Origin of the sequence: Streptomyces sp. NPDC048506 (assembly GCF_040651315.1) — a bacterium.
Classification (GTDB): Bacteria; Actinomycetota; Actinomycetes; order Streptomycetales; family Streptomycetaceae; genus Streptomyces.
In genome coordinates this window covers 56,857-112,575 of record NZ_JBEZIX010000009.1, presented here as the reverse complement: position 1 = coordinate 112,575, position 55,719 = coordinate 56,857, and the positions used below count along the sequence as shown (strand labels likewise).

The following is a 55,719-nucleotide window of genomic DNA, read 5'->3' as shown; positions in this document are numbered from 1 at the left end:
AGCACAAGGCACCCCGCGACGCGGCAGCGTTCATCCAGCGCCGCGGCCGCGCAGGCCGAGAACGTGGCACGAGGCCGATCACGGTAGTCACGCTCTCGGACTACGGCCGAGACCGACTCGCCTACCAGGCATACGAGACGCTGTTCGCACCGCAGGTACCCGCACGAAGTCTTCCGATCGGGAACCGCTTCGTACTCAAGATCCAAGCCACCCAGGCTCTCCTGGACTGGGCGAGCCGCAAGCTCCGGTCCCGGAAGCTGTGGGCCGACCCTCGTAAGATCCTCCGCGCCCCCAGCGGTCACAAGGTGCGCAACGAGGACCGGCAAGGTCACGACGCGCTGACATCGCTCCTGAAGGCGATCCTCGACGAGCCCGGTCTGCAGGACGATCTTGCCCAGCACCTGGCGAGGGCTCTGCAGATCAGTGCAGACGAGGTCCAGGCGCTGCTGTGGGAACAGCCCCGGTCGCTGCTACTGTCTGTCGTTCCCACTGCACTGCGGCGTCTTTCCAGCGACTGGTCATTCCAGCGCCTTGATCCGGGCGCGAAGGACGGCGCCCTACTCCCCGAGTTCATCACGCGCTCACTCTTCGAACCGCTGAACCTGCCCGAGGTTGAACTGCTCCTGCCGTTCAATACGAACGACACGTTGGAGCAGTTGCCGATCGCCAGGGCACTACGTGAGGCCGTACCTGGACGCGTCAGCCGACGATTCGGCCACCGCCGTGATGAGCACCGCACATGGCTCCCAGTTCCACCGGCCGGCAGCAGCACTCTCCCGCTGACACAGATCGTGCAGCACGCCGATCCTGAAGGAACCTGGCAGCCCGATGGTTACGCGCCAGAGGGACTTCAGGTCTTCCGGCCCACACAGTTGAAGCTGGAGCAGCCAGATCAGGAAATCTCCGACCGCTCGCAAGGTCTCCCCTTGTGGCGTACGCAGATTGTTGTGTCCGACGAGGCGCCACCGACCCCGGCAGATATCCCTGATCCATCTCTCTGGCACGAGCGGGTGAAGGCTGTCAGCTTCGCCACGCACGCTGCCGGCAACCCCATCGAGATGCGTCGCATGACCATCGGCGCCGATTGCCAAGTAGCACTCGAGCGCGGAGAAGTCGAGACACGCAAGGTCTATTACGAACTGCACGGCAAGCCAGCTGCTCTTGGCTTCAGACTCGGCGTCGACGCTGTGCGGATCCTACTCAGGCCCTTGGACACCTCGGATCCTCTGGTCAGGGAGTACCTGTCGTCTCCGCAATGGCGGTCACTGGCGTTCTCGGCCACCTTCGCAGAGGACCCTGCTCTTGAGGATGTCGCCAACAAGTTCCAGCGCGCGTGGCTTGGCCAGGTCTATCTCACCGCCTTTGCGCTCGAAGGCCTCAAGCAATCTCGCACGTCTGAGGAGGTTCGCGCTTCGCTCGCTAACGGAGCGTGGACTGGGGAGCTGTCACGCATCCTGAGCGTCCTTTACCGCGACAACAGCGACCCTGACCATGTTGTCGAGAATGCGCGGCTGATTGACGGGCTCACGGAGTTGCTGCGAGACGGACGAGTGCTCGCTGCCATTGACCGTGCGGCGGAGCACCTCTTCGATCCGGATATTGCCGTCCGAACTGAGGACCTGGCCCAACGCGCCTATCGCGACACAGTGGCCGCGGCGATTCTCTCCGCCGCGCAGAGAGCCTGCCCCGACTCGCAGGACGGGGACCTGATCGTCGACGTACTGCCCGGTGCTGACAGTGGCGATCCAGCGGTCGTGTGGCTCAGCGAGACCTCTGTTGGGGGCCTGGGCGTCGTCGAGAGCCTGGTGCGCTTCTACGGAGAAGACCCTCGTCGTTTCTGGGCGCTTGTCACCAGCGCGTTGGCTCCCAGCGACTACGAGTACGTGGACGCTACACTCACCGGGCTGCTGCGTCACCAGGCCGATGAGCCTGGCGGAGATGCCGCAGAAGCCATGCGTGCATTGCGAGGAGCCCAAGATGCCGAAGCGGCCCAGGAGGCCCTGAACTCCCTCCTTGCCGCGTGGGAACAGTTGGATGGCCGTCCCCGTCGCACTGCGGTTTCAGCGTTGTCGACACGACTCCTCCGGCCGGGGTCCGGACCCGACACGGACATGCAGGCTCTAGCCATGGTCGATGCATGGGCCGGCCTGGAGGAGAGGCTCGGCGTTGAGGTCGACGCGAACGTCATTGCCTTCGCGGTCGGCGACAACCGGCTGAACGTCGGCGGGAGCAAGCGGTTGACGGCCGACCAGGCCTACAGCTTGCTCTGGCCTCGCGGACGACAAGCTCGCACACAGGATCTCCAGCACTACCAGCCGTACACGGATGCCCCGGTGCTGGACCGGCTGCTCGTGCGCAAGGCTCACAACGACCGCCTTCCCGAGGTTCACGTCACGGCGAGCGATTGGGTCCTGGCCTACCAGAAGGCCATGGCCGACAGCGGTGCCGCAGAACTCATCTGTCCCGCAGGCGAGTCACAGGCCCTGGCAGAGGCCCTTATCCAAGTGCCGGCACTGCCCGTCGACCGGGACGTACTGCGTGTCCACGGCGAGGTTCGTGGCTACGCCCGGCATCGAGACAAACTGCGTGTACGGGTGGAGTTGCGGGAGGCAACCCAGTGAAAGATCTGACCAGAACCGTGCGCACAGGTGCTCGTACAGGGCTGCGCATCGACTCGATACTGTCCGCTGCGCTGATGGCAGAGATGCTCAACCCCAGCAGCGACTTGTGGTTGGTCTCACCGTGGATCACAGACGTCCAAGTCATCGACAACAGCCACGGCACCTACGACGCCTTCTTCGGTGACGTCCCTCCCAGCGGATGGCGACTGTCCGACACACTTCTGCGCATCGCCGGGACCGGGGCCCGCGTCCACGTGGTCACGCGCCCGCACCCTCACAACGATGCGTTTCTGCGTCGGATCGAGGCCCCAGATCTGGACAGCCTGGAAGTGCAGCGCGATCCCGACGTCCACGAGAAGACTCTGTGTGGCCAGGAGTGGATCCTCACCGGGTCGATGAACTACACGGTCCGCGGCATGGCGAAGAACGATGAGTTGGTCACCTACAAGGTGGGCGGGCCGGATGCCGGGCAGGCGCGGCTGGACCTGGCACAGCGGTGGAGGAGCGGCTCATGACGCAGACCCAGGAGCAGAAGCGAGAAGCCCTCGAAAGGTTCTTGCACCGGTTCTTCGGCCCAGGAAACGGCGTCTGGCCAGACCTTGATCCGAACTACCGCTATAAAGACCGCACACTGCCCTTCGTCGAGTCCCTTCGACGCGGCGATGACGCACCCGTAGTCCTGCCGCGCGTGTATACGGACCGCGATCGCTTCGTCGTCTATGTCATTGCCCGTGAGCCCGGTGAGCGAGCCAAGACGGCTGAGTTGATCCGCGCCTTCGCTGGCCCCACCTACGTCGCGTATGACGAGCAGGTTGGCATCCAGCCCGCCTGGCTGGACCCAGACGATCCCGTCGAGCAGGCCATCCATGACTTCGCCGGCGATCGCACCACCTTCCGACTGGAGACGGGGCGCACTCTCGACCACCGCCGGAATCTGGCCGGGGCACTGGAGTTGATGCAGAGGACCCAGGCTCGCCGACCTCCCAGACTGTGGCGGGTGGCCAAGCCGATTGGTCGGCTCCTCGCTGAGTTCGACGCCTCCCTCTCCGCGGGGGCCGAGGCCGCCTCAGATGTGGTGCTTGACCATCTGGCCGCGGCGGGCGGTATCACTGCAGCCAACCTCGCGAACTTGAGGATCAAGCGGCTTGACCGGCTCGGTCGCAGCGAGGAGATCCTCCAGTTCCCTGAACTGCCCGACGCCATCCGGCAGGATCCTCCCGTTCCGGTGAAGGAGGCGATCCTGAACGGCGTGTACGCGGCGCTGGAGGAACCTCTCGCAGAAGACGATCTCTCAGCGGCACGGGCGAGGCTCGAAGAACGGGGGCGGTTCGTCCCTGCCTTGCTGGATACCGATGCGGGCAAGCTCGGCACTCAGGCCGTCACCGTTCTTCTGATGGCGGCCACCATCCTTGAGGACCTGCCTGCTCTGCGTCGTCTCGTGGAGGCCGTGCAGAGCGAATGCCGCATAGGCGAACTGCCCTCACTGATCTGGGAGGACGCTCAGCGCGTCCTGGCCGAAAGCGATGGCGCGACAGGGCCTCCCGCCGCTGCGGAGCCCGTGCCACAGGTGGCTGAAGACGACGCGTCGGAAGCGTTTCCGACCATCGACTCCTGGCCGACCTTTCTCGCTGCGGTAGCCGCGGGCAACAGGGAAGGCCAGTCGGCAGTTGAGCAGCGCAGTTGGACTGCGTGGTCTCCGCCAGCAGCTCATGATGCGGCCCTCGCCGGGTTCCTGGACGGGCTGGAGAATCAAGCTGCTGAAGAGGCCTGGCGGGCAGTTGGGGCGTTCATTGACGCCGTCGGATATGTAGCTCCGGCGGGTCTGACCGCCCATGCGTTCATCCGGAACGCGGTCGCCTTCGACCGGTTCGGCCCAGGTGACCTCGCCGTGCTCCAGGCACTCGCAGAGATCGCACTCAGAGCTGCCCCTTCAGCGCAAAACTACGCCGAACTTCTGGATGAGATCGGCGCCTATCGCAGTCGCTGGGTCTCCCCTGAACGGGCAGCAATTGCCCTGGACTTCGTCGACCGACTGTTCTTGGCTGCATGCCCAGACCCGGAGGCGCGCGCCAAGCTCGCGTACGACCTCCTTGAACCACTCTGGCGGCATCAAGGTCGACTCAACGAAGCTGACTTGGCGTTTGCCAAGCGCCTCTCAAGGGAACTCGGTGTCGACTTCTCTTGGCAGGACCGGGTCGGCTCCGAAGGCGAGCGTGAGCTGTCGCTCTCAGACCTGCCGCCCATGAAGGTGCTGCTGTACTCCCTGGACGACGCCGTGCTCGCGCGCTGCGTCGAGGAGATCAAGCAGCTTGCCCCCGCAGTGGACGCAGCAAAGGCTAGCGATCACGTCGGCAGTGCTCAGCTTCGGCAGAAGGCACGCTCCGCTGATTTGGTCGTTATCGCGACGCGCTGCGCGAAGCACGCTGCGACCGGCTTTATTACGCAGCACGCCCGTACCGAACACATCCACTACGCAGACGGCAGCGGCTCGGCGTCCATGCTGCGAGCAGCGGTGACCGGTCTTCGCTCGGCTGCTGTAGGCCGCTAACGCAATGGTGGTCTCCCCGATCTGTTCAGGGAGACCACCAGATGGAACCGCAGAGCTTCGGCTACTTGCTGACTAGGGCCTGCAGGTGGGTGCTGAGCAGCCGCACGTCGTTGGCCGTGTTCTGGAGGCCGTTCCAGCTGCGTTCCTGGCCATCCGAGAACTTCCACGTGCCGGAGGTCCAGGCCACGTGCTTCTCGAGTCGGCGCAGGGTGATGCGGATCTTGTCCCAGTTGACCTTGTCGAAGGGGACGCCTGTGGTGAGTCGGTCCATGACATAGCCCATGGCCTGGATGCCCACACCATGGGTCAACCTCGACTCCTTGGGAGGCTTGTTCCACGCATCCGGGAAGAGGTTCTCCACTGCCGTCCAGAAGGACAGAAGGTGCGCCAGCATCGCGTCCTCGTCCCCGGTGCCGTCCTCAGCGTTCCGGTACTGGTACAGGGCGCCCTCGTAGATGCTGTGCTCCAGCATCCTCAGAATGCTGTTGTCCTTGATATTGCCGGTAGGCGATGTGGGGCTGCTGATCCTTCCGCAGAACGGACCGTCCCCCATATTCAGCAGGACCATGATCTTCGCAGCGAGCTGGCGGCGCGCGTACGAGCGCGGCAACTTGCCAGTGGTTTCCGGCAGGAGTTCGTACACGAGCCCCTTGGGCAGTGGCTTAGTCGAGTTGACCAAGATGAACTGCGACCGCTGCTCTTCCTGAGACGCAATGAAGCCCACAGCTGCGACGGGGAACTCTGCGAGGTCAGCGTCCCTGATGGCCGCACTGCGCTGCTGACCGTCCACGAGCCAGGCCGGCTTCTCTTCGTCAGGCAGCGACTCGTCGACCGGGATGATCAATTCGCCGGGGATGGAGTAGCTCACACTGCCGCCGCGGACAGCGGGTTCGAACGTGACGCGATCATCGAAACCGAGAACCAGGGCGTTGGGAAGCATCGCCCCCTCGGACTCAAGGTAGCGCCGGATCGAGCGGATGTGGCTTTGGACCTCAGGCCGCTGATACCCCTGCAGCTTCTTCTGACTGTCGCGGCGGATGCGCGAGACGGCGGCAAAGTCTTCCAGCTTCTTGCCGTCGACAGCGAAGCAGTAGATCTCCTTGTCGCCTTGGAGCACCTTGAGGGCGGGAACCTTCAGAACGTAGCGGTCGGCCACATCATCTCCTGTTTAAGTTGCTTTGAGTTCTATGCGCGATCTGGACGATTATGTGAGCGGCAGCTTGCGCATCTTGGCTTCGAGTACCGTCATGTTATGGAACCCGCGGCGCTTATTCCGCTCCGTTCCGCGGAAGATAACCATGTCGATCTTGTGCTTCTTGCAGAGTTCGCATCGACAGTGCTTCCAAGGGCGGTCGACAAGAGTATCCCTGTAGTCGTCAACTTTCTTCAGCTTCTTGGCGTCACCGATGAGAGATTGATAGGCGCGCAAGGCATCCATAACCTCTTCCACGTCAAAGTCCTCGTCGGCTTCATACTGGCGCAGCAATTTGAGGCATTCACGTTCGGCCTTAATGGCTGCCGACTGCGACACCACGCCTGCCAAGATCAGCTTCTTCAGGGTAGGGTTCCCGTCGACCTGGGGAACTCTGATCGCCAGGTATGAGCGGTCGGCGGTGTGGTAGTTATTTCGCTCGTCCATGAAGGCTTGCCGGAATGCTGATGTGCTGTCGAAGCTGGTGACGTGATACTTGACGAAGCGTTCCATGCTGGCGATACGGGTGATTCCGAGAAGATGGAACCCGACACCGCTCTTGCGAACCTCAGAGATTTCTTCGAGGCATGCAAGGATTTCCGGCGTCTTCAGCGGAACCATGCCACCCAGGGCGATCCGCTTGTAGCCCATTTTCTGGAGTTGGGCGACACTGTCCGCATAGCTGGCCGGGCTCCATCCCTGCGCCGCGCCAACCGGTTCCAGATGCTGCTTCTTGTCAGTGACCAGGCGATTGTGACTCTTGGTAGCTTTGATGAATTTTTCTGCCAAGTCGAGCGAAATCTCACGACGGTTTACCCATGTCGCATCAATTTCCTCGTCAGGGGCATCAGGCCGGTAACCGAAGACCACATGGTCGATACTGATTCCTGAGTTGAATCGGCACTCCGTGTAGTAGTGGAGAACATCCTCAATTCTGTACGGGGGATACTCTTCATTGATGTAGTTGAAGGATCCGCAGTCACCGAGGCTTTCCATCGCATCAGGTAGCCCGAAGAAGGTCCTCACTCCGTCTCGGTAGAGCCGGTCCCTCTGAGGGGCGCTGTACTTCCCGGATCCCTTAACTGACCCATCCACGATGGCTTTGCTAACCAGTATCCCGTCGTAGGGCGCGGGCTTTACTGCCTGATGGGCATACAGATCATCTCTCTGGCGGACTCGCTCATCCGGGTACTCATCGTTGATGAAGTCATACCTGGGATAGATCTGATCTTGGCTATCAGGGAAGTAGAACTTCACGACGTGCTCGTCCTCGACTGGAAGTAGATGCGGATCAGAAGGTTCGAGAGAGTGCTGATATGGCGCGGTGTGTTCTGGAGCTCATCCCAAGGTGTGTTGAGCTCAGGCCAGCGCCCCTTGGTCCATCGGCAGTGGGGAGCGATAAGTGCCAGCTCGGCCTTGGCCCTCTCGTAGGCCTCCTGCGAGCCCGGTTCCGCGACTGCCAGCACCCGGTCCATGACTCGGTCCATGAGTCGCCCCATCGACCGGATGCCAACTCCGTGCATGAGGCGACTCTTGGTCGGCGACATGCCCCAGGCGTCCGGGAATGTGTCGCGCACCGCGCTCCAGTAGGTGATGAGGATGCTGCGGATCGTGACGGTGTCGACTGTGCTGTTCGAAAGATTCTTGTACGGGAACAGTGCGCCCGACGGCTTTAGAGATTCCTCAATAGCCGAGATCAGGCTGTTGTCCTTCACCACAGCGTTGGATCGTTTGTCCGTGGTGGTTGACGCCTGCTTGATCAGTCCCTTGAAGGGGGAATCGGCGTCCTGGTTCAGAGCATTCACCAAGACGGAAGGCAGCTTCTTCGCAGACAGCTTCGTCGGGAGTTTGGTGTGCACCTCTGGGAGCAGTTCGGTCACCAGGTTGCCGGGCAGCGGCGACACGGTGTTGACGCGCAGGAACTGGTCTCGCTGCACCTCAATGTCCTCGGCTACGAAGCCGGCCACCGTAACGGGCAGCTTGGACCTCCGGGTACGTGCGAGCGCAAGGCTCCGCTGCTGACCGTCCACGATGAAGGCTGGCCTGGGCGCAGTTGGCGACTCCGGCAGGGGAATCTCCAGCGTCCCGATCGTTGAGAGGCCGTCCGTGCTGTTCGGCCCACGGCTCCCCCTGAACCGCACCGAGGTGGGAAGGGCAAGGATGAGGCCGTTGGGGAACAGCACATTCTCGCTGTCGAGGTATTCCAGGATCTGCTTGACGTGCTGCTTCTTTTCCGGCCTCTGGTACCCGAACAGCCTGCCCGCCTCGTCCCGAGAGATCCGCGCCACATCGGCCACGCGGTCAATCTCTCCCGCTTCGAGCGCAAACACGTACAATGGAATGCCCGGATTCTGCTCGATCCGCAGCGCCCTGCGTCTGATGACGTCTTCTGTCACCGCTCCTCCATAGTCTTCTTGTACAGATTTGCGAACCTGCTCTGCTCGCAGGCTTTGCCGTCATCGCGCAAGGCCCGCAGTAGCCGTGTGCGGGAGACACCTGGCAGCGTCGCTGTCTCCCGCTTAATGAAGACGATCACGTCTTCATCCGACATGGGCTCTCGGTTGTACTTCACTGGCTTCGTGGTGGCTGCCGCCCACTCGCTCCAGGCATTCTGCGTGGCCGGCGATGTGAGCGTGCCGTCTTTGGAGTGCTCGAGCCACGACGCAGCCATGCGCACGTTCAAGCTCGTCAACGTGCCCCCCAGCGCATGGCTCAGCCCGGCATCGGACCGGACCCGGTGAACTCCAGGAACCTCGCGCAAGCCGCCAATGAGCAGCGCCTCGCCCCCGAGAGCGCCAAGGGCCAGGAGTTCCGCCTCCATGGCACTCGCGTAGACCTCGGACAGGACCATAAGTACCGGCCCCCGCTGACCGAGTTCCTGAAGCGTGGCTCGGCCGGTTCCCTCTTGAAGGTGACCCCACCACTGAGCGTTCTCCGCCGCAGAAGTGGCGACAGAATCGGCATGCCGCGTGCTGAACGTTGCCGCATAGGCAGGTGCAGTTTCCGTCTCCGGCTCTACCGGCTGCAGGCCCAGCCCGGCCGACGCCACCCACAGCTGAGTCTTGTAACCCGCGTCCGAGGCCGCCGCCGTCAGTCGACGAGATCGAGTCCAGTGATCACCACGGTAGAGCTCCGTGAGCGAGGGCAGGGCGGACCCGCCGCGTGCGGTCGCGGTCCGGATGCGCTTCTGCCAGTTACTGGCACGTTGCTTCACGCTGCCCTGAGGCAGGTTCCTGGCACACAGAGCCGCGTCCGGCCTATCGACCTTGCGGTCAGTGCACGTAACCACCAGCGATAGTTGCCTCACGCAGCTCGACTCCCGACAGCCATAACTAGTACTTGATGGCGGTTACTCTACCTGCCAGTTATCACGCTAGGCTGCACGCGTACACAAAGGGCTAACTAGGGAGCAAGGCATGGAACGTCCGGCGATCGTTTTGCTGAGCGGCGGTCTGGACTCGACCACGGTGCTGGCCATCGCGAAGGACCAGGGCTTCACGCCGTACGCCCTCAGTTTCCGGTATGGACAGCGCCACAGCGTGGAGCTTGAGGCCGCGAAGCGCGTGGTCGAGGCCCAGGGCGCGGCCCGGCACGTCATTGCTGACATTGACCTGCGAGTTTTCGGTGGCTCCGCACTGACCTCCGACATTGACGTGCCCAAGCACGACTCCCTGGACCACACCGAGGAGGGCGGCGTGCCGATCACCTACGTGCCTGCGCGCAACACGATCTTCCTCTCGTTCGCTCTGGCGTACGCCGAAACTGTCAACGCGAGTGACATCTTCACCGGTGTAACTGCCGTCGACTACAGCGGTTACCCGGACTGCCGTCCCGAGTACATCGATGCCTACGCAAAGATGGCAAACCTGGCGACCCGCGCCGGCGTCGAGGGAACGCAGAAGCTCAAGATCCACTCCCCGCTCATGGAGATGTCGAAGGCGGACATCGTGCGCGAGGGTCTGCGCCTGGGCGTGGATTACTCCATCACCTCCAGTTGCTACGACCCCGACGAGCAGGGGCGTGCCTGCGGTCACTGCGAGACCTGCCTACTGCGTCTGAAGGGCTTCGCCGAGGCAGGTTCCACCGACCCCGTGCAGTACCAGGACGCGTGAGAATGACCTATCTGGTCAAGGAAATCTTCTACACCCTCCAAGGCGAGGGCAGCCATGCAGGCCGCCCGGCGGTCTTCTGCCGCTTTTCACGTTGCAACCTGTGGACGGGACTCGAGAAGGACCGCCACCGCGCCATCTGCCAGTTCTGCGACACCGACTTCGTAGGTACCGACGGCGAAGGCGGCGGTAGGTTCGCCACGCCCGAAGACCTCGCTCAAGCCGTTGAAAACGCTTGGCCTTCAGAGGCCGCCGAACATCGTTTCGTCGTGTGCACAGGAGGCGAACCGCTCCTTCAACTCGACGAAGCAGCCATCGAGGCCTTGCACGCCAGGGGCTTCGAGGTCGCTGTCGAGACGAACGGCACGCGTGTGCCGCCGCCGGGAATCGACTGGCTGTGCGTGAGCCCTAAGATCGGCTCCGAACTCGTAGTCGCCAAGGGAGACGAGTTGAAGCTGGTCTACCCCCAACTGGGTGGTGACCCTGCCCAGTTTGAGGACTTGGACTTCCGCTTCTTCCGTCTCCAGCCGATGGACGGCCCCGACGTAGAGGCCCACACCCGTGCAGTAGTGGACTACTGCATGAAGAACCCGCGCTGGATCCTTTCTCTCCAGACGCATAAATATCTGGGAATTCAGTAATGGAAATCTTTCGCGAGTTCACGTTCGAAGCGGCACACCGTCTGCCGAACGTCCCGGAGGGCCACAAGTGCTCCCGGCTTCACGGGCACTCCTACAAGGTCATCGTTCACCTCGAGGGCCCGGTTGATCCCGATGCGGGCTGGGTCATGGACTTCGGAGACGTCAAGCGCGCCTTCCGGCCGCTCGAAGCGCAACTCGACCACTACTACCTCAATGAGATCGACGGCCTGGAGAACCCGACCAGCGAGGTCCTGGCACGTTGGATCTGGGAGCGACTCCAGCCCAGCTTGTCGGGGCTCACTGCTCTGACGGTTCGGGAAACGTGCACGTCTGGCTGCACTTACCGGGGCGAGTGAGCATGCACGACATCCAGAATGAGACCGACTCGCGCGGTATCGAACTCGACAGGGTCGGTATCGACGGTCTCCGCTACCCCGTGAGCTTCGAGGACGGCTACCTCCGTCAGGAAGGCATCGCGGACTGCGAGGTGACTGTGCGGCTCCAGCACGACCGGCGTGGCACGCACATGAGCCGCATGGTTGCCCTCGTGCACGAGCACCTGCAGAGGTTCGATCCTCGGCAGTTTCCGAGGATCCTTAAGACCGGAGCGGACCTTCTGGATGCTCCCGCCATCACGGTGGCCGTGGCCATGCCCATCAGTACGACCGTCGTTGCCCCGGCGAGTGGCCGTGAATCAAAGCAGGTACACGACGTGCGCCTCGAAGGCCATTGGGACAACGGTGACGTGACGGTGAAGACGGCCGTCACCGCGGAGGTGACAAGCCTCTGCCCGTGCTCGAAGGCCATCTCCGACTATGGCGCGCACAATCAGCGAAGCCAGATCACGCTCACGGTGACCGGCCAGGGTGACACCCCATACCCTCTGCCGGTCCAGAGCGCCGTGCGGTTGCTATCGTCTTCCGCTTCGGCGCCGGTAGTGCCGTTGGTCAAGCGCGCCGATGAACGTGTCCTCACCATGCAGGCGTACGACCACCCAGTGTTCGTCGAGGACATGGCCCGCACAGTCAGCGCCGCCTGCCGAGATCGCGGTCTTCGTCACGCAGTGAGCATCCGCAACCTGGAGAGCATCCACAGCCACGACGCCATCGCCTACGTCGCTGGATAGCCGCCAGGTCTCCGGGAGATCGAGCCACTTGGCTCTCTGGCCCATCCTCTGTGCATCGCACGGAGGATGGGCCAGATTCTTGCTCGCCTGCGGCTACGACCTGCCCATGGGCCCGGCGTCGGCTTGCCTTCCGTAGACTCGATCCTGGCGCGGGGCCGTCGTGGGAGTAGCACCACTTGATGACCCGCAGCCTGCCCGCTCCGCGTACCGTGCTCGGCTACCGCCGTGACGGCCGTCCGATCCTCCCGATTCTCGGCGCCTCCTCCGACGATCCGTCGAACGACGAGGTCACCGTCAGCATCAGCCAGAAGCAACTGAACACGCTGATGGCCCGTGAGAAGGACCAGGGCGGCCGGGCCGCGGTGCGCGATCTGATCGAAAAGCTCGGCTTCTCCAATACTGGCGCGCTTGAGGAGTACCTCGCCGGTGTCCGGCAGGCCGAGCAGGAGCAGCTCTCTGAGGCGGAGCGCCGCGAACAGGCGGTGATCGAACGTGAGAAGGCTGCTGTCGCCCGTGAAGCTGCGGCGCTTACCCGCGAGCGCGACGCTGCCCGCCGAGCCGCCCTCGCCGGCGTTGGGGCAACCGGTCACGACCTGGACGACGCCGTGGCACTCCTGCGCGCCCCGGACGACGCGGACGGCGACGCCCTCAGCGAGGCGGTACAGGAGCTGAAGACTCGCCGCCCCGAGCTGTTCGCCAGCGTCCCCGCAGGTGCCCAGCAGCTTCCTGCAGCTCCTGGCGGCGCTCCTGCCTCGGTCCCGCCGCCGCGCCCCGGCGGCGTCGACCGCAAGCCCGGGTCGGCCGGTCTGGAGATGGCCCGCCGCCGCGGCATCCTCCCAGCCTCCGAGTAACACCGACTGGCCCTGACTGGGGTCAAGTTGGGGACCACGCCCCTGCCTTCCTCCTCGTGGACCGCGCCACCACCGGGTGAGTGCGCGACCGCACCAGCACCACCAGGAGAAGCGGCGTTGATCCAGCCGTACACCACCTCCGTCACGGTGACCGCTGACCGGGACTGGCTCGCCTCCCGGCACGGCACCGACTCCACGGAGACCATCACTCTCGACCTGACCAAGCTCGCCAAGGGCACTCACTACGTCGAGCCGTCCGCGGGCCAGCCGCACGGTTACGTCCGCTCCGGTGTCCCGGTCGGCCGCATCACCGCCTCTGGCCTCTACGGCCCGTACGACCCTGCGGCAAAGGACGGCCGTGAGACCCTCGCCGGCCTCGTATACGCCGAAGCGGCGTTCACGCCCAGCACCACCAAGGTTCCCGCGGCGCTGTTCTGGCACGGCACCGTGAAGACCGCCAAGATCCCCGGCGGCATCGACCCCACGAAGATTGCGTTCAACCCGACGGCCGCACAGATCCGCTTCCTCGGGGCGGTGAGCGCATGAGCGTCGCCGACCTCCTCAAGGGCGTATCCGTCGCCGACCTGACGGTCTACGCCCGCTCCATCCCGACCCCGGCTGACTTCCTCCTCACCCAGTCGGTGTTCGCCGAGACGCAGGTGAAGGACGTGAAGTGGCGGGTCCGACAGTCCAAGCGACGCGTCAACACCGCCTCCTACCGTGCCTTCGACTCGTCCGTACCGTTCGCGAAGCGGCAGGCCGAGTCAACCCAGACCGAGGGCACCCTTCCGGCGCTGGGCCAAAAGCTGCTGATCGGCGAGATGGAACAGCTGCTCCTAGACGCTTCCCGCGGCGCGGACGACGACCGGCTGGTGGAGCTCCTGTACGACGACGTGGAGCGGCACGTCGAGGCGATCCGCTCCCGTCTGGAGCTCGCTGCCGGCGATGTGCTCCTGGACGGCAAGTTCAGCCTGGCTGGCGAGAACGGTCTGACCGTCGAGGTCGACTACGGCGTACCGCAGGCCAACATGCCGACCGCGCCGAAGCCGTGGAGCACCCCGGACGCCGATCCGATCGCGGACGAGCTGCGGTGGATCGACTACCTCGACTCGATCGGCGCACCCGCGCCGGAGATGGTGCTCACCTCCCGTAAGGCGTGGTCGCACCTGGCCAGCAACCAGTCCTACCGGGCGGCTTACTACGGCACGCCGGCTGGCGGACAGACCCCGACTGCGACGCTGAACCCGGAACAGATCAACTCCGTGCGAGGTACCTACGGTCTGCCGCCCGTCACGTTCTACAAGGCTCAGGTCTGGCAGGACGACGTCTCGAAGCGGGTCCTGCCGGATGACCGGTGGATCATGCTTCCGCCGGACCGAGCGAAGTGGGGCCAGACCCAGTACGGCACCACCACCGAATCCCTGGCCCTGTCGCGCGGCACGAACCCCCAGATCGAGCGGGAGGACGCCCCGGGCATCGTCATCACCCGCGACGTCGAGGACGACCCGGTGCAGATCTGGACCAAGGGTGCCGCGATGGCGATGCCGGTCCTGTACTCGCCGGACTGCCACATCACCGCGACTGTCCTGTGAGTTCCGCCGTGAATTCCCTGGGCGTCCTGGTAGCCGCCGTCCACGTCGTCGACCCGGTCGAACGCATCCCCGTGGTGTTGCTCGCCGGCGAGCAGGTCACGGATCCGGCGATCGCCGAGCAGATCACCAATCCGCGCTGCTGGGAGGCCGGACAGCCGCCCTCCCAGGAGTCAGCCCCCAGTAAGTCCGCCCGGAAGGCGAAGCCTGCCTAGGGCCAACCTGCGCGGCGGGGAGGAGCCGAGTCCGCGCTCCTCCCCGCCGCCTCTTTGACAGGAACTGCGTGAACATCGACGTACTGCGCTGGCTTCAAGCCCAGCTCGGACCAGACACCGACGCCGAAGACCTCACGACCCGGTACGAGCGTCTGCGCTCAGCGAAAGCCGTCGCCCTCGAAATCCTGCACGAGCGGATCGCCGCGCTCGTCGCCGAACCGCTGAAAGTCACTGTCAATGGCGTCGCCACCATCGACAACTCCGCCAACGTCGCCGCCCTCGAACGCCGCGCCGCGCAAATCACCGACGAGACCGCACCCGACGATCCGCCCGCCACGGGCCACGACCTCCTCACCACCGTCCAGCTCTGCGCTCGGCGCCGACGGTGAGCACACATCCCTCCCCTGGCAAAGACTGTGATCATGCGAACTCGGTGAGCGGGTCTGTGACGGCTTCCCGCCACCGATCGCGGTGGCCGCTGGCATGGAGTCGGTAGTAGAGCGTCTCCCGCCGCGCATCGTCGGCCGTACCGGCGTGGTCGCCGATGTTGTGGGCGAGGAGGTAGTGAGTGAACAGCACGCTGCCGGCCTTGCCGACTGCGTGCACCGGGTCGCCGAGTTCGATCCGCGGGTACGGGCCAGGGGCCATTTCATCGATCCACTTGAGAGCATCGGCGCCGCGTTCGGCGAGGTACTGCCCGAACCGCAGGTGTGTGCCCGGCCAGAGCCACAGATTGCCGCGATGCGGCTGGCTGTGGTCGGTCAGCCACACCCCGGCCAGCAGGGAGAAAGTGCCGGGGCGGCCGTCGGGCTCGGTTGGTGTTAGCCCGTCGACGTGCGGATGGCCGGGCTGCTGGGGCCACGGCGGGATTGTCGTCGCTACCTGCGCACCTTCCGGCTCCTGAACGGTGAGGTCCGCACGCAGAAGCTGTGCGGCCAGGTCCCCGATTCCCACCTCGCAGTAGAAGTCCAGCAGGGGATGGCCTTGCTTTCCGAAGCGCCGGAACATGAAGTGCGGTCCGGTGTGACCGTCGGCTGGAGGCTGCTTTGCCAGCATCGCGGTAACCAGCTTGTGCCCTACAGCGACCTGCTCGGAGTCCAGGACCTCGGGGATCACCACGAAGCCCTGCTGACGGAACGCTGTCCTCATGCCATCGGTGATGGTCGACATGTCCTTGAGTGCACCAACCAGATGCTGACGCAAGCAACCGGATTACCGGTTGGCACGAGCACGCCTGAACGTGCGTTGGCCCACGCCCAAAACGTATGGCAGCGACAGGGGCAACGGCCCAGGATAGCGACGTGATCCAGATTCGCACCGCTTCTTCAGACGACGTTGCCCAGCTCGCAACCCTCAACCACATCGTTCATGACCTGCACAAACGACACGTCCCGACCTGTTCCTTGCATCCCCCGAACTGGATGCCGTCGAGGCTCACTTCCGAGCTCAGATAGCCGATCCATCAGTCACCGTGCTCCTCGCCGACGGGACGGAAAGCAAAGCCCTCGGATACGCCATCGCCCGAGTCAAAAACCGGCCTGGCAGTGCTCTGACGCACTCAGACGTCATTGTGTCTCTGGATCAAATCGCCGTAGTCCCCGATGCTGCCCGCAGTGGTGTCGGCGCGGCACTACTCGAAGCCGTACGTGAAGTGGGACGCGCGGCAGGCTGCCGACGCCTCGTCACGGACGTCTGGTACTTCAACGAGGGCGCTCGTGCGTTCTACCAAGCCGCAGGCTTCAGCCCAATGAACATGCTCCTGGATCAGCAGCTCTGACTACGAAGCTTGCCCGGCCCGCCCCAGGACCGGGCAACAGCAATCGAGCGAGTGGACCTTGCCCGAACCGACCGATCGACCGACGGCACGAGTTGAAATTGAGTATCGGGCCCACGACATCGACGGCGAACTCAGCGCCGCGAATTGCGGGTCGAGTCACTGGAGAATCGGGGCAGTTCGACTCGTGCGCCCTGCCCAGGCTGAAGGACTTCTCGGCCGACTCAACGCACATCGCACCGTCCTGCACGCGAGTTTCGCGACTGCCTGAACGTGCTTCCGACTGGCGTTTGGCGGTCTACCGAAAGTTACCGTGCGATCAGCTATGGAGATGGAAGCAACAGGCGCCTCTACACTTTGAGTCATGGCACAGAAGATTGTCACCATCTACACGGACGACCTCACGGGCGAAGAGTCCCCTGAGGCCGCAACCCACACCATTTCCATCGACGGCGTGGCCTACGAGATCGACTTGGGCCCCGACAGCTACGACCATCTGATGGAGGCCATGGGTCGATTCTTGAAGGCCGGCCGCAAGACGGGAAGGGCTCGCAAGCCCCGCAGGGCCGCAACCAGTGGTGACGACTCCGCGGCGATCAGGACGTGGGCGAGGGGGAGCGGCTACCAGGTGAGCGATCGTGGGCGGGTACCTGCCGAAATCCGTGAGGCATACGAGAAAGCGAAAAAGTAGGCGCGAGCAGGTGGAATTCTAGATATCAATACGACGGAGGGCTTCGCATTCGGAGCCCTCCGTCGTCTTGTGCTGCTTGAAGCTCCTCAGCCGCTTATGTAGCCGAAGACCACAATCCGGCGGCGGGCCGGATGTAAAGGCGAAATGCCATTACATCGGAAGTCGGGAGATGAGCTCCTCCAGCTGGTCAAGTTCATTATTGAGGGCCGTGGCCTGCTCGGAAGGGAGAATATCCCAGTTCTGGTCGATAGCGACCGAGAAGATGACTTCCACCCCGAAGGCCGCGGACCGGAACTCCTCCAGCCATTCCGCAGCGGGCAGATGCAATTGTGGGGCGAACCCCTCCATGGAGGCCTCCCCGCGATCGGCAAACGAATCCGAGAAGGATATCAGGTCGTCAGCAAGAGTATTGAGCGGCAACTCCTGGCGATCGAAATCTGCCAGGCTACGCTCCACCAGGTGGCGTTGATTCGCCCACCACTCCGTCTCACTGTTCATTGCTTGATGATCCCTCCGGAAACCGTCGCTACACGCCCTGTCTCGGTATTCGTGATAACGGTCATGTTTTCTGCATGATTGTAGTGTGCCGTCGTGTTGGGGGCTTTCCCGGGGACGGCCTCGTCGTTTCTTACCGTATCTTCCACCACGGACGGCATGTACCCACGCTGCTGCATCCGGTCCAAGGCATGGCAATCAAGGCGGCTCGTCAAGATGTTCTGATCGGCGCCCATATGACGCTACAACTCGCTCGACAGCAGGTCCGCACAGCCCGACGAAGGGCGCGGCAATCAGTCCGGCCCCGCTGCTCGATCCGCCAACCCTGACCAGGCAAACACCCGGAACAAGCGGGCCCTGCAACCTGGGGATCGGTGGAAGCCCGGGTCGGGATTAAATATGGGCGCGAGCATGCGTCTGGGCTGGCAGGATCATGCACCATGCCACCCCACCCGCTGCTGGATGCTGAAACCGTCGATGCGTTGGAGCCCTATCTGGAAGAGATAGGCACCGTCTTCCATGCCTTCCGGGAGCAGGACTCCGGCTGTGTGTCTTACGGGGTCGCCATCGGTGGCGAGCGGTGGTTCGTGAAGGGCGCGACCGAGTCGGAAGCGACAACCTCGCTGTGCCGCGCCGTGAAGGTCCATGCCGCCGTCCAGCATCCGGCGATCGTGCCCCTCCAACACTCCTTCGACATCGCTGGTGGACTGGCTCTCGTCTACCCATGGGTAGACGGCACAGTCCTGTACCACCCCACCGTCTCCCGCCACGGCGGCCGCACTGCTCCCGACAGCCCGATGGCCCAGTTCCGCAGACTCCCGGTCCCGGTCATCCTCCGGGCCCTAGATGTTCTGTCCGGGGAGGTTGTGGACGGTGAGACAGGTCTCGGCTAAGAGATCTTGAAATGGGTGAGGGCCTTCTGGCCTGGTGTGGATTGCGAGATCTGCACCGGCGACCAGAAAGGCCCTCGTGCCCCACCGTAATGCACCCCTGACCGAGACCGGACGGCTGCGTCTGGCCCGCTGCGTCGTTGAGGACGGCTGGCCCCTGCGCCGGGCGGCCGAGCGTTTCCAGGTCTCACCCACAACCGCTCAGCGCTGGGCCGGCCGCTACCGCCTCTTCGGCCAGGCCGGTATGACCGACCGCTCAAGCCGCCCACATCACAGCCCACGGCGCACCCCGACCCGGACCGAGCGGCGGATCATCAAGGTGCGACTGGCCCGCCGTTGGGGACCGGCCCGCATCGCGCATCTGCTGGGCCTGGTGCCCTCGACCGTGCACCGCGTTCTGTCCCGCTTCGGCCTGGCCCACCTGACACATCTCGACCGGGCCACCGGCCGTGTCATACGCCGCTACGAACGCGACCGGCCAGGCGAACTCGTGCACGTCGACATCAAGAAGCTCGGCAACATCCCCGACGGCGGCGGCCACAAGACCCTGGGCCGGCAAGCAGGCCGCAAGACCCGCTCAGCAGTCGGCTACAGCTACATCCACACCGCCGTCGACGACCACTCCCGCCTCGCCTACAGCGAAATCCACGCAGACGAGAGGAAGGAAACCGCCACCGCCTTCTGGACCCGGGCCCAGGCGTTCTTCACCACCTGCGGCATCGCCGTCGAACGGGTCTTGACCGACAACGGATCCTGCTACAAGTCCCACACCTGGCGCGATGCCCTCGCAGCAGCCGGGATCACCCACAAACGCACCCGGCCCTACCGGCCGCAGACGAACGGCAAGGTCGAACGCCTCAACCGCACCCTGCTGGAAGAGTGGGCCTACGCACGTCCCTACCGCTCAGAGCAGGAACGCCGCGACGCCTTCCCGCAATGGCTGCACACCTACAATCACCACCGCGGCCACACCGCGCTGAAAGGCCAACCACCCGCCAGCCGCGTCCCCAACCTCACAAGGCAATACACCTAGACCAGGTCCTCGATGCGCACCTGGCCGTCGAGGCGGCGGGGCTCATCGCTGTCGACTTCTACGACGGCTGCCTGCTGTACGACTTCGAATCCGACCACATGGCGCTGTGCGACTTGGACGAGTATCGACCGGGCCCGTTCATTCTGGAGGCCGATCGACTGCCGGGGTCGAGGCGCTTCATGGCCCCTGAGGAGTTCACCAGGGGCTCGACCGTCGATATCCGAACGACCGTGTTCGTGCTCGGCCGGGCGCTGCGCCTGCTGCTGGATGCAGGCGATGACGAGCAGGAATGGCGCGGTTCGCCGCCACAGTTGGAGATCATTGAGCGTGCCACTGCCAGCGATCCTGCTTACCGGTTCGCCTCGGTTGAGGCTCTAGTGCAGGCATGGCGTGGCGCAAGCAGTGTGCGCAGTTGATCTCTCTACTGTCGTGGTGAGACGAAGCAGCGCCTTGTCTGTCATTCGCGCCTGCGCGGGCGGTCTCGACGCGATCAACGTTCACAGGAGGCAACGGACAACAGCTCGCCCGCACAGGGGTGCAGTCGACCATGGGGTAGACCAGCGCACATCCACAGCCTGTGGACAGTTTCGGCGACCGGTCGTTGCGTACGAACGGTGAGGCATGTGTACGACGGCTCGCCCGAGTGTCTGAAGAAACGACATGCGTGACACGTTCTGGATGCCGATAGTGGGTGCATGGATCCGGTTATCGTTGCCCGCGCCGTGGTAGAGGAACGTCATCCTGCCGCTCGAGCGGCATTTCTGGGGGGCAGTGTGCTGACGGAGCACCGCACGGCCTTGTCCGACCTGGACATCGTGGTGCTGTTGCACGGTCTGCCGGCTCCGTACAGAGAAAGCCTCCAGTACGGCGCTTGGCCCGTGGAGCTCTTCGTGCACACCGAAGTGACCTGGCACGCATTCGTAGACCGGGAAATCCGCAAGCGCCGGTCCCCCCTGCTGTGGATGTGCGCGGACGGCGAGCTGCTCTTCGACGTGGATGGGCGCGGTGTGAGTCTGGCTGCCGAAGCCAGGAAGCTGGCCCTCGCGGGTCCACCTGCGACGACAGTGGAGGAGATCGAGGACTTCCGCTATGCGATCACGGATCTCCTGGACGATCTCGCTGGGTGTACCGATCAAGGTGAGCGGCTGTTCATCGCCTCAGAGCTAGCGAGACGGACGGGCGAGTTGGCGCTGGCACTCGAAGGGGCGTGGGGTGGCGGCGGGAAGTGGCTGGCACGTCGCCTTGAGGCCGCAGCACCTGGACTCAACGCGCGCCTGCACCACGCTGTCCGTGGGGCGTTGAATGGGCAGACCGATGCCCTTACTGGTGTCGTCGACGACATCCTGGCTCGGGCTGGCGGACGATTGTGGGCCGGGTATCGGCGCGGTGGAACTCCGTGACGGGCGGGACGGGCTGCGGTGTAGGCCCATCGGCACCGTAGGCGGCTCGCCGGCTCTACCGTGGAACGATGGCTGAAGCTGTGGAGGGTCGGGCTCCGTTCCAGGTGTTGGTGCTGCCGTACCGGCAGACTGAGGGAGGGCTGCTCTACGCCTTGTTCCGCCGCTCGGAGGGCGCCTACTGGCAGGGAGTGGCTGGTGGTGGTGAGGCGGGAGAAACACCGCTACAGGCCGCCAAGCGAGAGGCAGCCGAAGAAGCTGGCCTAGCCGGCAACTTCGAGTTCATCGAACTGGATGCGCGGGCGACGATTCCAGTGGTGAGTGTCACTGGCGAGTTCACGTGGGGGCCGGAGGTCTTGGTGATTCCCGAGCATGCCTTCGGTGTCCGAGCCAACGCAGCAACGTTGGCGCTGTCCAGCGAGCACACCGAGTACAGCTGGCTCACCCTCAACGAGGCAATGTCGGCGGTGCGTTGGGACTCCAACCGCACAGCGTTGTGGGAACTTGACCACCGTCTCCGCCGCAGCTAGGTGCCCCGAGAGACTGGATGGCCATGGGGCGGCGGAGCGGTTCTGCCGTCCCCATGGCTCTGGCGGATGTGATTCCGCCGCCCCTATGCCCGATTCCGTGATCTTCAGAGCCTGTTCGAGGGGACCGCACGCCTGCCGCAGGTCCTGGCCACGGGTGAAGCCGGCGACGTCTACCTGTGTCGCCCGTTTCTGGTGCACGCTGCCCAGCCTCACCGCGGGACATCTCCGCGATTCCTGGCCCAGCCGCCGCTGTACCCGGCTGAGCAGTATCGGCTCGAACGCCCGGATGGCCGCTATTCGCCCGTGGAGCTCGCCATCCGACGCGGTTTGGGCAAGTGAATCTTCGAACCGGACAGGTGCCGGTTGAGTGCTACGACGTTGTGTTGGCAGGTTCCGGGGGGTGCTGTCTTCGCAGGCCGCGACGAATACGTCGAGGTCAGCACCGCGAGAGGGCCGTCGGCGCAGAGCCACGAGGCTGGTGATGGATGCTAGGCCGCAGTATCGGTCCGGTGAGTTCTGGTGGAGCTTGCAGACCATCCAGCAGTTGAATGATCTTGTCGATGTTGGTCAGCTTGCGGGCTCCGGACTCGAGCATCGACAGGAAGGCTTGGCTCAGGCCGGTGATTGCGGCTATGTCGTCTTGGCGCACCCCACCGTGCTGTCTGATCAACTGGCACATGCACCCGAATTCGCGGTTGACCAAGGCCTGCCGGACATCAGGTAACTGCCAGATGTCCATGGGGACGCTGCGCGCGATCGGCCGGTTGTCGCGGCTACAACCGGAACACAGGTCTTCCCTGTTGTACCGGCTGAGACGGCATCGACAGAGGCTACAGAGCCGGGTGCCGTCGGCTGGTGGGGGAGTGCTTCTCGCGGCGCTCGTGACGATGTGCTCCGTGCCCGACGGCGATAGGGCGGCGTCTGACGTGCGTCGAGGCGAGTGGTCACTGCCACCCACCGCATCCGTGTGTGCGTTCGGGCAGCTGTAGGATCTGCCGCCCCAGGTCTTCGCGCCGGGGAGCACCGTGGGCAGTCCCTGATCGGGCATCCGTCCCCTCCGGTAATCGGTGATGCCCTCAGACTGGCGCCAGTCAAGGCGAAGGGCCCGGACAGACTGTCCGGGTCCAATTTCTCTTACTTCCCGGCCTATTGATGGGATGTTAGGGAATGGCCCTGCTGGCCTCGTCCAGTACGGCATCCCACGGGTACCGGCGCCCTGGCATCCCAGCCCGCGGCTCGGCGAGTGGCCATACCTCGTGTCCGTAGATCAATCGCACCCCTGAATCGTGAAGGGCTTTGATGTGTCCCTCCCATGCGGGGTGGCGAGTATGCGCGGCGTTCACCCGGGGCCAGACGACTACCGGGAGGTTCAGTGTCCCGATGGCTTCGTTGACCTGTGTCAACGCCTGGTTGTCTGAGATCCCCAGGGCGAGCTTGGTGACGGTGTTGGCACTCGCCGGGGCGACGACGTAGCAGTCCACTGGCGGATGGGGCCGGGAGTCACCCGGCAGGCGTGATTCGGCCCGTACGGGGAGGCCAGTCAGCCCTTCGAGCTCCATGGTCTCCCCGCTCGCGCGGAGCCACTGATCTGCGGTTGGCGTGAGAGTGACCGCGACCGTCCAGCCCTGTTCGAGCGCCGGGACCACGAGCCCTGTACGCAGTTCCTCGATCCCGCCGGCGCTCGATCCGACGACGCCCAGCACCTTGCCCTGCATCGAACTCACTGCACCGCCCTGCATCGTTGGGCCATGGCCAGCAGCTCGGACGAGTGGCTGCCGCCCGTGACCGGGGACTGCTTCCTCAGGTCGCGAAGGGTCTCGCGTACGCGTGGATTGTTCCGCACGATCTGCGGCGAGGTGCGTTCGGCCTCCCGCAGCTCCCTGAAGGACTCGTCGACGCGACCCCTGAGGCAGAGGCCGCGGGCGTAGTCGATGCGGTGGGACACGGCGCGTTCCGCCGGCATATGGGAGACGTCGATGACGCCATGCTCGACGACGTACGGGATGTTCTCCAGGTCAAGCTCGATCGACAGGCGGTGCAGTTCGACGTTCGTCGGACCGAAGCAGGTCTGCCAGTGGTTCTCGTCGGAACCGAGCTGGTCGGCGAGCCGCTGCGCCTTATCCAGCAGGGAGTTGGCGGTGGGGCGATCCTGGTGACGTGCGGCGGCCACAGCGGCTCGCAGATGAATCATGCCAAGCAGGCTCAAGGCGGCCGGGTCGTCGTCGCGCACCTGCCTGGCGAGCCAGGCCGCCGCGGTATCGCCGAGTTCGAGGGCGTCCTCGTAGCGCCCGTTGGCCAGCAGTGCGTGCGTACCGGAGCGGGCGGCGGAGACGAGCGACAGCGGGTCCTCGGATTCGTCGGCGGCGCGCATGGCGCGCTCGGCCGCGAGCCACGACAGGTCGGACTCGCCGATCTTGGCGAGGGTGGTCGCCGCCAGGTGATGCGTGCGAGCCGAGATGGCGAGACCGCGTTTCCGCTGATCGCCAGGCGGAAGGTCTTCCAGCTCCTGGGCGGTCCTGAGGAGACCGGGCAGGGCGGCGATGACGTCGCCAAGAACGCCGGCCTGGTAGTCGCCCCAGCTGCGCTCGACGAAGACCTGCGCCTGGTCCGGCCGCGGGAACTGCCGCTCCGCCGTGGGACCGAACAGCAGCTTGGAGAGCCGCCGCGGGCTCATCAGCGCGTCACGGACGGCCGGTACGTCGTCCATGTGCTTTTCCTCGTCCTCCAGGAGGACGGGCTGACCCATCAAGTCGCCGAGCGGGACACGCAGTACACGGGCGAGCTCGGCGAGCTTGTCGATCCGGGGCGGCTTCCGCACGCCTCGCTCGATCTTCGACAGCCAGTCGGTGCTGTGCCCGACGAGACCGGCGAGGACAGGCTGCGTATAGCCCCGGCGCTCGCGGTAGAACGCGATCCGCTCTCCGATGCTGAGGTGATCTCCAAGACCACGCATGCGCGCTGCCTCCCCCACTTTGGGTCTGTCATTCACGGTAGCGGCCGAGCAGGCCGCGAGATCAGGGAGCGATTCGGGCTGCGGGTGCTGTGCTCAACATCCGCTGTCGGGGCTGGAACGGGCCGGACACTTTGTCCGGCCACGAGTCCACGAGGCGCCAGAGCGTTGCACGTCCGCCATCACAGCGCACGCTCGATGCCCTGGGGCACTACTTGCGTGGCTGCGCAACGCAGTGGAAGTCTCCGAGCCGAGCCCAACGCCAGATCATGAAGTGCGCACAGACGTACTGATCATCGAGGAGTTCCGTGAACCTGCTGCCAACCTCCACGAGCACCGACATCGAGGAGCAGCAGCCGAGCGTGGCTGTCCTGCCCGTAGGTTCGTTCGAGCAGCACGGCCGCTACCTGCCGTTGATCACGGACACGGCTATCGCCTCATCATCGCCCACGAGATCGCAGACGCCCATCCGGTGCATTTGCTTCCGCCGGTGACGGTGTCGTGCAGCCACGAGCACGGATCCTGGCCAGGCACGGTCAGCATCAGCGCCAAGACGTTGTTCGCGGTGATCGAGGACATCCGGGCGTCGCTCGCACGCTCGGGGATCAAGAAGCTCGTGATCGTGAACGGCCACGACGAGAACTACGTGCTCTCCAACGTGGTCCAGGAGGCGAACGTCGATGGGCCTTGCATGTCGCTGTTCCCTCTCAGCTCCGACTGGGAGCGAGCGAGGCAGCACGGAGAGCTGGTCTCCGACCGGCACGGCGACATGCACGCCGGGGAGGTCGAGACCTCCCTTCTCCTGCATGCGGCGCCGGAGCTGGTGCGGCCCGGCTATGAGAGCGCCGATCACGATGGCGGCCATCGACGCTTTCTTCTGACTCTCGGGATGGGCGCCTACACGGAATCCGGCGTGATCGGTTACCCCTCCTACGGCACTGCGGGCAAGGGCAAGGCGATCTTGACCAGCCTCGCGGAGGGCTTCGCTGATCACCTCGAGGCTCTGGGCGAGGAAAGCTGATCAGAGCCCTCTGGCCCGCCCAGCTACATCCGATCCGAGGTCACGATGCCGCGAGGAGAGGTAGGTCAGAAGCGATCGGCGTAGGACGCAACATCGGCCCTGTGAAATCAATGGGCGCGTTCAATCCGTCCAGGAGCACGATGATCCGGTCGATGTTGGTGAGGCGCCGCTGTCCGGACTCCAGCAGCGACAGGAATGCCTGGCTCAGCCCTGTAAGGAGGGCCATGTCCTCCTGACGGAGTTGTCCGTGATCTCGTATGAGCCGGCAGAGAGTGCCGAAGTCACGGTGAACCAGGGCGTCTCTGACATCCTGGTAAGCCCAGACGCGGGGTGGGACGAAGGGGCGCGCAGGCTGTTCTGCTGTCCCGCTGCGACCGCAGCCAGCACAGACGTCGTCACTGTTGTACCTGCTCAGGCGGCACTGGCAGCCGATACACCGGCGATTGCCCCACGCAGTTCCAACTACCTCAGTGGTTCGCGGCCCCGACACTGTGATCGTCTCCTTCACCGGCTGGTCAACCCTGGATCCGGCAGGCGCGCCGCCGGAGTGGGCTCCATCACACCGGTGTTCGGCGCCGCGGAGTATCACTGGTGCTTGGCGAAGCTGCTCATCATCGGGCGACGTGACTTTTCAACATCCGCTTACACATGCCTTCGCGTGGGGCAGACTTAAGGTCCCGATCATGGTGAGCAACGGTCAGGCGGTAGCACTCATGGCGAAGAGCCGCGCGGGGTGGCGTCCCGAGCAGCTTCACGCCATGCGCGAAGCACACGGACTGACGCTTGAGGGCGCAGGTGAGCGGCTCCGCGAAGTTTCCCGCGCTGCTGGACTCACCGTTCCAGCTGCGAACTTCCAGACGCTGTGGCAGCACGAGCAGGGCGAGGTATATCCCGGTCCGCACTACCGCCGGGCCTACTGTCTTCTGTACCGGGCCACCGAGCCCGAACTGGGATTCCGTAAGGCACTGCCCGGTGAACAGACTCACCTCCAGCTCACCCCATCGGGGGCAGAGCCACTTGGCGATCACGTGCTGGCCGTTGAGCGCGCGGTGTTGCAGATAGCCCCGGGCGACGCCGACAGCAGTGGCCAAGAAGTTCAGCAGCGGATCATCGACGCGTGGAAACGCCGCCACACTGGGGGCGATCCAAATCGGCCCACGCTGTTGATGGTGGGCGGATTTGCCGGCAGCGGCAAGTCCGAGTTCTCGCGGTTCATCTCGCGGCTCACGGGATGGCCTGTGCTCGACAAGGACCCCATCACCCGTCCGCTTGTTGAGCGGCTGCTGGTGGAGATGGGGAGCGATCCAAACGACCGCCACTCCCCGGCATACCGGGAGAAGGTGCGGCCCTTGGAGTACCAGTGCTTGCTGGAGACCGCCTACGCCAATGTCGACTGTTCGATCAGCACGGTGCTCACCGCACCGTTCGTTGCTGAGGTGAGCGATGAGCGGTGGATGCGCCGTCTGATCAACCGGTGCGAGGCGCGGGGTGTGACCGTGGCGGTCATCTGGATCCAGTGCGACCTTGAGACAATGCACGAGTACATCAGCTTCCGCTCGGCAGCCCGCGACAGCTGGAAGCTACAGAACTGGGACGAGTACTCCGCGACGGTCGATCCGGAGCTGCGACCCGTCGTACAGCACTTGGTGGTCGACAACCGGCTCGGTGCGGCAATATCCCTTGCTGATCAGGTTCGGCAGGTCTTCGGGACGGTGTTCGCATGAGTCAGGGCATCCTGCTGTACGGTCCGCCCGCGTCCGGCAAGGACACCATCACCGCGGCACTGTGCGAGCTCCACGACGCGTACAGCGCGTTCACGCGTCTCAAGATCGGCAGTGGCCGCACCCGTGGCTACCGGATGGGGACGGCCGAACAGCTGGCGGAGCTTGAGGCACGCGAGGACGTGATCTACCGCAACGACAGGTACGGCAACATCTACCTCGTTGACCGCCCGGGCCTTACCGAGGCCATGCAGGACGGGCGCATTCCCATCCTGCATCTCGGGCAGATCGCGGGTCTTGAGGTGGTGGTGGAGAAGTTCCCCGCCTCGTGGTCCCGGGTGTTGCTGTGGTGTTCGCGGGAGAGCACCGCGATCCGTTCCAAGGGACGCGGCGACAGCGACACCGAGGCCCGCCTGGCTGCCTGGGATGCCACGGCCCAAGACGTCGCGGCCAGCGCGGATTTCGCCTGGGACTTGCGGCTTGATACCGACGCCATGTCTCCCACGGAGGCAGCGCAAGACATTGATCGCCTGGTTCGCCGCGGCAGCTGAACACCGGCGGAGCCATGCACGCGCCTACGGTTCGTCGTATCCCTCGCGGTCAGGGTCGGTCTGCAGGAGCGAGAGCGCCTCGGCGACGGTGAGCTCGCGGTCGCGGGCGTCCGACCACTTGTAGAGAACTCGGCTGGCTGCTCGCATGAGGTCATCTGGCAGGCCAGCCTCTCGCAGCAGTGCCGCTGCATCGTCCAGTTCAGGGCCCCAGCGCCAGGCGCGGGAGGCTGTCTTAGGAATGTAGCCGGTCTCGGTTAGGTAGCTGCCACCCCGCTTCCCGGCAATCTTGAGGAGTTCATCGCCGACACCGCTGGCGTCGGCGACGCCGTAGGCGAGGGCCGCCAGGACACGGGAGGCCTTCTGGTAGCTCGAGTACGACAACTTCAGGGCAGAGGCGGTTCCCACCTCGGCGCCCAGCACATGGGTCTTCACGTCACTGCCGGCGAACAGGGCCGTGGCCTGGGAGCAGCCGTCAGGCTCTCCGGACAGATACAGCGTGGGCTGCTTGTCGTCCGCTGGCGGGGAGCCGACCACCGCGCCGTCAATGACCACCGCGCCCGGAAGAAGCTCTGCGACATCCTTGACGCGGCGCGGTGTGATCGCGTTCGCCTCGATGTACAACCGGCCTTCGAACCCGCAGGCGGCCACCTGCTGTGCGACGTCCACCGCGGCGGCAGGCGGGCACAGAGACAACAGCACATCGGCGCGCGACACCAGTTGCGCCAGGTTCTGTACGCCTTCGAGGCCGGCGTCCTCGGCGCGGGACCGGGACCGGCTGCTGCGGCCGTCCGCGCACCACAGCACGCGCACGTTCCGTCTTCGCAGCTGGGCTCCGAAGGCGGCGCCCATGCTGCCGGGATGTAGCAGCCCAACCGTGATCGCTTCAGACTCCACGACGATGTCCTCTCAACTCACGGTGCTGAGCAGCAGATCGATCGCTTGGCGTACATCGGGGGCGACGTGGTCCGGCGCCACTTCACCCCCGGGCCAGGTTCTGCTGCCGCTGATCCAGATGGTGCGCAGTCCGGCCGCTCTGCCACCGCGGATGTCGGTGTCCACCCCGTCGCCTATCATCCAGCCGCCGAGTGCAATATCGGCTCCGCAGGTGGCGGCTGCCTTCTCGAACATCGCTACCTCCGGCTTACGCACTCCGGCTGCCTCAGAGGCGCACACCGCATCAACATGAGCGACGATCCCCGACATGGCCACTTTCGCGGTCTGGATCTCGGTGGTGCCGTTCGTGGCGATGGCGACCTTCCACCCGGTGCGTCGGAGCGTGGACAGGCCCTCAAGCACATCAGCAGGGCAGGTGACCGAGCGCGCCATGTATACGCAGTAGTCACGCCACAACGCCTCGGCCGAAGGGGCAAGGCCGTACTGCGCACGGATCGCCTCGAAGGCCGAGGGGTAGACACGCGCGTGCACCAACTGGAGGAGATCCGCTCGATCAAGATCATTCAGTGCGTACTGTGAGGAGAATTCCGAGACCCAGTCGGTCAGGGGACCTTGGCGGTCAACAAGGGTGTTATCAAGATCGAAGATCGCCAACCGTTGCATGGAAGCAGACCTTACGGGACCCGTGAGTAGTCCGGAACGCGCAGTTGGGCGCCATGATGACGAGGTCTCGCGCAGCGTGGGCTGACCGGCCCCAGGGCATGACTAGAACGCGAGCAGCCGGTGTGGCGACTTGCCCACGAGGCGACATTCGACGGGGGCGCGTCTACGACAAGACAGACCTGATTCGCCAAGTTCGGCTCTATACCGTGCCGTTCACCGGGTCGCTGCTCAGCCCTTCGGCGATCGACTGGCGCACAGGTCATGCGCATATCACAACGGTAATGTGATCGACTCGCGCCGATGAGCCACTCTTGCATCCACCCTCCGCTCACGCTCACGGCTGTCTCCCATGACCGTCGGCAGGGGCTGACCTAACGAGATACCGAAGGGGGATACCGCTGATGACCAAGATGCCTGCTCAGCTGGATCGAGATACGGGTGAGCGTGTACAAGATCCGCGAACTGTAATGATTCAGGGTAATTCCTACCTCGACATGACAAATGAGCAACGTGGATGGTGCGAGGATGCTCTCGCCGGGATGCCGTTTCCTTGCTCGCCGGAGTTGCTGGAGCCGTTGAACCGGCTGCATGCGAACAACAGCCGGCAGTGGGACGCCGAAGATCGGGTGCGGCGAGCTGGGGACAGGGAGATTCCGGCCATCAAGCGGGAGATCGACGAACTCAACAGCCGTCGCCACAAATTCATCGAGCAGATCGATCGAATCTTTGATGCGGCGTGGGGCGCGGACCAAGACGTGCCTCCCCTTACGGAGTCGATCGGCTCGGCGTTGGACCGCCTCTCGGTGGAGACGCTGCGGATCATGCATACCGAGCAACTCATTGAGGATGACGCCGGCGCGGTGGAACGTGTCGCGATTCTGCGTCGTCAGCGTGACGATCTCGTGTGGTCTATCGCGGTCGCTTGTGAGGACCTTGCCTCCGGCCGACGGCGCACGCCCCGACCTGAGCGCATGAAGCTCTACGGGAAGCCCGGACGATGAGCGCGGTCGTGTTGCTCTTCCAAGGCACTGGGGTCCGCGATGACAACTGATTGCTCCGGGTATGGCGATGGTTTCGCAGACTGGCGCAATGGCCTGTTTCTGCGCCCCGATGGCGACAACGCCGACGTGCTTGTCGAGCTCATCCGCTGTGCCCTCGATGAGGCGCTGAACCATCAGGGTGCGGGGCCCGTGTATCCGCGCTGGGACCAGGAAGACGGGCGTTCACCGGTGGGTGGCGGACACCTGCTGGAGGACCCTGTCGCCTCGGAGACGGTTCTCAGCCAACTGCGTTGGTGGCTGGCTGGGTCGGTCAAGGTGCATCACCACATGTTCGCCAAGAACGTCGTTCCGCCGCCGTCGTTCGTCAACCTGGCGGCGCTGTGCGCGGTGTCGTTGTTCATGCCGAACGGCGTCACCGGAGAGGACGCCGCCGAGACCCTTACCGCCGAGCTGTCCTGTGCCCAGGCGATGGCGCGGCTGGCGGGGTACGACCCCAATCAGGCAGGTGGCCTGTTCACGTTCGGGGGTACTGCGACCAACCTGTACGCGATCAACGTCGCCATCTCCAAGGCGCAGCCCGACCACGCCGAGCGGGGGATCGAGCCTGGGATGGCCGTCGTCGGTTCCTGGCCGGCGCACTACTCGCAGAAGTCCGCCTGCGCGTGGCTTGGGATCGGTACCCAGAACTACATATCCGCTGCGTCGCTGCCCGACCAGACCACAGACCTGGAGTCGATGGAAGCGGCCTGCCGCGACGTGCTGGCACGCGGGCACCGACTCGCATGCATCATGGGCGCCGGCGGGACGACCTCCAATATGGCCGTTGATGACTTCGGCGAGATCGCTGCGATGCGGGATCGGCTGGCCGCCGAATATGGATTGGATTACACGCCCCATGTGCATGCAGACACCGTCGTCGGGTGGGCCTATCTCTGCTTCATCGACTACGACCTGCATCGCAATCCCCTCGGATTCAGCCCGCCCGTGGTGGCGAAACTCTCACGGCTTGTGGAGCGTCTGAGAACAGTCCGGCACGCCGACTCGTTCGGAACCGATTTCCACAAGACCGGTTTCGCGCCGTACACGTCCAGCATGATCATCATGCGAGACGGGCGAGACTTCTCGCGGCTACGTCGCGACGGCGGAGTCATGACTCCGCTGTTCCATGACAAGGACGCGTACAACCCTGGGACCTTCACACTGGAAACGTCCAGGTCAGCGGCGAACATGGTCGCGACCTGGGTTGGCTTGCAGGCCCTGGGCAAGCAGGGAATGCGGAAACTTCTCGGTCACGCGCTTGAGACAGCCGAAGCCCTTCGACGACACGTTGATGTCCTGGCAGCTCGCGACATGACAGCCATCAACAAACATTCGTACGGCCCGGATGTGTTCTTGCGCTGTTACCCGCCGGATGACCCGGCCGTTACCGAGGAGGACTTCAGCGACACCAGCTCGGTGCGCCGAATAAACCAGTACACGTCTGACCTGTTCGCGTGGCTATCGCGTCAACGCGTACCGGAGGTCGAGCAGATCGCGCTGAGCAAGACCTCCGCGGCGTTCTACACCCCGACTGGCGAGCCGGTCGTGGCTCTGCGGGTGTACTCCCTCAACCCGTACTTCTCCGGTTCTCACGCCAGGGAGCTGATTGTGCGCCTCCTCAAGGGCAAGCGACAGTTCGACGCCATTCATCCGGATACAGACGCGCACGAGGAGGCCCGGTGAACCGACCATCGATCAACGGAAGAGAAGAGCTGCCGACGCACTTCGCCGCCGCCGACCTCCCCACCCGTGACTGCGTCGAGTTGACGGCTGGCCTGGCCTCCTACGCCCGAATGCATGGAATACCCCAAGTCGAGGTGAGCGGCCCACCAGCGATCGGAGAACTCATCGAGGAATTTGGATTCGACGAGGTGCGCTTTGTCGATGCCCACCAGAAGCCTGCAGTGGACATCCCGGCAGTTCCCCGGACGTGGCGCTGCGGCCAACGTGGCCTGCGCTGCCTGAGCGAACAGCTCACCGATGCGGCAAGAGTTCCATCAGAGGCGGACACGCCGCTGCCAACGACGCTCCCCGACGGATCCGTGATGCGGTTCGCCCGGCACAATCGTCTCGGCGATGCGCTGGGCATCGTCACTGGCCTGGAGCACTACTGCCGCGACAACGCCATAGCATCAGTTGCCGTCACCGGTTCGCCTATCCTCGCCGAAGTTGTCGAGGTGTTCTCATGTGGACGAGTGAGCTACGCCCCTTCGCCCAGCGAAGCGATCAATGGTGACGCGATCTTCGCCCGATCTTCGTGGAGCCTCCCATGGCTAGACCGGTTCAACCACGCCGTCACCGACACCTTCGGGGGACGAGTCCGCCACCGAGTGCCGCCACTTCCTCTCCGTGAAGCACCAACGCCAAGTGGCCAAGAAAACGTGGTGTATTGCCAGCTCGATGCACGTTCCAGCACCCCGCTGCCGCGACACTTCGCCCGACGGCTCCTGAACCAGGTTGCAGCACACGGCGAAGTCCAGGTCCTCGGCGGCCCTGATACCCAGGACTACCTCGGCCAAGATCTGACCTACGTACGGGCAGAGCTTCCCGAGATGGTCACCCGGCTGCTGTCATGCCGTCTTTTCGTGGGGTGCGACAGCGGTCTGGGCCACCTCGCGGGTTGCCTCGGCGTGCCCGGCCTGATTGTCAGCACCGACGACTTCGAGACGACCTGGTCATTCTTTCGAGGCTACGCCAGCCTGAGTGTTATCCCGCTCGCGGCAACAGAATTGCTCCTGCCATGAAGCCCCCCACAGAGCAGGAAGTTCTACAGGCTGCCAGTCGGTGCCTGCGCCAAGAGGCCGTGACCGCCTGCCGAATCTCGATGGGCCGCAGCCACTTCGTGTTCACGGTGGGGTTGAAGTCCGGTGAGTCCGTGATTGCGCGGATCACTCGACACGACCGCGCCGAGTGCTTCGCGGGATTCGCGTATTGGCGGCGCCAGCTCGCTCGGGTGGGAGTGCCCGTTCCCCGCGTGCTGTCCATGGACCTAACCGGGACCGTACTGCCCTGGCCGATCATGCTCGTTGAGCAAGCCCCAGGGGATGATCTCTGCAACGTCTACGCCGACCTTACGGCCGCGGAGAAGCGCACAGTTGCCGACGACCTGCTCGACATCCGACACCGCATGAGCGACCTTCCGTCCGGTCCCGGATTCGGCGGCATCGCTAGTTACAGCGACATTCGCTGCCACCCCCGCTGGTCGGACGTGCTCTGGGAGTACTTCACAGGCGCAATCGATCAGCTAACGCCCTCGCAGCGACAGAGGCCGGCCATCGGAGAAATCCGCAAAACCATCGGCGAGCTACGCCCCGAGTTCGATCGCATCGACCCTTTGCCCTACCTGATCGATGCCACTCACCAGAATGTGTTGGTGGATGGCGGGAGGGTCACGGCGATCGTCGACCTGGACGAGCTCGGGTTCGGTGACGCCCTTTACCCCCTCGGCGTCGCTCGCGCCGGCCTTCTGGCCCGTGGACCGGAGGCGGACTGCATCGAACAAGTTGCCGCGCCGTTGTGCGTCGGCCCCGTACGGCAGCGCATATTCGACCTGTACTCAGCGATCGCCAGCCTCAAAATGCTCTCCCCCAGCCCCCTCAGCGTCACCGGCCCGCCCTCGGCTGACAGCAAGATCGCCACCCGGCTCTGGACCTTGCTCGATTTCTTCGCCGCCGCGGCGGCCCACAAGGAGTAGCGCCATGCCCGGAACCGTCTTCGTGAGTCTCGACGACTTCACCCGCGAGGGCTTCACCAATGGCCTGTTCCTTCAAGTTCGCGAGCTACTGCAACGCGTCATCAGCCGAGGCCGCCCGGCCAGCCTCGCCTGCATCGCCCAACACACAAAACCTGGAATCGAGCGCAGAACCCGGACTGTCCAGGGTTGCACTGTCCACGAAACCTTCATCGGCGCCCCGGGGCCAGCGAGCGCGTACCGGCAGGCTCTTCGAGATCTTCTGAAGGATCTGGACCCCGACGTGATCCTGCTCAACTCCTGCGCAGTCCGGCTCAACGAAGCGCATCGTGCCGTGCTGGACGAATGCCTCGCGAGTGGCCGGCATGTAGCAGTGCTCGTGACCGACCAGCTCTACCCCACAAGCCATGACCACCCCGCCGACGAGCTCCGGCATTACTACGATCTGATGCGGCAGGCCAGTGTGCACGCGGTCAGCCAGACGATCGCCGACGCCTTCCACAGCCAGACCGGCGTGCCGGCGCAGGTGCTCCCTAACCTCCTGCCCGAGCGACGAGTCAGCCTGGCCCCCGCGGGCACGGAGGGCCGGTCCCTGACATTGATCAACCACCACCCCATCAAGGGCCGGCGTGTCTGGGACGCGCTCATTCATCAGCGCCCCAACGACGCCTACCTTGTCGTGGAGACCTGGCCCGATGTCCCGCCGTACGCGCCGCCCTCGCCGAACGTCCAAGTGGCAGCCTTCAGCCCGGACCCCGCCACGATCTACAACCTCACCAGGATCCTGCTCCTACCGTCCCTCGGCCCGGAAGGTCTCCCACGAGTCGCGCTTGAAGCAATGGAGTCAGGAGTACCTGTCGTGGCCCACCGAATAGGCAGCCTGCCCGAGCTGGGAAATGCCGCGATGTTCGTCTCCCCGCCACCGATCGCCGGCTACGAGCTCGAAGGCAATGTGCTGTATCCCCTGGTTTCTGCGGACGACATCAAGCGGGCCGCACGGGATTTCGGGCAGATCATCGACGCGATCGATCATGATCCCGTGCTCCGTACCCGACTCGTGGCCGACGGCAAAGCACTCGTGCGTGACTATCGCGATCACAGCGAAGCTGTGATCGGTCGACTACTCGACGTATGGTTCGGGATGGCGTGAACCAGAACACTCCGGGTGTGCGGCGACCTGGTCGCTGCTCGCAAACGGCCGCTGACCAGTACAAACACGGATGGCAGCCTGGAGCACTACACTGGCCGCCACACTGAACACACGCGACTCTAGGAGACACAGGACCGTGACGGCCATCGTCGACGAGTTCCAGTGGCGCGGGCTGATCGCCCATGCCACTGACCAGGATGCATTGCGCAAGGCTCTCGCGGATGGTCCCGTCACGTTCTATTGCGGCTTCGACCCGACCGCGGCCAGCCTGCACGTGGGCCACCTCGTCCAGGTGCTCACCCTCCGCCGGCTCCAGCAGGCCGGGCACCGGCCGCTGGCACTCGTGGGCGGCGCGACCGGCCACATCGGTGACCCTCGGCCGACCGCCGAGCGCACCCTGAACGACCCAGAGACCATCGCCCAGTGGGTGACCCGGCTGCGCGCGCAGATCGAGCCGTTCCTCTCCTTTGAGGGCGACAATGCGGCGACCATGGTCAACAACCTGGACTGGACCTCGGGCCTGACCGTGATCGGGTTCCTGCGGGACATCGGCAAGCACTTCCGGGTGAACAAGATGCTCACCAAGGACTCGGTCGCCCAGCGCCTGGCGTCCGACCAAGGCATTAGCTTCACGGAGTTCAGCTACCAGTTGCTCCAGGGTATGGACTTCCTGGAGCTGTACCGGCGGTACGGCTGCACCCTCCAGACGGGCGGCAGCGACCAGTGGGGCAACCTCACGGCTGGCCTGGATCTGATCCACCGCATGGAGCCGCACGCCGAGGTGCACGCGCTCGCGACGCCACTGTTGACGAAGGCGGACGGCACCAAGTTCGGCAAGACGGAGACCGGCACGCTGTGGCTTGACCCGGAGATGACCACGCCGTACGCGTTCTACCAGTTCTGGCTGAACACTGACGACCAGGACATCTCCCGGTACATGCGCATCCTCTCCTTCAAGACCCGCGAGGAGCTTGAGGAGTTGGAGAAGGTGACCCAGGAGCGGCCGCAAGCCCGTACCGCGCAGCGTGCGCTCGCCGAGGAGCTGACCACGCTGGTGCACGGCGCCGACCAGTGCGCCGCCGTGATCGCCGCGTCGAAGGCGCTGTTCGGGCAGGGCAAACTCGCCGACCTCGACGAGGCGACACTGGCCGCCGCGCTCTCCGAGCTCCCGAACGCCAAGGTGAGCGAGCTCGGCCTGGTGACCGATCTGTTCGCGGAGGTTGGCCTTGCGGCCAGCAAGTCGGCCGCCCGCCGCACCGTGAAGGAGGGCGGCGCCTACGTGAACAACGTGAAGGTGACCTCCGAGGACACGGTGGCCACGGCTGACGAGCTGCTCCACGGACGCTGGCTGGTGCTTCGCCGGGGCAAGAAGAACCTGGCGGCGATCGAGGTCACCGGGGCCTGACGCAGACCGGGAGATGGAAGCCCAGTTTCGTGAGCGGGAGGAGCACCTCCGTCTCACGAAGCTGGGCTACGGCTACCGTGAGGTAAGCAGGCCCGTTGGCAACAACCCGCGGACCGGTCGTGAATGGCGCAGCGGCCGGTCCGATTGCCTGCGACGCACTGCTGAGTTCAGTGCGTAGCGAGGGCCAGCAGCTTGGGCAGGTCGCGCATATCGTCGAACAGGGTCGTGCCTGGTCCTTCCAGTCGCGTGGCCGGTGTGAGGCCGCCGCAATAGCCGAAGGCCCGCATGCCGGCGGCACGTGCTGCCTGAACGCCGTACGCGCTGTCCTCGATCACCGCGCACCGCTCTGGCTCCACGCCCATGGAGCGAGCAGCGTGCAGGAAGAGGTCGGGGGCAGGCTTGCCTCGGGGGACGTCGTCTGCGCTGAAGATGCGCTCCTCGAAGTGGTCGCTCAGCGCGGCGATCTCCAGGTTTCTCCGGATGCCGGCGTGGTGAGTGTTCGATGCGACGCAGACGGGTGTGATGAGGCTGTTCAGGGCTTCTGCGACGCCATCGACGGCGGTCAGTTCCGCTTCGAAGGCCGCCTCATACAGATGCTCGTATTGCTGCAGCCAGTCCTTCTCCAGACGCCGTCCAAGCTGTGCCTCTACGGCGGCCGTGTAGACCTCGGTAGACGAGCCCACGAACTTCTCGATGATCTCTTCCTCGGTGAACGTGCATCCCAGTTCAGCCATGATCATCGCGTCCACTTTGACGCATATCCGCTCGCTGTCCACCAGTACGCCGTCACAATCGAAGATCACCAGCTCGACAGGGCTCTGCGTCATGATCGGCAGTGTAGACCCGCGGCGTATGGGGCTGACAGGACTGTCGCTCTCCAGGCGAGGGGTGCCTGTTCAGGGTGTGACGGCAGCGATCGCAGCCACCAGCTGCTGTACGTTTTCCAGGCTGTCGAGGACAACCTCGGCCCCCGCTTCCTTGAGGTCATGTGCGGAGGTCTTGCCCGAGGGCACACCGAGAACCGAGGCGCCGCCCTCAAGTCCCGTGCGGACGTCCTCAAGGGAGTCTCCGATGATCACCGTGTTCGAACGCGTGAAGGCCGTCCCGTGCTTGGCCTGTGCGCGTCCCTGTGCGATGCCCACGAGCGCGGGCCGATGGTCATCGTCGGAGGCGAATCCGCCGATCTCGGTGTCGAGGTACCTGTCGAGGTCGAAGGCCGCGAGCTTCAGCATCGCATTCGGCTTGAGATTTCCGGTAACGGCCGTTGGCACCAAGCGCGGGTCGTCGTGGATGGCTTGGAGTGCGGCCCTCGCACCAGGCATGAGAACTCCTTGCTGCCGTAGGTCTTCGCTGTGGGCCGCGAGCCGTTTGGGCAGCAACTCCACGATGCGCGGCAACAGGTCAGGGACGGCTGCCTCGGGCACACCGTTGTCCAGGAGCAGCGACCGGATCGCGAGGGGCATGGTGACGCCTGTACCGCGGGCCGGCAGGTGTTCGGCTGGGCGGCCGACGACTTCGGCGAAGGCTTCGCGGTACACCTGACGGTCGATGTCACCGACGTAGAGCAGCGTACGGTCAATGTCCCAGAGGACGAGGGTCTGTTGGTTGTCGGTCACGTGCGATTCCTCGCTCCCGTCACGGCGGCGGCACGGTCCAGTAGCTCTTGAGCGTACGTGGCGTCGCCCATCGCTGCGAGGTCGCTGAGAACCGCTTCAACATGCTCGTTGAGATACGCGAACTGAAGCTGTACGGCCAGGTCGAGAGACCTGTACAAAGCTGTAATGAAGCCTCCAAGGACAGCGATCCATGCAAATCATCGAAGCGCCAGCGGGTGAACGACATCCCACCTGTAGGTGCGGCCTTCGCGTCGGAGTTCAACCAGTTGTACCTGTTGAACGGGTACCTCTACCGCGTCGAGGTCCCTCAATGGCCGGACGGCCTCACGGACACGCTGCGCGGGAATGGGGCGGTTACAGTAGGCGATGCCGAGGTGCGGACGCAGGATCGAGGTCGGCTTTCGGGGCGGTAGACCCGACTCAGCACCGGCCGTCGCAAGGGCTGCGTGCAGGTGAAGGATAGGGGTCCAGGGAACGACGCTGTAACGAACGGCCCCACGGGAGGCTGTGAGCGGTACGGCGTGGAGAGTAAACGCCTCTAGTGCATTATTCGAAGCGGCAGCGATCAGGGCTTCCAGCTGCGCTTCGGAGATCTCATCGGTACGGCCAATGCGGCCGAGCGTCACATGCAGACCGTCTTCGTCGACCTCATCGAATCTCAGGTGACTCAGCGCGCTATGGCAAAGACGAGCCTGATCGATGAGTGCGGGCGCATCGGGGAACGTGAGCATCCAGTAGTAGGCGCGGGTGTTGCTAGACCATCCGGGGCGGTCCCAGTGGTTGGTCATCTCCTCGACCTGGTCGAAAGCCGCCCAGTCGTGCGCCACAATGACGGACGCATCATTCGGGTCACTCGGAGGCGCGGGAGGGAAGACACCAGGGTCGGCCACAAGCTGCATCCAGCGCCCCTCTCGTCTACGCAGTCGGCCGAGCCATCCTGTCAGACCTCGCGAGCTCCTTCGCCTGTGGAGCAGACTGCCAGGACCGGAGCGCGTCTTCGTATTCCCGCACGGCCGGCACCCTCTGCCAGGTTTCGGCTCCGGCGAGCAGGTCTCCGGCCCGCTGGACCACCGAGCGGATCGGGGGGCCGCCGCCGGCTTCGAGGACCTGACGACCGAGGGCCATCGCCTGCTCGACGTCCGGCCGGGGGCCGGTCAGCAGCGCGGTTGCGACGTCCAGACGGACCAGTGCTTGGCTCCATGCAGAGTCGGAGTGCTCCACCAGGTCGTCGATCTGTTCCGCGTAGGCAAGCACGCGAGGCGCGTCAGCGAGTGCGACATGGACGGTCGCGGCGTTCGCCAGCGTGCGGGCGGTGCCGTACGGCTCGAAGGAGATACAGGAAGTAAGCCCCGCAGGGACCGAATGGTGACCACTGAGTTCCTCGGCGGAGGCGATTGCACGTATCGCTCCGGACCGGTCGCCGAGCTTGCCGAGAGCTCGGGCGCGCCCATTGGACTGGAGTCGAATGGCCTGCGGGTTCCCCGGTGCGATTGCCAGACCTGCCTCCGCCCATTGCACGGCATGGTCATAGTGGCCGGCGTAGTAGGCGTTGAGTGATCGCGTGCCCTGAATCCACATGAGCAACTCAAGGTCAGCGATCTCCTTCGCCAGCGCCTCCGCTTCCTTGCAGTACGCCTCCGCCACCGACTCGCGACCCGCGTTGACGGCCATGTAGCCGAGGAGCCCGGAGGCTTGAGCTGCCACGCGGAAGAGGGCCGCGCGCTGTCGTGGCGGCTGACGCCCGTCCAGCCGATCCTGAACGAAGTTGCGTAAATCGACAGCTTCAGGGGCGAGCCGGTGGGGGCCCTCGGCTTCGTACCGGTCGACCAGATCAGCCGCGCTCTGTTCCAGCACTGCGACCGTCGCCGGGTCGATGTTTGAGGACGTGGTCGAATTCAGCCTCTTCGCTACGTCGAGCGGACTCTCCCAAGCGCGAGCCTCCCGTGGCCTGCTCGGGTCGAGGCTGTGGTCGGCCTGGTTGTGCAGTCCCCTGTCTGCCAGTTGGGCTGACTGCTGTGGGAGCGGTAGCGGGACGAGTTCCGCCGGCGCACCCAGTCCGGAGAGGAACTGGACGATCTTGTCGATGTGGGTCAGCGTGCGGGCTCCGGACTCCAGCATGGAGAGGTACGCCTGGCTGAGCCCGGTGAGGTTCGAGAGGTCTTCCTGCCGGAGGGATCCGCGTTGCCTGACAAGGCGACTTACCTGGCCAAAGTCCCAGGCGGCCAACGCTTCACGGACTTCTTCGTCCCACCAAACCCTGTCGGGGACGGCAACAGACTGGTGCTGTGGAGGGCGTAGAGCCCGAGTGCACGGCGCGCACAGAGGCTCCGGGTTGTACTGGCTCAATGGGCAACCGCACTCGTCGCAGTGCCGTTTGGCTTGCCAAGACACCTTGATGGCCTCCCTCCGCAGGGTGCGCGGCCTCAACGGCCCTTTCTGAAACCCGAATCACATCAGTGATATCACCAGGGAAATGTGTGCACGGGGCGTTTTCCCATCACTCTGGGACTCCCGCAGTGCACGGCGTCGTCGAACCGCCCGAGAGCGGATCATTCGGGCGTACTCCTGAGCCTTGGTGCTGTGGATCACCAGTTGTCCCTGAACTCGTCCACCGGAGCCCAAGGTGTCCTCGGCCCTATACGTACGGATGGCACAGTCCCTGCCGTGGGATCGCCCGCGGGAGGCAGCGCGGCGGCCCCTCCCGCGTTGTGGCACGCGGATCTCGTCAGAGGTGGTCCGTGATCGTTAGCTTCTCCGCCGTGGTGCTCCTGGGCCTGATCGTCTTCCTCCTGGTGAAGAAGGCCGAGCTGAACGTGAGCCAGGCCATTGTGTGCGTCCTGTTCGGCTTTTTCCTGGCCGGGAGCTCCGTGGCGCCGCACATCAGGGACGGCGTGCAAGGCGTGGTCCATCTGATCGAAAAGCTCGACTTCTAGACCGGCCGTCGGGGCGCGGGCGAGGCCCCTCCCTTTACCTGTGTCCTGACGGTCCCTTCGCCAACCAGACGTGAGCCAAGGACTACTAATGATGCCGACCCACGATGAGCGCGCCCTGGCCGAGCAGGAAGCGGCCCGATGCTCGTTGCCTCGAAAGCTTTTGGCGGACCAACGGGGCCACTTCGCATCGACGACGCTTCCGGTTCTCGCGGGGATCTCGCTGGCGTCCTGGCAGGCGAGACGGCCGTGAGCACCCGTAAGCCAGCCCTCGACAGGCACCCTGCGCGCGATGATGCCCCATTACGGGTGGTGGTCGAGGACGCGGCTATGGGCCGCTGGGAAGGTGCCCGTGAGCTGCTGACTTCGACGGGCGCGGACTGGGACCGGCGCATCTTCCGCCTCCAGGTCCTCGCTCGTGTCGGGGTACGGCTGACGTTCGCTGACACATGGGCGCAGGCTGAGCCGCGGTCTCCGCATGCTCTGGCTCTCTTGGCTCATGTGCAAGCTTTGCGGTCGATGGTTGCCGGTCGGGGACGGGGGCGCAGTGAGGCGATGGAACAGGCCTGGGAGACGTGCGATGCCGTCGCTGAGGCGATGCCGAGCGACCCATCACCGTACGTTGTGATGCTCGCCTTGACCCGCTTTCACTCGCCGCCCCGTGACCGCGAATGGCGTGCAACGGTGCGACAGCTGTGGCAGCAGGTTGAACAGCGCGACCCGTGGAACCGGGAGGCGCACCACGAACTCCTCACCTACATGTTCCCCTCCTGGCACGGCACGGGAGGCGAGATGTTCCACTGGGTGCAGGAACGGTGCACTCACGCCCCGCGCGGCCTCCCAGCGCATGTCCTGCCCCTGATCGCCCTCGCCGAGTCGCACCGGCAGCGGATGGAAGTGGAGGGGCACCGCTACGGACTGACCGTTCACCCCTGGACGGATAATCCGTCGACCTGGCAGGCGTGGGACAACTGGTGGTCCTATCGAGCCCCAAACCGTCCTCACGCCGCATTCCACGAGGACGCCAACTACCTGGCCCACGCACTGTCGTTCGCGAACCGGCATCGCGAAGCCGGCGAAGTCTTCGATGCCATCGGCCCGTACGCCACCGACGTGCCATGGAGCTATTGCGGAGACGCCCTACTGCTGTTCAACCGCCACCGCGCCTGGGCTGTCAAAGCTTCAGCGCCGTAGTTCGCACCGCCACCACGGAGCCTCAGCCTCCGTTGCCGTCCCATCAGTTAGCTCCGATGAAGATGAAGGAATCAGCCGAATGCCCTTGGACATACCAAGCGTTACTCCTTCGGAAGAAGAGCGCCTCGCCGAACTCGGCATCACTCAGACCCTGGACCGCTCGATGTCCGGGCGTCAGAACTTCGCCGTCTCGTTCACCATCATCAGCATCCTCTCCGGCTGCCTGACCATGTACGGCTTCGGCATGAACACCGGCGGCCCTGCCCTGATCATGTGGGGCTGGGCCATCGTTGGGCTGATGACCCTCTTCGTCGGGCTAGCCATGGCGGAAGTCTGCTCCAGCTACCCGACGAGCGCCGGCTTATACTTCTGGGCCCACAAGCTCGCTCCCCACAGGTCGGCGCCCGCCTGGGCATGGTTCACCGGCTGGTTCAACACCCTCGGCCAGATCGCTGTAACCGCGGGCGTCGACTTTGGCGCCGCCTCTTTCCTCAACGCCTACCTGAATCTTCAGTTCGGCTACGCCGCCACCCCGGGGCACACCATCACGCTTTTCGGCGTCATCCTTGTGCTGCACGCCTTCGTGAACACCTTCCGTGTGCGCGTCGTGGGTTTCTTCAACACTGTCAGTGTCTGGTGGCATCTGATCGGCGTGGTAGTGATCGTCGGCGTGCTCCTGCTCGTCCCCGACCACCACCAGTCCCCGGTGTTCGTGTTCACCGAGTTCGTCAACAACACTGGTTGGGGCTCTGCCGTCTACGTCGGCTTGATCGGCTTGTTGATGGCCCAGTACACCTTCACCGGGTACGACGCCTCCGCCCACATGACGGAGGAGACGAAGAACGCCTCTGTGGAGGGACCGAAGGGCATCGTCCGCTCCATTCTTGTCTCCTGGGCGGCCGGTTTTGTCCTGCTGTTCGGCCTGACCTTCGCCATCCAGTCCTACACCGGCGCGCTGGAGTCGAAGACGGGGGTGCCGCCGGCGCAGATCTTCATGGACGCTCTGGGCGAGAGCGCGGGCAAGATGATGTTGCTTATCGTGATCGGCGCCCAGTTGTTCTGCGGCATGGCATCGGTGACGGCCAACTCGCGGATGATCTATGCCTTCTCACGCGACGGTGCTCTGCCCTTCTCCAAGGTGTGGCACAAGCTGCATCCGGGGACTCGGACCCCGACCAACGCGGTCTGGCTCGCCGCCGGCGGTGCCTTCGTTCTCGGCCTGCCCTACCTGTTCAACAGCACCGCGTACGCGGCCGTCACCTCTATCGCGACGATCGGTCTCTATATCGCCTACGTCATCCCGACACTGCTGCGACTGCGTCAGGGGGAGTCCTTCCGACGCGGCCCGTGGCATCTGGGCCGCTGGTCCAAGCCCGTCGGCGTGCTCGCGGTGACCTGGGTTGTAGTGATCACCGTGCTGTTCATGCTGCCGCAGGCCGCCCCGGTGACCATCGAGACATTCAACTACGCGCCCATCGCGGTCGGTGTCGTGCTCGCCTTCTCCGGCACGTGGTGGCTGGCCACCGCCAGAAGGTGGTTCCTCAACCCGACCCACCCGAAGAACAGCACTCCGCCGTTGCCCGCCTCGCAGGGAGCGACACGTTAGCCGGCGCGTTGATCCACCTCCTGTAGGTGGCAGACGGCGGGGCGGCGGTGTTGCACAGCTGCCGCCCCGGCAATGCCTCGGCCGCCCGTTCCCGGGCTGAAGAGACAAGCACGACCTGGACGACCTCGTGCGGCAGCTCATTCCAGCAGCGCCATACGGGTCTTGTTGTGAACAGAAAGGCGCACCCACCGTGAAGCCCCTTCCCACCGCGTACCGCAGCCTGCTGTCCACGGTGACCGACAGCCTGCGGGCCGAGCGTCCCCACCTCACTGCCGCATGGTGACGCACATGCACGACGAGACCGTGCGCGGCGACGAGCTCCTCGCCAAGGTCCTGTCCGACCGGTACGGCGCCGACGTGAGCTCCGCTGAACTTGTGCCGATCGGCACTGAGACCATCAACCGGCGCGTCACTCTCTCCGACTCTCGCCGGATCTTCGTCAAGCAGTACCTCTCGTCCGCCGACCTACGGCAAGCCAAGACCGCGTGGACCATGTCGGAGTTCTGCCGCAACGGCCACGTCCCCACCCCGAGAGTCTGGCCCAACCAGGACGGAGAGATCATCACCCGCGTTGACGGCACCGCCTGGGTGGTGACCGACGAGATGACCGGCCGTGTCGCGACCGGGCCGATGACCCTGCAGCGTGCCCAGTACATTGGCCTGCTGCTCGGCCGCATCCACACCGCTCTGGCCTCGTATCCACCGCCGGCGCGCATTCGGCAAACCAGATGGCGGACCGCGCCCATCGACACCGCACTCGCAGCGACCGAGACCGTCCTGGCCCGCGCGATCGATCAACACGATCCGCAGCTTTGCCGGCTTCGTGGAGAGCTGAAGCAGCGCCGAGACGACCTGCAAACCCATGTGCCCCGTCTCCGTAGCGGCTTGCCCGACCAGCTTGTGGTCCAGGCCGGGCACGCTGATTTCACGCGCACGAACCTCCTGGCTCAGGAAGATGTGATCACTGCGGTCCTGGACTTCCAGGGGGAAACCTGCCTGCCTGCATGGGAGCTGGGGCGCGCAGCGTTCGACCCTCGGACTGTGGCGAACAGCCCGTCCTGGCGGCAGAGAGCCATCCGCCTGGTAGGCGCCTACCTATTCGAGAACCCGCGACTGCCCTATGCCGACGTACGGGCCTGCGCCCGCGTCGCTCTGCTGTATCTGCTGTTCAGCCTGTACGGGGCCACCACAGCCGAATATGGTCTGCCCGCCCCGGCGGAGGTCGACCTGCGGCGGTACTGGTTCGAGCGACAGGTCACCATCCGTCGCCTCCTTGACGAGCTCGAAGACATCGAAGTCGCGCTCGCAGAGATCAGGCCGGGCAGGTGGGACAGGTCATGACCAGGGCCCGTCCTATCCGAACTGTTCGCCGGTGGTGAGCTCACCGCTCGGATGCGGTCCGCGGTCCACGTGCTGGCGGTGGTCGCCGTGGCCATTCTGCAGCTCGCGCGGTCGGCCAGGACTGGTCGGTCTCCCTGCCGTTCACCCCAGACATCGTGCCCGCGCCGTCCGGCATGCTCGTGCCCGAAGAGCCATTGATGCACGTCGGCTCGAACCCCATGGTCGCGGTCACCTGGGGTCCCGCCATGCCGGGCTTCAACCCCGGTGTGCATCTGACCTGGTGGACGGCCTTGCCAGACGAGGCTCAGGAGCCGGACGCAGCCACGCGGGGCCGGCTGGTACCCATGAACCCGGACTTTGACCTGCACTTGCCGTTCCTCCCCTTCTTCGACACGCGCCTGTGTGACGAAAACCTTCCCTCCGGGCTGATCTACTCGGCAGTTCCACTGCGCACCGTGGTGGCTGCCTGGTACGCACTGACCGCGGGCAGCACCGAGCTATCCGAGCAGCGACCTCAGGCCACCATCACTCAGGCGTTGAAGGAACAGCGGGCGAGGAAGCGTGGCGTCCAGGTCGCCACCGGCGGGGCCGAAGCCGCACGCCAGGACATCACCGAGCGCGCCGCGCAGAAGATGCGGGACATAGATCAGCAGACCGACAGGTTCGAGCCCCCGGCGGAGGTCGCCGCCACCCCGAAGAAGGTCTCCCACGGCGTCTTCGATGCCGCACTCGACCACCAGCTCGAAGCCGAGCAACGGCGCACCGCCCATATCTATCGAGAGGCCGCCGATCACTGGCATCGGCTGGAGATGCAGGCCCTCCAGAGGTATTTGGGGATCTTCGAGAGCCTGGAGGAGCTGCGCGTGCGTGAGCACGGGCAGTGGCAGTCGTGGTGCTGGGTGCCGAGTATGCGCGTGTCGACCTGGCTCATGACGATGTACAACGCGCCGGTGGAGAAGGCCATGTGGGACGGGCCCCGCATCGCAGCCCTTGGAGCCTGGCGCAGCGGCGGCCGCCACAGTGTCCTGACTACCCTGCCCCTGCAGGCGACCGCCATCGATCATGTTCCGGCTGACCTCCCCGAGGTCCTGCCTGCCCCGGGCCTCGGCATGGTCATCGACGACGGCGGCACCATTCACCTCCAGCTGGCCTGTCTCGACGACGTCGCCGGTGACGGCCCCGCGGACGCTGAGTTGGTGATCATCTCCAACTACGGCGAGCCCGCGCGCATGATCCAGGACATCACCAAGATCACCTTGTTCCTTACCGGCGACAGCATCCTCGACGCGGTGAGGGTCACCCAGAAGCATTACGGCGCCGCTGCCGTGAAGAACGGTGACAAGCCTCACCAAGCCGATGAAGCCGAGTACGTCCAACACGCCTACGGGCTCAGCCTGTTCACGGGACTTCTGTCCGCCATCTGCGCCCCCGGCGCCGAGCTGCGGGACGCCGGGGCCATGACCGGACGCAAACTGGCCGCGCCATGGCCCCCGGAGCCGGCCCTGCTCTCGGAGACGACACTCTGGCTCCTGGCCGAGGCGCCCACGGCTTCCTAACGAAATGAAGACGTGCTGGGTACCTGCATGAGGCGAAGAGGTATTCCTCGGCAAGCCGGAGCGCACAGGCATAGGGATGTGCTCCGCCCCTACATGTCGGGGCGGAGCACGTTCGAGTATGCAGCCAGCAACTCGGATAGGACATGCTTCACCGTACGGCAGTGAACGTCGGCCACCCAGGATGCCTTTGTCGCTGGTTGGCAGCATGAAGGAGTTGCAGAGCCGCCGCGGTATTGAACGGCAGATCCAGCGACCTCCTATGCGCCTCTATCACGCTGGGCGTCTGGTTGAATGCCGGCGGCGGGCGCAGTTGGTGGCGGGTTGCGGTCCTGCGCTGCTCGGCGCCACTGTTTGCTCGCAAGAGTGGTCCTGACCAATCCCGGAACGAGCAAAGCCAGCACGGCAACCCCAACTGAAAGGAGTTGCCCTGCATACCAGCCATTTGCCCCGCTGACCAGGGCCCCTCCCAGAAGTACCAAGGTGACATAAAACGGCGCATACTTAACAATATGCTTCAATTCAGCAGAGTTCCTGGATGTCCCCCTGATCGCGGCCACACACAGGGAAAGATTCACGATCCCGATAATAGCCATCAGTGCAAGCCATAGATCCGGATACCAGGGTTCCGCATATATGAGGGCTCCAGCTATTAGCAATGCCACCGTGATAGCGTAGAGATTCCTGCATCTATAAAGCCGCTCAGTATCCGCCGTTTCATCTCCTCGCATCTCTTGCCTTTGTTTCCTAATGCGGAGGGCCAGTTGCAGCCAGAAGTAGATACCGAAGAGTAGACTCAGAGCGAGTCTCACGAATAGATTCAGTTCGACTTCGCGCGTCCCTCCTTGGTTGACGCTGGCAGCCATCGAAATAATTGCCCCGCCGAAGGCCAGTAGCGACAAGGAGAAAACCGACACACCCTCAGTGGTGCGATCATTCTTGTAAGTTGTACGGTTGGCAAGACTGTGGACCTCGAATATTAGGGACTCTAGGCGCTTCTCCCGCAGTTCGCCCGAAGACTGCTCCTCCCATATCCGCTTCCACTCATCGCGCGTCACCTGCGAGATGTGCAGAAAATAGAGTTGCGAGTATTGAAGTTGAGCGCCTTTTATACTGGGGTTCGTTATGCCCGGCAAGCCCAGCGGTTGCGTGAGTCCCGCAAGCAGGATTACGACAGAAACAGCCACTCCAAGCAGAAAAATAGAGATGAAAATTAGAGCAAGAGGTACATGGTAGGGATCTACGCGGAACACGCGAGCGGCATATGTTCCAGAGTTGAGAGCCGCTAGCGCAAGGACGGCGGCCGTCAAGAAAGCCACACCGGTCAGCAGCCTGGCGATCTTATCGTCTTGATGCTTTGTGGCGTCCAATACCTCATCAAAGCCCTCTTTGAGCAATGAGAGCTTTTCTTCGGTAACCTGCTGAGGGTTGGCATCGTTGGGCGACATTACTCTCCCACTGGAAAATGTAAAGCCAGTGCGGCGATCTGGATGGCGCCTGACGTATCTACACTACTCCGGGCGTACTCGGTATGCTTGTCGATCATCTGCGGTGATGTAGATGTCGAGACACCCCGCGAAGGGGTTGAGGAATACAGCTTCTCAACTGCTCGGTGTGCCGGGAAAGCCGTCCGAGGTGTCGGCCGGGCGCCCGACCGCCGTACGCGCTCGCACTCGGCCTGAAAGTGCCCGTACCAGAAGAAGTCCTCTACCGAAACCTCCGCCAGGGCCCGCTCCCATATCTGGGCCGCAAATTCAGCGACCTGCTGCCAACCACCCAGCAGGCTGCCAGCCAGGAGGGCGAACATCGTCAAGGTGGCAGCGGAGAGCACCTCGCCGCTGGCCACGCTGAAGGCTCCGAGCACAGCCAGGGTCAGCGAGAGGAGTGCAGTGACGTAGATTTCCGGGTTCTCACCTGTGGAGAGATCGTCTCTCACCCGCTGTAAGAGGCGCATGTCGGTCATCGCCCGGAACCATCCGGATGCCGCCGAATGAGACAAAGCGGCTGCTCTTGGCGCACTTAGGCTCCGAACCATGAGCGTGTACCAGGACTCCCGCCGCGTACGAATCACTGCAGCCCCCGGAGAAGGGGCAGTCATCGAGGTCGACGGTCACGATGTGGCGTCCGCCGTTGAGGCGTACCGGATCACGCAGACGGTAGATGAGGGGCCTGAGGTCACGCTGTATGTGCAGCAGGGCTGGAAGGGCATGCAGTTCGAGGGGCTGGCCGAGGTGCTCCTGGAGCCGGCCGACGTGCGGCACGTCGTCATCGGATTCCTCGACAGCGTGGACTGGCGGCAACTCGATGATGCGGTGCTCGACCGTGGCGACCTGGACGGGAAACCGGGCGAGCTGACTCGCGGTGTGCTGGCACAGCTGAGGGAGTGGGCTGCGGGTGCTGCTTGATCAGACGGGCATAGCCCGGTTCGCGGAGCGTCACCTGATGCCGGACAGGGTGAAGGTCACCCGCGGCAGCGGGGAGGACATGCTGGATCCGGAGACTGGTGATCTGGTTCCCGCACCGCCTTTGCTCGTGTACGCCGACAGGGCTGGCCTGTATGCGCATCAGGAGCGCATCCGCGGCAAGGGGAGCCACGACGGGGCTTGGGTGGAAGAGGTACGGCCCGGCTACCGGATGCTGATGCCGCTCTCCGCCCCGGAGGTGCAGGAGGACGACTCCGTACTGGTCGAGGAGGCTCGGGACGAGCAGGCGGTTGGCCGCACGTACCGGGTGACGGCCCTCGGTGAGGTGTCTTCGTTCCCTGTGCTGCGGACGGTGTGGCTGGAGGAGCACAACCGGAAGGCCGCCTCGTGAGTGGCGGCGTGTTCACGGACGCGGCAGCGTTGGCTTCGGCTTTGGACCGTGGGGCGCAGCGTTCGCTGTCGGCGACGGAGACGGTGATGCGGCACAGTGCCCAGGCTCTGGTGAAGCGTGTGCAGCACAATGCGTCAGGGCGCCCTGGTCCCCGCGTGGTCACTGGCAAGTACCGGGCTTCGTGGATGAGCGACGTGCACCGCGCGGGTCCCGTTGTCGTTGCCGAGGTGGGCACTGCGGCACGGCAGGCTCGGCGTCTGGAGTTCGGCTTCGTCGGCGTCGACAGCCTCGGCCGGCACTACAACCAGCCGCCTTATCCGCACCTGGGGCCGGCTGTTGACCAGACCGGGCCAGCACTGGTGCGGGCTCTCGGGCACGCCGTGACGGAGGCGCTGTGAGTGCGCTGACCGTGGACATGGAGCAGTCGCTCGCCGAGGTCCTGGCCGAGCACGAGCGGGGCATGCTGGCCCGAGCGGTTGTCGTCGCCGAGGTGCTGGACGACGAAGGTGAGCGGTCCCTGTCCGTGCTGACAACTCCCGGCATGCCGGAGTGGGATGCGCTGGGCCTGTGCCGCTACGGCGCGCTGTCCATCGAAGGGCCCGCTGCCTCGTTCTTCACCGAGGACGGCGAATGATCGACCGCGCGCCAGTGTCTGAGGCGCTCCAACACCTGATCGTGAAGGCGACGGGCCGACCGTGCGGTCTCGGCGTGCTGCCGTTGGTGAACGGGAAACCTGCCGAGGTGCCGTACACGGTGCTGTATCCGCTCGGCGGACCGTTGGGCGGTGCGCCGCTGGCGGATGCGTCAGAGGATGCAGAACTCGTCTATCAGCTGACCTCGGTCGCTGGCCGTACCGATCAGGCGGAGTGGATGGCTGACCGGGGGCGTCGAGCCGTCCTGGAGCGCGTGCCGTCGGGCGCGTGGCGGTATCCGCTGGAGATACGCGGAGTTGATGTCTGGGGGCGCGAGCTGGATGCCGACGACGGCACCGACACCACCGCCTCCGCCCAGGGCGTGGTGACCAGCGCGCAGCGATACCGGCTGAGCGCCACCGGGTAAGACCTGACTCTCCTGCCGTCCGACTCGGACGACGCCCGGCCCGCCTGACCCAATTGGTAGAGGTGCGCGGTACCGGCCCCTGTTGGGGATATCGGCCGCAGAGTTCCCGGTTCGACCCCGGGGGCAGGCACAACAACCTGCCCGTCTGGCAGACGCTTGTGGTCGGAGCCACGCGATGCCTAGGGCAGCGTTGCTCGGCGGTTCTCGAAGATTGTTCCAGCCAGCGGGTTCGTGGGATCCGCGTGGTGGACAACCTCCTCCAGCATGCGCATCCTGACCACTTCCCTAGGGGGGAAATAGGCGCTTGCCTCATTTCGCAACTGCGCCAAAGCTTGGGGACGAGGCGGAAGAAGGAGGGCTACTCGCACCTGATCTTCCGTACCCCGCAGAGCATCGGCAAGGCCGCTGTGAGACAGCTCGTACCCGGCATGTGCAGCCTGTGCGAGAGCACTCTCCGCTGCCGACCGCAGCCCCTCGCACTTCTCGTCGAACTCAGCCAAGGTCACTGTCCTGCCTGCCTCCGCGTCTTGCAGGACACGAACGAGGTAGACCAGCCAGGCACGGCATCGGAGCCCGACGTCGTTGACGAGGTCGACCCTTCGGGCCGTTTCGTTCCTCAAATCCTTGCGCCCGTCGAACCGCTCCTTACGCCTCTGCAAGAAGAGCGGTCCGAAGAAGGCCGCTGATCCACCGATCAGTGCACCGATCACCGTTCCGCTAAGCCCCGCCAACGCCGCATCCATGAGGCCACAGTAGACAAGGGCCCTGACGGCGCAGGTCTGGCTGGAGGCTGTGCCGCTTGCCGACAGTAAGGTGATCTACATGCAGTGGCTCGGGCTTGCCGTCTCTGGTTGAGCTAGCCCGCATCCTCACCGCGGAGGCCCCGCGCGGACGCCCACCCGATCAGGGATGGGCCGGTTCCCCGACTCGTCGTCGAGGGACGGGGCCACCCCAACTCGCACGTCTGGCTGCCGTCCCGGAATCGGACAGCAGACCTTGCAGGTAAAGAAGTATTCGCGGCGCGGCGTCACTCGCGTCCTCTGGCTGAAGACGGTCGCTGATCAGGGTCATGTGCCGACCCGTCCCGAGCTGACCGCCGGCACCGACCTCACCAATGCGATCGCGGCGATCGACGGCTGGTCGCTGTCGAACCAGGCCATCGAGACCCCCGACCTCGGCAGCACCTTCGAGTCGAAGATCCCCGGTACTGACCAGGCCGACGACTCGTCCCTCGGCTTCTACGAGGACAAGGTGTCGGACGAGATCGAGCAGCTGCTGAAGAAGGACGACACCGGCTGGGTCGTCTTCCTCCGCAAGGGAGACGTGCCCGCCTCTCGCAGCATGGACGTCTTCCCCGTCCGGATCGGCTCCCGGTCGCCGAACTATTCGACGGACAACGAGGCCGCGAAGTTCACCGTGAACTTCTCGATCACCGAGAAGCCGACTCAGGACGCGGAGATCCCGGCCGCTGGCGTCCAGCCGAAGATCGAGAAGTAGCCCGGCCGCCGCCCTTGAACTGCCCGGCCGGCCTGCGCACGTTGCAGCGCCATCCCCCTCTGTTCCGGCGCTCGCCGCACGGTCCGGCCGGGCTCCCCACCTGTTCCCCGTCATCGCGCTTCTGTGGAGTCCTGCATGTCCAGCACCACCCGTCCTACCCCTGCACCGCCCGCGAACGCTGTTGCGCGTGACGCTCATTGGGCCCGCAAGTTGGCTCGTCTCCGTGCCCGGCAGCTTCCGGAGCACACCCTGCGGATTTGCGACGACCTGGCCGCGAAGAAGCATCTCGAGCAGGCGAAGCTGGAGGTAGCTCGCTGCCGGATGGCCGACGCGGAGGCCGAGCGCACCACCAGCGCGGAGACAGAGCGGGCGGAGCACGACCTCGTGGTGGCTCGGGAGGCGTTCGACGAGGTCTCCCTGGCGCTTACGTTCAAGGCTCTGCCCCGGCCCGTGCTGGACGGGCTGATCAAGCGGTTCCCGCCGACGGAGGCGCAGGCCGAGGACGGGGATGCCTGGAACCCGGACACGTTCCCCGCGGCACTGATCGCGGCCGCGCACATTGAGCGTGACGACGCCGGCGAGGCTGTCGAGGGAATGACCGAGGACGACGCCCAGGACCTTCTCGACAGCTGGCCAGTGGCCGAGTCCAACGCGCTGTTCGCCGCGGCGTGGCAGGCGCAGCAGATCATCCGTACCAGCACCGTGGAGCTGGGAAAAGACTGATCGGGGACGCACAGCTCCGCGCGGAGCTGGAGCTGTGCGACCGCTACCGGATCCCACATTCGTTCTTTCTCGGCGCGGGTGACGGCCGCTGGTCGGAGACGGACCGGGCGAAGGCACTCGCGTACGAGGCGTACCGGTCCAGCGTGTGCGCGAACTGCGGGACCAGGGCTGCGGAGTGGGACGAGGCCCAGGGCGGTGACCGGTACGCGTACGTCACCACCACCGTGCGGTGCGTCGGCTGTGAGCTGATCACCGCCGAGCAGGAGCAGGTCCCGGACGGGGCCGATGGGTATGGCGTGCGGATCGGCCTCGTTCCGCGCGGCCAGTGGGAGCAACGCCAGGGGTAGAGCGAGAAAGGGGCGCGGGGAGTAAGGGCACCGGCAGGTGTCGAACTACACGCTCAGCGTGCAGATGCGCGCCGACGCGTCCCGGCTCCTGTCCGAGGTCCGGCAGGCATCGCGCGCCGTCCGCGCACTGGGCCGGAACGTCACTGCGCTGAACCGGCAGCTCGGCCAGACCGGCTCCGGTGCCCGCGGCGCAGCATCCGGGCTGCACACCCTGGGACAGCACGCCGACGGTGCCCGCACCGGTCTACGCCGCGTCGGCTCGGACGGCCACGCTTCGATGCGGCAGCTGCAGCACGGGCTGCTCGGCGCCCGTCAGGAAGCGCACCACCTGCGCAACCTCGTCGTCGGTGGCGGCATCGTCGCCGGGCTCGCCGAGATCGCGAAAGAGGGCAACGAGTACCAGCGCGCCATCAACAAGTGGGGCGCGGTCACCGGAGCGTCCGGCGTCGAGATGGTGCAGGCCGCGGCGAAGGCCCGCGAGCTCGGCGCCGACCTGAACATCCCCGGCACGTCCGCGGCGAAGGCTGCGGACGCGATGCTGGAGCTGGCCAAGGCCGGCCAGACCTCCACGTCGTCGATCGCGAACGCACGGGCGGCGATGCAGCTCGCCGCCGCCGACAACCTCTCGGCAGCGGACGCGAGCCGATACCTCGGCGACGTCATGGACCAGTTCGGTCTGTCGTCGAACAACGCAGGCCGGGCAGCGGACGTCCTTGCCGCCTCCGCGAACGCTGCGTCCGGCGGGCTGCAGGACATCTACTACGCGATGTCCTACACGGGCCCGGTTGCGGCCCAGTTGGGCATCTCGATCGAGGACACCTCAGCCGCGGTGGCGATGCTGGCCCGCTCGGGCATTCTCGGCTCGAAGGCCGGTACGTCGCTGCGCGGCATGCTGACGAACCTGGCCAAGCCGACCGCGAACATGCGCAAGGGCCTGGCAGAGCTCGGCATCGAGGCCTGGGACACGCAGGGCAACTTCAAGGGCCTGCGCACGGTCATCGAGGGCTTCGAGCAGGCCCAGCACCGGATGTCGCAGAAGGACTTCCTGGGGGCGCTCGCCAACGTCGTCGGCAAGCCCGCCCTGGCCGGGGCTTCAGCTCTCGCGCATCAGGGTGTCGAGGCGTTCGACCAGATGCACACGGCGATCGCCCGCACCGGTGCCGCCGGGGAGATCGCCGCCTCCCAGACCAAGGGTCTCGCGGGTGCGGTCACGCAGCTCAAGACCCAGGCGTCGAACACCGGCCAGGCCCTCTACACGGCGGCCGCACCGGGGCTGGAGAAGGTCACGCGGCTGCTGACCGCCGGGATGGCCGCCGCTACCCCCGGTATGGCGGCTGCGCTGGACTACGTGCAGGACCTGTACACGCTGGCCGGGCCGTCGGTGTCGAAGGCGGTCTCGGCCGGTCTGGACGAGGTGGGTGATGCGCTCGGCGGCCTGGGTGGTCCGCTGAAGGACATCGCGTTCGACGCCACCGCCGCAGGCGTGAACGTCCTCGTCAACGGCGGCCGCGCCCTCCTGGAGATCCTACGCAACGTCGTCTCAGCGGCGTCCCCGGTTGCCGACGCCATCGGTGACGTCGCTGAGGAAGCGGATGCGGGCGGCACGGCGCTCGACATCATCGTCACCGCCCTGAACTTGGTCTCCGCGGGCGCCGGTGCCGCATCAACGGTGCTCGTCCCGCTCGGACACGTCGTGGCCGGGCTGGTGCGCGGCTTCTCCGCGCTGCCAGGCCCCATCCAGACGGCGATCATCGCGATGCTTCTCGCCCGCCGGGCCACCCCGGTTTTCATGAACCTGGCCCGCACCGTTGCCGGACCGGCCACCGGCGCCTACCGCTCCTTCAGTGACCAGATGCGGGTGCAGGAGCGGCTTGCCGCCGCGCAGGGCCAGTCCATCGGCCGGATCGGCCAGGCCCTGGCAGTGGTACAGACCCGCATCCCCGTTGTGGGGCAGATGGCCTCCGCATTCCGCAACGCCAACGGCCCGATCAACGGCGTAGCCCGCGCGATCGGGGCCGGAGTCGGCGGTGCTGCCCGTGGGCTGATGGGCGCGCTCGGTGGCCCTTGGGGCGTCGCCATCGCCGCTGCTGGTGTGGGGCTGTCGATGCTCGCCTCTCACCAGCAGCGAGCCGCCCAAGCGGCAGCGGAACACCAGTCTCGGATCAGCACTCTCACGCAGGCTCTGCGGGAGTCTAACGGTGCGGTCACGGACAGCGTCCGTGTCGCAGCCGCCCAGTCGCTCATGGACACG

At 65.0% G+C, this 55,719-nt stretch carries 60 protein-coding genes and 2 pseudogenes (2 of these 62 cut by a window edge); 43 read left to right on the top strand and 19 right to left on the bottom strand.

Annotated elements, in window-relative coordinates; all coding sequences use genetic code 11:
* The 3 genes in view from dpdJ to dpdD are tightly spaced (each overlapping or abutting the next) and all read left to right on the top strand, a layout consistent with a single transcriptional unit that may run on beyond the window.
* Positions 1-2,621 carry the 3' portion of a protein DpdJ gene (dpdJ, locus tag AB0C96_RS09650; RefSeq protein ID WP_362915437.1) on the top strand. It extends 1,882 nt beyond the left edge of the window, so only the last 2,621 of its 4,503 coding nucleotides appear in the window; its start codon lies beyond the left edge, outside the window; the stop codon is at positions 2,619-2,621.
* Complete coding sequence (dpdK, locus tag AB0C96_RS09645) at positions 2,618-3,136, top strand: phospholipase D-like domain-containing protein DpdK (RefSeq protein WP_362915435.1); 519 nt, start codon at positions 2,618-2,620, stop codon at positions 3,134-3,136. Before dpdJ ends, dpdK begins: the two co-directional genes overlap by 4 nt.
* A complete protein-coding gene (gene dpdD / locus AB0C96_RS09640) occupies positions 3,133-5,169 on the top strand; it encodes a protein DpdD (RefSeq protein WP_362915433.1) in 2,037 nt (678 codons plus the stop codon). The genes dpdK and dpdD overlap by 4 nt, the downstream gene beginning before the upstream one ends.
* 61 nt (positions 5,170-5,230) lie before the next feature.
* Here dpdD and dbpB (AB0C96_RS09635) read toward each other — a convergent pair whose 3' ends face one another.
* The 4 genes from dbpB (AB0C96_RS09635) to AB0C96_RS09620 are packed head-to-tail and all read right to left on the bottom strand — an operon-like array spanning position 5,231 to position 9,575.
* Positions 5,231-6,325: a DGQHR domain-containing protein DpdB gene (dbpB, locus tag AB0C96_RS09635; RefSeq protein ID WP_362915431.1), complete on the bottom strand. Its 1,095-nt coding sequence runs from the start codon at positions 6,323-6,325 to the stop codon at positions 5,231-5,233.
* Between the two features lie 48 nt (positions 6,326-6,373).
* Positions 6,374-7,618, bottom strand: coding sequence for a tRNA-guanine transglycosylase DpdA (gene dpdA / locus AB0C96_RS09630; protein ID WP_362915429.1), 1,245 nt, complete (start codon positions 7,616-7,618; stop codon positions 6,374-6,376).
* A complete protein-coding gene (gene dbpB / locus AB0C96_RS09625) occupies positions 7,615-8,757 on the bottom strand; it encodes a DGQHR domain-containing protein DpdB (protein ID WP_362915427.1) in 1,143 nt (380 codons plus the stop codon). The genes dpdA and dbpB (AB0C96_RS09625) overlap by 4 nt, the downstream gene beginning before the upstream one ends.
* On the bottom strand, positions 8,754-9,575 hold the full coding sequence (locus AB0C96_RS09620) for a hypothetical protein (protein WP_362915425.1): 822 nt from the start codon (positions 9,573-9,575) through the stop codon (positions 8,754-8,756). The genes dbpB (AB0C96_RS09625) and AB0C96_RS09620 overlap by 4 nt, the downstream gene beginning before the upstream one ends.
* Before the next feature lie 202 nt (positions 9,576-9,777).
* On the opposite strand from AB0C96_RS09620, the gene queC reads away from it, so the two are divergent.
* The 9 genes from queC (at position 9,778) to AB0C96_RS09575 (ending at position 15,281) form a co-directional block, all read left to right on the top strand.
* Positions 9,778-10,473: a 7-cyano-7-deazaguanine synthase QueC gene (gene queC, locus AB0C96_RS09615; RefSeq protein WP_362915423.1), complete on the top strand. Its 696-nt coding sequence runs from the start codon at positions 9,778-9,780 to the stop codon at positions 10,471-10,473.
* A gap of 2 nt (positions 10,474-10,475) precedes the next feature.
* Complete coding sequence (gene queE / locus AB0C96_RS09610) at positions 10,476-11,111, top strand: 7-carboxy-7-deazaguanine synthase (protein WP_362915421.1); 636 nt, start codon at positions 10,476-10,478, stop codon at positions 11,109-11,111.
* Complete coding sequence (gene queD, locus AB0C96_RS09605; RefSeq protein WP_362915419.1) at positions 11,111-11,467, top strand: 6-carboxytetrahydropterin synthase QueD; 357 nt, start codon at positions 11,111-11,113, stop codon at positions 11,465-11,467. Before queE ends, queD begins: the two co-directional genes overlap by 1 nt.
* A 2-nt stretch (positions 11,468-11,469) precedes the next feature.
* Positions 11,470-12,237, top strand: coding sequence for a GTP cyclohydrolase I FolE2 (locus AB0C96_RS09600; protein WP_362915417.1), 768 nt, complete (start codon positions 11,470-11,472; stop codon positions 12,235-12,237).
* Positions 12,238-12,416: 179 nt separating this feature from the next.
* Positions 12,417-13,088 carry a hypothetical protein gene (locus AB0C96_RS09595; protein ID WP_362915416.1) on the top strand — a complete coding sequence of 224 codons (672 nt, stop codon included), beginning with the start codon at positions 12,417-12,419 and terminating at the stop codon, positions 13,086-13,088.
* A 117-nt stretch (positions 13,089-13,205) separates the two neighbouring features.
* Entirely contained in the window at positions 13,206-13,634 is a 429-nt protein-coding gene (locus tag AB0C96_RS09590) for a head decoration protein (protein ID WP_362915414.1), read from the top strand.
* Entirely contained in the window at positions 13,631-14,680 is a 1,050-nt protein-coding gene (locus AB0C96_RS09585; protein WP_362915412.1) for a major capsid protein, read from the top strand. The genes AB0C96_RS09590 and AB0C96_RS09585 overlap by 4 nt, the downstream gene beginning before the upstream one ends.
* Before the next feature lie 8 nt (positions 14,681-14,688).
* The gene (locus AB0C96_RS09580; RefSeq protein ID WP_362915410.1) at positions 14,689-14,892 is read left to right on the top strand and encodes a hypothetical protein; all 204 of its coding nucleotides are present in this window, start codon (positions 14,689-14,691) and stop codon (positions 14,890-14,892) included.
* 68 nt (positions 14,893-14,960) lie between these two features.
* Positions 14,961-15,281, top strand: coding sequence for a hypothetical protein (locus tag AB0C96_RS09575; protein WP_362915408.1), 321 nt, complete (start codon positions 14,961-14,963; stop codon positions 15,279-15,281).
* Positions 15,282-15,312: 31 nt separating this feature from the next.
* Here AB0C96_RS09575 and AB0C96_RS09570 read toward each other — a convergent pair whose 3' ends face one another.
* The gene (locus AB0C96_RS09570; RefSeq protein WP_362915406.1) at positions 15,313-16,062 is read right to left on the bottom strand and encodes a phytanoyl-CoA dioxygenase family protein; all 750 of its coding nucleotides are present in this window, start codon (positions 16,060-16,062) and stop codon (positions 15,313-15,315) included.
* Between the two features lie 226 nt (positions 16,063-16,288).
* On the opposite strand from AB0C96_RS09570, the gene AB0C96_RS09565 reads away from it, so the two are divergent.
* Both AB0C96_RS09565 and AB0C96_RS09560 read left to right on the top strand, forming a co-directional pair.
* Complete coding sequence (locus AB0C96_RS09565) at positions 16,289-16,669, top strand: GNAT family N-acetyltransferase (RefSeq protein WP_362915596.1); 381 nt, start codon at positions 16,289-16,291, stop codon at positions 16,667-16,669.
* Positions 16,670-17,030: 361 nt separating this feature from the next.
* The gene (locus AB0C96_RS09560) at positions 17,031-17,357 is read left to right on the top strand and encodes an Lsr2 family protein (RefSeq protein ID WP_362915404.1); all 327 of its coding nucleotides are present in this window, start codon (positions 17,031-17,033) and stop codon (positions 17,355-17,357) included.
* Positions 17,358-17,507: 150 nt separating this feature from the next.
* On the opposite strand, the gene AB0C96_RS09555 is transcribed toward AB0C96_RS09560, so the two are convergent.
* Positions 17,508-17,855 carry a hypothetical protein gene (locus tag AB0C96_RS09555; RefSeq protein WP_362915402.1) on the bottom strand — a complete coding sequence of 116 codons (348 nt, stop codon included), beginning with the start codon at positions 17,853-17,855 and terminating at the stop codon, positions 17,508-17,510.
* A gap of 437 nt (positions 17,856-18,292) precedes the next feature.
* On the opposite strand from AB0C96_RS09555, the gene AB0C96_RS09550 reads away from it, so the two are divergent.
* From AB0C96_RS09550 to AB0C96_RS09525, 6 genes and pseudogenes are all read left to right on the top strand, one after another.
* Complete coding sequence (locus tag AB0C96_RS09550; RefSeq protein WP_362915400.1) at positions 18,293-18,745, top strand: hypothetical protein; 453 nt, start codon at positions 18,293-18,295, stop codon at positions 18,743-18,745.
* Positions 18,746-18,821: 76 nt separating this feature from the next.
* Complete coding sequence (locus tag AB0C96_RS09545) at positions 18,822-19,775, top strand: IS481 family transposase (protein ID WP_362915398.1); 954 nt, start codon at positions 18,822-18,824, stop codon at positions 19,773-19,775.
* 98 nt (positions 19,776-19,873) lie between these two features.
* Complete coding sequence (locus AB0C96_RS09540) at positions 19,874-20,191, top strand: hypothetical protein (RefSeq protein ID WP_362915397.1); 318 nt, start codon at positions 19,874-19,876, stop codon at positions 20,189-20,191.
* Positions 20,192-20,470: 279 nt separating this feature from the next.
* Positions 20,471-21,175 (top strand): nucleotidyltransferase domain-containing protein, encoded by a 705-nt coding sequence (locus AB0C96_RS09535; protein ID WP_362915395.1) that lies wholly within the window; start codon positions 20,471-20,473, stop codon positions 21,173-21,175.
* Between the two features lie 68 nt (positions 21,176-21,243).
* Positions 21,244-21,702: an NUDIX domain-containing protein gene (locus AB0C96_RS09530; protein WP_362915393.1), complete on the top strand. Its 459-nt coding sequence runs from the start codon at positions 21,244-21,246 to the stop codon at positions 21,700-21,702.
* Between the two features lie 144 nt (positions 21,703-21,846).
* Positions 21,847-22,041: pseudogene (locus AB0C96_RS09525) on the top strand (phytanoyl-CoA dioxygenase); the annotation flags it as partial.
* Between the two features lie 97 nt (positions 22,042-22,138).
* Here the strand turns inward: AB0C96_RS09525 and AB0C96_RS09520 are convergent.
* From AB0C96_RS09520 to AB0C96_RS09510, 3 genes are all read right to left on the bottom strand, one after another.
* Positions 22,139-22,441: a helix-turn-helix transcriptional regulator gene (locus AB0C96_RS09520; protein WP_362915391.1), complete on the bottom strand. Its 303-nt coding sequence runs from the start codon at positions 22,439-22,441 to the stop codon at positions 22,139-22,141.
* 421 nt (positions 22,442-22,862) lie between these two features.
* Entirely contained in the window at positions 22,863-23,417 is a 555-nt protein-coding gene (locus AB0C96_RS09515; RefSeq protein WP_362915389.1) for a flavoprotein, read from the bottom strand.
* Positions 23,418-23,422: 5 nt separating this feature from the next.
* On the bottom strand, positions 23,423-24,655 hold the full coding sequence (locus AB0C96_RS09510; protein ID WP_362915387.1) for a helix-turn-helix domain-containing protein: 1,233 nt from the start codon (positions 24,653-24,655) through the stop codon (positions 23,423-23,425).
* A 305-nt stretch (positions 24,656-24,960) separates the two neighbouring features.
* Between AB0C96_RS09510 and AB0C96_RS09505 the strand changes: the two are divergent.
* Positions 24,961-25,673 (top strand): annotated as a pseudogene (locus AB0C96_RS09505) (creatininase family protein).
* Between the two features lie 40 nt (positions 25,674-25,713).
* Here AB0C96_RS09505 and AB0C96_RS09500 read toward each other — a convergent pair.
* Positions 25,714-25,932 carry a helix-turn-helix transcriptional regulator gene (locus AB0C96_RS09500; protein ID WP_362915594.1) on the bottom strand — a complete coding sequence of 73 codons (219 nt, stop codon included), beginning with the start codon at positions 25,930-25,932 and terminating at the stop codon, positions 25,714-25,716.
* A gap of 424 nt (positions 25,933-26,356) precedes the next feature.
* Between AB0C96_RS09500 and AB0C96_RS09495 the strand changes: the two genes are divergently transcribed.
* Entirely contained in the window at positions 26,357-27,397 is a 1,041-nt protein-coding gene (locus AB0C96_RS09495; RefSeq protein WP_362915385.1) for an AAA family ATPase, read from the top strand.
* On the top strand, positions 27,394-27,945 hold the full coding sequence (locus AB0C96_RS09490; protein ID WP_362915383.1) for a guanylate kinase: 552 nt from the start codon (positions 27,394-27,396) through the stop codon (positions 27,943-27,945). Before AB0C96_RS09495 ends, AB0C96_RS09490 begins: the two co-directional genes overlap by 4 nt.
* Positions 27,946-27,969: 24 nt before the next feature.
* On the opposite strand, the gene AB0C96_RS09485 is transcribed toward AB0C96_RS09490, so the two are convergent.
* Positions 27,970-28,839: a DUF1932 domain-containing protein gene (locus tag AB0C96_RS09485; RefSeq protein ID WP_362915381.1), complete on the bottom strand. Its 870-nt coding sequence runs from the start codon at positions 28,837-28,839 to the stop codon at positions 27,970-27,972.
* A gap of 12 nt (positions 28,840-28,851) precedes the next feature.
* Complete coding sequence (locus tag AB0C96_RS09480; RefSeq protein WP_362915379.1) at positions 28,852-29,502, bottom strand: HAD family hydrolase; 651 nt, start codon at positions 29,500-29,502, stop codon at positions 28,852-28,854.
* Between the two features lie 401 nt (positions 29,503-29,903).
* Here AB0C96_RS09480 and AB0C96_RS09475 point away from each other — a divergent pair, with 401 nt between their 5' ends.
* The 6 genes from AB0C96_RS09475 to tyrS all read left to right on the top strand — a co-directional run bounded on the left by AB0C96_RS09475 (position 29,904) and on the right by tyrS (position 36,788).
* A complete protein-coding gene (locus AB0C96_RS09475) occupies positions 29,904-30,503 on the top strand; it encodes a DUF4254 domain-containing protein (RefSeq protein ID WP_362915377.1) in 600 nt (199 codons plus the stop codon).
* Between the two features lie 39 nt (positions 30,504-30,542).
* Positions 30,543-32,225, top strand: a complete 1,683-nt coding sequence (locus AB0C96_RS09470; RefSeq protein ID WP_362915375.1) for a pyridoxal-dependent decarboxylase — start codon at positions 30,543-30,545, stop codon at positions 32,223-32,225.
* Complete coding sequence (locus AB0C96_RS09465) at positions 32,222-33,286, top strand: hypothetical protein (RefSeq protein ID WP_362915373.1); 1,065 nt, start codon at positions 32,222-32,224, stop codon at positions 33,284-33,286. The genes AB0C96_RS09470 and AB0C96_RS09465 overlap by 4 nt, the downstream gene beginning before the upstream one ends.
* Positions 33,283-34,236 (top strand): aminoglycoside phosphotransferase family protein, encoded by a 954-nt coding sequence (locus AB0C96_RS09460; RefSeq protein ID WP_362915371.1) that lies wholly within the window; start codon positions 33,283-33,285, stop codon positions 34,234-34,236. Before AB0C96_RS09465 ends, AB0C96_RS09460 begins: the two co-directional genes overlap by 4 nt.
* 4 nt (positions 34,237-34,240) lie before the next feature.
* Positions 34,241-35,383 carry a glycosyltransferase gene (locus AB0C96_RS09455; protein WP_362915369.1) on the top strand — a complete coding sequence of 381 codons (1,143 nt, stop codon included), beginning with the start codon at positions 34,241-34,243 and terminating at the stop codon, positions 35,381-35,383.
* A 136-nt stretch (positions 35,384-35,519) separates the two neighbouring features.
* The gene (gene tyrS / locus AB0C96_RS09450; RefSeq protein WP_362915367.1) at positions 35,520-36,788 is read left to right on the top strand and encodes a tyrosine--tRNA ligase; all 1,269 of its coding nucleotides are present in this window, start codon (positions 35,520-35,522) and stop codon (positions 36,786-36,788) included.
* A 167-nt stretch (positions 36,789-36,955) separates the two neighbouring features.
* Here tyrS and AB0C96_RS09445 read toward each other — a convergent pair whose 3' ends face one another.
* The 4 genes from AB0C96_RS09445 to AB0C96_RS09430 form a co-directional block, all read right to left on the bottom strand.
* The gene (locus tag AB0C96_RS09445) at positions 36,956-37,615 is read right to left on the bottom strand and encodes an HAD family hydrolase (protein WP_362915365.1); all 660 of its coding nucleotides are present in this window, start codon (positions 37,613-37,615) and stop codon (positions 36,956-36,958) included.
* A 69-nt stretch (positions 37,616-37,684) separates the two neighbouring features.
* Entirely contained in the window at positions 37,685-38,404 is a 720-nt protein-coding gene (locus AB0C96_RS09440) for an HAD hydrolase-like protein (RefSeq protein ID WP_362915363.1), read from the bottom strand.
* A gap of 197 nt (positions 38,405-38,601) precedes the next feature.
* On the bottom strand, positions 38,602-39,303 hold the full coding sequence (locus AB0C96_RS09435; protein WP_362915361.1) for a 2'-5' RNA ligase family protein: 702 nt from the start codon (positions 39,301-39,303) through the stop codon (positions 38,602-38,604).
* A 16-nt stretch (positions 39,304-39,319) separates the two neighbouring features.
* Positions 39,320-40,630 carry a helix-turn-helix transcriptional regulator gene (locus AB0C96_RS09430; RefSeq protein ID WP_362915360.1) on the bottom strand — a complete coding sequence of 437 codons (1,311 nt, stop codon included), beginning with the start codon at positions 40,628-40,630 and terminating at the stop codon, positions 39,320-39,322.
* A 512-nt stretch (positions 40,631-41,142) separates the two neighbouring features.
* On the opposite strand from AB0C96_RS09430, the gene AB0C96_RS09425 reads away from it, so the two are divergent.
* The 5 genes from AB0C96_RS09425 (at position 41,143) to AB0C96_RS09405 (ending at position 47,031) form a co-directional block, all read left to right on the top strand.
* Positions 41,143-41,337 carry a hypothetical protein gene (locus AB0C96_RS09425; protein WP_362915358.1) on the top strand — a complete coding sequence of 65 codons (195 nt, stop codon included), beginning with the start codon at positions 41,143-41,145 and terminating at the stop codon, positions 41,335-41,337.
* A 552-nt stretch (positions 41,338-41,889) separates the two neighbouring features.
* Positions 41,890-42,528 carry a hypothetical protein gene (locus AB0C96_RS09420; RefSeq protein WP_362915356.1) on the top strand — a complete coding sequence of 213 codons (639 nt, stop codon included), beginning with the start codon at positions 41,890-41,892 and terminating at the stop codon, positions 42,526-42,528.
* A gap of 79 nt (positions 42,529-42,607) precedes the next feature.
* A complete protein-coding gene (locus tag AB0C96_RS09415) occupies positions 42,608-44,134 on the top strand; it encodes an amino acid permease (RefSeq protein WP_362915354.1) in 1,527 nt (508 codons plus the stop codon).
* 288 nt (positions 44,135-44,422) lie between these two features.
* Positions 44,423-45,475, top strand: coding sequence for a phosphotransferase (locus AB0C96_RS09410; RefSeq protein WP_362915352.1), 1,053 nt, complete (start codon positions 44,423-44,425; stop codon positions 45,473-45,475).
* A gap of 155 nt (positions 45,476-45,630) precedes the next feature.
* On the top strand, positions 45,631-47,031 hold the full coding sequence (locus AB0C96_RS09405) for a hypothetical protein (protein ID WP_362915351.1): 1,401 nt from the start codon (positions 45,631-45,633) through the stop codon (positions 47,029-47,031).
* 257 nt (positions 47,032-47,288) lie between these two features.
* On the opposite strand, the gene AB0C96_RS09400 is transcribed toward AB0C96_RS09405, so the two are convergent.
* A complete protein-coding gene (locus AB0C96_RS09400) occupies positions 47,289-48,476 on the bottom strand; it encodes a hypothetical protein (protein WP_362915349.1) in 1,188 nt (395 codons plus the stop codon).
* Positions 48,476-48,991, bottom strand: a complete 516-nt coding sequence (locus AB0C96_RS09395; protein ID WP_362915348.1) for a hypothetical protein — start codon at positions 48,989-48,991, stop codon at positions 48,476-48,478. The genes AB0C96_RS09400 and AB0C96_RS09395 overlap by 1 nt, the downstream gene beginning before the upstream one ends.
* Positions 48,992-49,061: 70 nt before the next feature.
* Between AB0C96_RS09395 and AB0C96_RS09390 the strand changes: the two genes are divergently transcribed.
* Genes AB0C96_RS09390 through AB0C96_RS09370 form a run of 5 tightly spaced genes read left to right on the top strand, consistent with a single transcriptional unit; the run spans position 49,062 to position 50,901 of the window.
* Positions 49,062-49,433, top strand: a complete 372-nt coding sequence (locus tag AB0C96_RS09390; protein ID WP_362915346.1) for a hypothetical protein — start codon at positions 49,062-49,064, stop codon at positions 49,431-49,433.
* Positions 49,423-49,842 carry a DUF6093 family protein gene (locus AB0C96_RS09385; RefSeq protein WP_362915344.1) on the top strand — a complete coding sequence of 140 codons (420 nt, stop codon included), beginning with the start codon at positions 49,423-49,425 and terminating at the stop codon, positions 49,840-49,842. The genes AB0C96_RS09390 and AB0C96_RS09385 overlap by 11 nt, the downstream gene beginning before the upstream one ends.
* Positions 49,806-50,240 carry an HK97 gp10 family phage protein gene (locus AB0C96_RS09380; RefSeq protein WP_362915342.1) on the top strand — a complete coding sequence of 145 codons (435 nt, stop codon included), beginning with the start codon at positions 49,806-49,808 and terminating at the stop codon, positions 50,238-50,240. Before AB0C96_RS09385 ends, AB0C96_RS09380 begins: the two co-directional genes overlap by 37 nt.
* Positions 50,237-50,476 (top strand): hypothetical protein, encoded by a 240-nt coding sequence (locus tag AB0C96_RS09375; RefSeq protein ID WP_362915340.1) that lies wholly within the window; start codon positions 50,237-50,239, stop codon positions 50,474-50,476. The genes AB0C96_RS09380 and AB0C96_RS09375 overlap by 4 nt, the downstream gene beginning before the upstream one ends.
* The gene (locus AB0C96_RS09370) at positions 50,473-50,901 is read left to right on the top strand and encodes a hypothetical protein (RefSeq protein WP_362915338.1); all 429 of its coding nucleotides are present in this window, start codon (positions 50,473-50,475) and stop codon (positions 50,899-50,901) included. Before AB0C96_RS09375 ends, AB0C96_RS09370 begins: the two co-directional genes overlap by 4 nt.
* Positions 50,902-51,080: 179 nt before the next feature.
* On the opposite strand, the gene AB0C96_RS09365 is transcribed toward AB0C96_RS09370, so the two are convergent.
* Positions 51,081-51,644 (bottom strand): hypothetical protein, encoded by a 564-nt coding sequence (locus AB0C96_RS09365; RefSeq protein ID WP_362915337.1) that lies wholly within the window; start codon positions 51,642-51,644, stop codon positions 51,081-51,083.
* Between the two features lie 328 nt (positions 51,645-51,972).
* Between AB0C96_RS09365 and AB0C96_RS09360 the strand changes: the two genes are divergently transcribed.
* From AB0C96_RS09360 to AB0C96_RS09345, 4 genes are all read left to right on the top strand, one after another.
* Entirely contained in the window at positions 51,973-52,398 is a 426-nt protein-coding gene (locus AB0C96_RS09360; protein ID WP_362915335.1) for a hypothetical protein, read from the top strand.
* A gap of 135 nt (positions 52,399-52,533) precedes the next feature.
* Positions 52,534-53,121: a hypothetical protein gene (locus AB0C96_RS09355; protein WP_362915334.1), complete on the top strand. Its 588-nt coding sequence runs from the start codon at positions 52,534-52,536 to the stop codon at positions 53,119-53,121.
* Positions 53,067-53,468 (top strand): hypothetical protein, encoded by a 402-nt coding sequence (locus tag AB0C96_RS09350; protein WP_362915332.1) that lies wholly within the window; start codon positions 53,067-53,069, stop codon positions 53,466-53,468. The genes AB0C96_RS09355 and AB0C96_RS09350 overlap by 55 nt, the downstream gene beginning before the upstream one ends.
* A 37-nt stretch (positions 53,469-53,505) precedes the next feature.
* Positions 53,506-55,719: the 5' portion of a phage tail tape measure protein gene (locus tag AB0C96_RS09345; RefSeq protein WP_362915330.1), read on the top strand. Its footprint extends 2,748 nt past the window's final position; the window shows 2,214 of its 4,962 coding nt (coding positions 1-2,214); it begins with the start codon at positions 53,506-53,508; the stop codon falls past the right edge of the window.

Excerpts from the sequence above, each read along its gene's own strand:
- dpdD (WP_362915433.1), top strand. The coding sequence starts at position 3,133 with ATGACGCAGACCCAGGAGCAGAAGCGAGAAGCCCTCGAAAGGTTCTTG.
- queC (WP_362915423.1), top strand. The coding sequence starts at position 9,778 with ATGGAACGTCCGGCGATCGTTTTGCTGAGCGGCGGTCTGGACTCGACC.
- queE (WP_362915421.1), top strand. The coding sequence starts at position 10,476 with ATGACCTATCTGGTCAAGGAAATCTTCTACACCCTCCAAGGCGAGGGC.
- queD (WP_362915419.1), top strand. The coding sequence starts at position 11,111 with ATGGAAATCTTTCGCGAGTTCACGTTCGAAGCGGCACACCGTCTGCCG.
- AB0C96_RS09600 (WP_362915417.1), top strand. The coding sequence starts at position 11,470 with ATGCACGACATCCAGAATGAGACCGACTCGCGCGGTATCGAACTCGAC.
- AB0C96_RS09595 (WP_362915416.1), top strand. The coding sequence starts at position 12,417 with ATGACCCGCAGCCTGCCCGCTCCGCGTACCGTGCTCGGCTACCGCCGT.
- AB0C96_RS09585 (WP_362915412.1), top strand. The coding sequence starts at position 13,631 with ATGAGCGTCGCCGACCTCCTCAAGGGCGTATCCGTCGCCGACCTGACG.
- AB0C96_RS09570 (WP_362915406.1), bottom strand. The coding sequence starts at position 16,062 with ATGTCGACCATCACCGATGGCATGAGGACAGCGTTCCGTCAGCAGGGC.
- AB0C96_RS09560 (WP_362915404.1), top strand. The coding sequence starts at position 17,031 with ATGGCACAGAAGATTGTCACCATCTACACGGACGACCTCACGGGCGAA.
- AB0C96_RS09555 (WP_362915402.1), bottom strand. The coding sequence starts at position 17,855 with ATGAACAGTGAGACGGAGTGGTGGGCGAATCAACGCCACCTGGTGGAG.
- AB0C96_RS09550 (WP_362915400.1), top strand. The coding sequence starts at position 18,293 with ATGCCACCCCACCCGCTGCTGGATGCTGAAACCGTCGATGCGTTGGAG.
- AB0C96_RS09540 (WP_362915397.1), top strand. The coding sequence starts at position 19,874 with ATGGCGCTGTGCGACTTGGACGAGTATCGACCGGGCCCGTTCATTCTG.
- AB0C96_RS09535 (WP_362915395.1), top strand. The coding sequence starts at position 20,471 with ATGGATCCGGTTATCGTTGCCCGCGCCGTGGTAGAGGAACGTCATCCT.
- AB0C96_RS09530 (WP_362915393.1), top strand. The coding sequence starts at position 21,244 with ATGGCTGAAGCTGTGGAGGGTCGGGCTCCGTTCCAGGTGTTGGTGCTG.
- AB0C96_RS09520 (WP_362915391.1), bottom strand. The coding sequence starts at position 22,441 with ATGGACATCTGGCAGTTACCTGATGTCCGGCAGGCCTTGGTCAACCGC.
- AB0C96_RS09515 (WP_362915389.1), bottom strand. The coding sequence starts at position 23,417 with ATGCAGGGCAAGGTGCTGGGCGTCGTCGGATCGAGCGCCGGCGGGATC.
- AB0C96_RS09510 (WP_362915387.1), bottom strand. The coding sequence starts at position 24,655 with ATGCGTGGTCTTGGAGATCACCTCAGCATCGGAGAGCGGATCGCGTTC.
- AB0C96_RS09495 (WP_362915385.1), top strand. The coding sequence starts at position 26,357 with ATGGTGAGCAACGGTCAGGCGGTAGCACTCATGGCGAAGAGCCGCGCG.
- AB0C96_RS09490 (WP_362915383.1), top strand. The coding sequence starts at position 27,394 with ATGAGTCAGGGCATCCTGCTGTACGGTCCGCCCGCGTCCGGCAAGGAC.
- AB0C96_RS09480 (WP_362915379.1), bottom strand. The coding sequence starts at position 29,502 with ATGCAACGGTTGGCGATCTTCGATCTTGATAACACCCTTGTTGACCGC.
- AB0C96_RS09475 (WP_362915377.1), top strand. The coding sequence starts at position 29,904 with ATGACCAAGATGCCTGCTCAGCTGGATCGAGATACGGGTGAGCGTGTA.
- AB0C96_RS09470 (WP_362915375.1), top strand. The coding sequence starts at position 30,543 with ATGACAACTGATTGCTCCGGGTATGGCGATGGTTTCGCAGACTGGCGC.
- AB0C96_RS09460 (WP_362915371.1), top strand. The coding sequence starts at position 33,283 with ATGAAGCCCCCCACAGAGCAGGAAGTTCTACAGGCTGCCAGTCGGTGC.
- AB0C96_RS09455 (WP_362915369.1), top strand. The coding sequence starts at position 34,241 with ATGCCCGGAACCGTCTTCGTGAGTCTCGACGACTTCACCCGCGAGGGC.
- AB0C96_RS09445 (WP_362915365.1), bottom strand. The coding sequence starts at position 37,615 with ATGACGCAGAGCCCTGTCGAGCTGGTGATCTTCGATTGTGACGGCGTA.
- AB0C96_RS09435 (WP_362915361.1), bottom strand. The coding sequence starts at position 39,303 with ATGCAGCTTGTGGCCGACCCTGGTGTCTTCCCTCCCGCGCCTCCGAGT.
- AB0C96_RS09420 (WP_362915356.1), top strand. The coding sequence starts at position 41,890 with ATGGAACAGGCCTGGGAGACGTGCGATGCCGTCGCTGAGGCGATGCCG.
- AB0C96_RS09415 (WP_362915354.1), top strand. The coding sequence starts at position 42,608 with ATGCCCTTGGACATACCAAGCGTTACTCCTTCGGAAGAAGAGCGCCTC.
- AB0C96_RS09410 (WP_362915352.1), top strand. The coding sequence starts at position 44,423 with ATGCACGACGAGACCGTGCGCGGCGACGAGCTCCTCGCCAAGGTCCTG.
- AB0C96_RS09400 (WP_362915349.1), bottom strand. The coding sequence starts at position 48,476 with ATGTCGCCCAACGATGCCAACCCTCAGCAGGTTACCGAAGAAAAGCTC.
- AB0C96_RS09395 (WP_362915348.1), bottom strand. The coding sequence starts at position 48,991 with ATGACCGACATGCGCCTCTTACAGCGGGTGAGAGACGATCTCTCCACA.
- AB0C96_RS09390 (WP_362915346.1), top strand. The coding sequence starts at position 49,062 with ATGAGCGTGTACCAGGACTCCCGCCGCGTACGAATCACTGCAGCCCCC.
- AB0C96_RS09370 (WP_362915338.1), top strand. The coding sequence starts at position 50,473 with ATGATCGACCGCGCGCCAGTGTCTGAGGCGCTCCAACACCTGATCGTG.
- AB0C96_RS09365 (WP_362915337.1), bottom strand. The coding sequence starts at position 51,644 with ATGGATGCGGCGTTGGCGGGGCTTAGCGGAACGGTGATCGGTGCACTG.
- AB0C96_RS09355 (WP_362915334.1), top strand. The coding sequence starts at position 52,534 with ATGTCCAGCACCACCCGTCCTACCCCTGCACCGCCCGCGAACGCTGTT.